General features: G+C 68.6%; 48 protein-coding genes, 1 tRNA gene and 1 pseudogene (1 of these 50 running past the window's edge). 25 read left to right on the top strand and 25 right to left on the bottom strand.

Going from position 1 to position 57214, the window contains the following annotated elements; translation table 11 throughout:
* Window positions 1-100: 100 nt before the first annotated feature.
* Both cueR and KF737_RS05235 read right to left on the bottom strand, forming a co-directional pair.
* Window positions 101-487, bottom strand: coding sequence for a Cu(I)-responsive transcriptional regulator (cueR, locus tag KF737_RS05230; RefSeq protein WP_296451062.1), 387 nt, complete (start codon window positions 485-487; stop codon window positions 101-103).
* Between the two features lie 4 nt (window positions 488-491).
* A complete protein-coding gene (locus KF737_RS05235) occupies window positions 492-2843 on the bottom strand; it encodes a heavy metal translocating P-type ATPase (protein ID WP_296451262.1) in 2352 nt (783 codons plus the stop codon).
* A gap of 129 nt (window positions 2844-2972) precedes the next feature.
* Between KF737_RS05235 and KF737_RS05240 the strand changes: the two genes are divergently transcribed.
* Both KF737_RS05240 and KF737_RS05245 read left to right on the top strand, forming a co-directional pair.
* Window positions 2973-4883 (top strand): copper resistance system multicopper oxidase, encoded by a 1911-nt coding sequence (locus tag KF737_RS05240; RefSeq protein WP_296451066.1) that lies wholly within the window; start codon window positions 2973-2975, stop codon window positions 4881-4883.
* Window positions 4880-5866 carry a copper resistance protein B gene (locus tag KF737_RS05245; RefSeq protein ID WP_296451070.1) on the top strand — a complete coding sequence of 329 codons (987 nt, stop codon included), beginning with the start codon at window positions 4880-4882 and terminating at the stop codon, window positions 5864-5866. The genes KF737_RS05240 and KF737_RS05245 overlap by 4 nt, the downstream gene beginning before the upstream one ends.
* A gap of 496 nt (window positions 5867-6362) precedes the next feature.
* Here KF737_RS05245 and KF737_RS05250 read toward each other — a convergent pair whose 3' ends face one another.
* The 3 genes from KF737_RS05250 to KF737_RS05260 form a co-directional block, all read right to left on the bottom strand.
* Window positions 6363-7811, bottom strand: coding sequence for a nuclease PIN (locus KF737_RS05250; protein ID WP_296451071.1), 1449 nt, complete (start codon window positions 7809-7811; stop codon window positions 6363-6365).
* Complete coding sequence (locus KF737_RS05255; RefSeq protein ID WP_296451074.1) at window positions 7811-9730, bottom strand: SIR2 family protein; 1920 nt, start codon at window positions 9728-9730, stop codon at window positions 7811-7813. The genes KF737_RS05250 and KF737_RS05255 overlap by 1 nt, the downstream gene beginning before the upstream one ends.
* Before the next feature lie 89 nt (window positions 9731-9819).
* On the bottom strand, window positions 9820-10485 hold the full coding sequence (locus KF737_RS05260; RefSeq protein WP_296451077.1) for a hypothetical protein: 666 nt from the start codon (window positions 10483-10485) through the stop codon (window positions 9820-9822).
* Between the two features lie 463 nt (window positions 10486-10948).
* Between KF737_RS05260 and KF737_RS05265 the strand changes: the two genes are divergently transcribed.
* Together KF737_RS05265 and KF737_RS05270 are read left to right on the top strand one after the other, a co-directional pair.
* Entirely contained in the window at window positions 10949-11701 is a 753-nt protein-coding gene (locus tag KF737_RS05265) for a hypothetical protein (protein ID WP_296451080.1), read from the top strand.
* A 1-nt stretch (window position 11702) separates the two neighbouring features.
* A complete protein-coding gene (locus tag KF737_RS05270) occupies window positions 11703-15266 on the top strand; it encodes a DEAD/DEAH box helicase (RefSeq protein WP_296451081.1) in 3564 nt (1187 codons plus the stop codon).
* A gap of 203 nt (window positions 15267-15469) precedes the next feature.
* Here the strand turns inward: KF737_RS05270 and KF737_RS05275 are convergent.
* Window positions 15470-15546 (bottom strand) — tRNA-Arg (locus KF737_RS05275).
* Between the two features lie 319 nt (window positions 15547-15865).
* Here KF737_RS05275 and KF737_RS05280 point away from each other — a divergent pair.
* Window positions 15866-17788: a PQQ-binding-like beta-propeller repeat protein gene (locus tag KF737_RS05280; protein WP_296451084.1), complete on the top strand. Its 1923-nt coding sequence runs from the start codon at window positions 15866-15868 to the stop codon at window positions 17786-17788.
* A 214-nt stretch (window positions 17789-18002) separates the two neighbouring features.
* Here KF737_RS05280 and hslU read toward each other — a convergent pair whose 3' ends face one another.
* From hslU to hslV, 3 genes are all read right to left on the bottom strand, one after another.
* Window positions 18003-19307: an ATP-dependent protease ATPase subunit HslU gene (gene hslU, locus KF737_RS05285; RefSeq protein ID WP_296451088.1), complete on the bottom strand. Its 1305-nt coding sequence runs from the start codon at window positions 19305-19307 to the stop codon at window positions 18003-18005.
* 18 nt (window positions 19308-19325) lie between these two features.
* A complete protein-coding gene (locus tag KF737_RS05290; protein WP_296451091.1) occupies window positions 19326-20213 on the bottom strand; it encodes a DUF4440 domain-containing protein in 888 nt (295 codons plus the stop codon).
* Between the two features lie 303 nt (window positions 20214-20516).
* Entirely contained in the window at window positions 20517-21065 is a 549-nt protein-coding gene (gene hslV, locus KF737_RS05295) for an ATP-dependent protease subunit HslV (RefSeq protein WP_296451095.1), read from the bottom strand.
* A 61-nt stretch (window positions 21066-21126) separates the two neighbouring features.
* Between hslV and KF737_RS05300 the strand changes: the two genes are divergently transcribed.
* On the top strand, window positions 21127-21882 hold the full coding sequence (locus KF737_RS05300) for a molybdopterin-synthase adenylyltransferase MoeB (RefSeq protein ID WP_296451097.1): 756 nt from the start codon (window positions 21127-21129) through the stop codon (window positions 21880-21882).
* 53 nt (window positions 21883-21935) lie between these two features.
* Here the strand turns inward: KF737_RS05300 and holA are convergent, their stop codons facing one another.
* The 4 genes from holA to KF737_RS05320 form a co-directional block, all read right to left on the bottom strand.
* The gene (gene holA / locus KF737_RS05305; protein ID WP_296451100.1) at window positions 21936-22988 is read right to left on the bottom strand and encodes a DNA polymerase III subunit delta; all 1053 of its coding nucleotides are present in this window, start codon (window positions 22986-22988) and stop codon (window positions 21936-21938) included.
* Window positions 22985-23464: an LPS assembly lipoprotein LptE gene (lptE, locus tag KF737_RS05310; protein WP_296451103.1), complete on the bottom strand. Its 480-nt coding sequence runs from the start codon at window positions 23462-23464 to the stop codon at window positions 22985-22987. The genes holA and lptE overlap by 4 nt, the downstream gene beginning before the upstream one ends.
* Window positions 23465-23505: 41 nt before the next feature.
* Complete coding sequence (gene leuS / locus KF737_RS05315) at window positions 23506-26085, bottom strand: leucine--tRNA ligase (protein ID WP_296451107.1); 2580 nt, start codon at window positions 26083-26085, stop codon at window positions 23506-23508.
* An 88-nt stretch (window positions 26086-26173) separates the two neighbouring features.
* Entirely contained in the window at window positions 26174-26626 is a 453-nt protein-coding gene (locus KF737_RS05320) for a DUF3576 domain-containing protein (RefSeq protein WP_296451111.1), read from the bottom strand.
* Window positions 26627-26920: 294 nt separating this feature from the next.
* On the opposite strand from KF737_RS05320, the gene KF737_RS05325 reads away from it, so the two are divergent.
* Window positions 26921-27304: an NtrZ family periplasmic regulatory protein gene (locus tag KF737_RS05325; RefSeq protein WP_296451112.1), complete on the top strand. Its 384-nt coding sequence runs from the start codon at window positions 26921-26923 to the stop codon at window positions 27302-27304.
* On the opposite strand, the gene KF737_RS05330 is transcribed toward KF737_RS05325, so the two are convergent.
* Window positions 27301-27897: a thiamine phosphate synthase gene (locus KF737_RS05330; protein WP_367273211.1), complete on the bottom strand. Its 597-nt coding sequence runs from the start codon at window positions 27895-27897 to the stop codon at window positions 27301-27303. The two genes, KF737_RS05325 and KF737_RS05330, sit on opposite strands and share 4 nt — an antisense overlap.
* Here KF737_RS05330 and KF737_RS05335 point away from each other — a divergent pair.
* Window positions 27896-28555, top strand: coding sequence for a YggS family pyridoxal phosphate-dependent enzyme (locus KF737_RS05335; RefSeq protein WP_296451114.1), 660 nt, complete (start codon window positions 27896-27898; stop codon window positions 28553-28555). The two genes, KF737_RS05330 and KF737_RS05335, sit on opposite strands and share 2 nt — an antisense overlap.
* A 62-nt stretch (window positions 28556-28617) precedes the next feature.
* Here the strand turns inward: KF737_RS05335 and KF737_RS05340 are convergent, their stop codons facing one another.
* Window positions 28618-29121, bottom strand: a complete 504-nt coding sequence (locus KF737_RS05340; RefSeq protein ID WP_296451116.1) for a L,D-transpeptidase family protein — start codon at window positions 29119-29121, stop codon at window positions 28618-28620.
* Window positions 29122-29174: 53 nt separating this feature from the next.
* On the opposite strand from KF737_RS05340, the gene KF737_RS05345 reads away from it, so the two are divergent.
* The 3 genes from KF737_RS05345 to KF737_RS05355 are packed head-to-tail and all read left to right on the top strand — an operon-like array spanning window position 29175 to window position 30734.
* Window positions 29175-29858, top strand: coding sequence for a response regulator transcription factor (locus tag KF737_RS05345; RefSeq protein WP_296451119.1), 684 nt, complete (start codon window positions 29175-29177; stop codon window positions 29856-29858).
* A 49-nt stretch (window positions 29859-29907) separates the two neighbouring features.
* Complete coding sequence (locus KF737_RS05350) at window positions 29908-30324, top strand: hypothetical protein (RefSeq protein ID WP_296451122.1); 417 nt, start codon at window positions 29908-29910, stop codon at window positions 30322-30324.
* A complete protein-coding gene (locus KF737_RS05355; protein ID WP_296451125.1) occupies window positions 30321-30734 on the top strand; it encodes a type II toxin-antitoxin system VapC family toxin in 414 nt (137 codons plus the stop codon). Before KF737_RS05350 ends, KF737_RS05355 begins: the two co-directional genes overlap by 4 nt.
* Before the next feature lie 34 nt (window positions 30735-30768).
* Here the strand turns inward: KF737_RS05355 and KF737_RS05360 are convergent, their stop codons facing one another.
* From KF737_RS05360 to KF737_RS05370, 3 genes are all read right to left on the bottom strand, one after another.
* A complete protein-coding gene (locus KF737_RS05360) occupies window positions 30769-31575 on the bottom strand; it encodes an exodeoxyribonuclease III (protein ID WP_296451127.1) in 807 nt (268 codons plus the stop codon).
* A 288-nt stretch (window positions 31576-31863) separates the two neighbouring features.
* The gene (locus KF737_RS05365) at window positions 31864-32499 is read right to left on the bottom strand and encodes an outer-membrane lipoprotein carrier protein LolA (protein WP_296451130.1); all 636 of its coding nucleotides are present in this window, start codon (window positions 32497-32499) and stop codon (window positions 31864-31866) included.
* A 94-nt stretch (window positions 32500-32593) separates the two neighbouring features.
* On the bottom strand, window positions 32594-33301 hold the full coding sequence (locus KF737_RS05370; RefSeq protein ID WP_296451133.1) for a ribonuclease T: 708 nt from the start codon (window positions 33299-33301) through the stop codon (window positions 32594-32596).
* A gap of 51 nt (window positions 33302-33352) precedes the next feature.
* Here KF737_RS05370 and KF737_RS05375 point away from each other — a divergent pair, with 51 nt between their 5' ends.
* Complete coding sequence (locus KF737_RS05375; RefSeq protein ID WP_296451136.1) at window positions 33353-33613, top strand: UvrB/UvrC motif-containing protein; 261 nt, start codon at window positions 33353-33355, stop codon at window positions 33611-33613.
* Between the two features lie 53 nt (window positions 33614-33666).
* Here the strand turns inward: KF737_RS05375 and KF737_RS05380 are convergent, their stop codons facing one another.
* A complete protein-coding gene (locus KF737_RS05380; protein WP_296451139.1) occupies window positions 33667-36033 on the bottom strand; it encodes a DNA translocase FtsK in 2367 nt (788 codons plus the stop codon).
* 138 nt (window positions 36034-36171) lie between these two features.
* On the opposite strand from KF737_RS05380, the gene KF737_RS05385 reads away from it, so the two are divergent.
* Window positions 36172-36576 (top strand): hypothetical protein, encoded by a 405-nt coding sequence (locus KF737_RS05385; RefSeq protein WP_296451142.1) that lies wholly within the window; start codon window positions 36172-36174, stop codon window positions 36574-36576.
* A 7-nt stretch (window positions 36577-36583) separates the two neighbouring features.
* On the opposite strand, the gene KF737_RS05390 is transcribed toward KF737_RS05385, so the two are convergent.
* From KF737_RS05390 to KF737_RS05400, 3 genes are read right to left on the bottom strand one after another with little or no spacing between them, the layout of a single operon-like run.
* Window positions 36584-37456: a dienelactone hydrolase family protein gene (locus tag KF737_RS05390; protein ID WP_296451145.1), complete on the bottom strand. Its 873-nt coding sequence runs from the start codon at window positions 37454-37456 to the stop codon at window positions 36584-36586.
* A 58-nt stretch (window positions 37457-37514) separates the two neighbouring features.
* Window positions 37515-39305: an ATP-binding protein gene (locus KF737_RS05395; protein ID WP_296451148.1), complete on the bottom strand. Its 1791-nt coding sequence runs from the start codon at window positions 39303-39305 to the stop codon at window positions 37515-37517.
* On the bottom strand, window positions 39302-39898 hold the full coding sequence (locus tag KF737_RS05400) for a response regulator (RefSeq protein WP_296451150.1): 597 nt from the start codon (window positions 39896-39898) through the stop codon (window positions 39302-39304). The genes KF737_RS05395 and KF737_RS05400 overlap by 4 nt, the downstream gene beginning before the upstream one ends.
* 200 nt (window positions 39899-40098) lie before the next feature.
* Between KF737_RS05400 and KF737_RS05405 the strand changes: the two genes are divergently transcribed.
* From KF737_RS05405 to dnaJ, 4 genes and pseudogenes are all read left to right on the top strand, one after another.
* Window positions 40099-40965: a PEPxxWA-CTERM sorting domain-containing protein gene (locus KF737_RS05405; protein ID WP_296451152.1), complete on the top strand. Its 867-nt coding sequence runs from the start codon at window positions 40099-40101 to the stop codon at window positions 40963-40965.
* Between the two features lie 44 nt (window positions 40966-41009).
* Complete coding sequence (locus KF737_RS05410; RefSeq protein WP_296451155.1) at window positions 41010-41486, top strand: hypothetical protein; 477 nt, start codon at window positions 41010-41012, stop codon at window positions 41484-41486.
* A 187-nt stretch (window positions 41487-41673) separates the two neighbouring features.
* A pseudogene (dnaK, locus tag KF737_RS05415) lies at window positions 41674-43617 on the top strand (molecular chaperone DnaK); the annotation flags it as partial.
* Window positions 43618-43806: 189 nt separating this feature from the next.
* A complete protein-coding gene (gene dnaJ, locus KF737_RS05420) occupies window positions 43807-44961 on the top strand; it encodes a molecular chaperone DnaJ (RefSeq protein ID WP_296451157.1) in 1155 nt (384 codons plus the stop codon).
* 47 nt (window positions 44962-45008) lie between these two features.
* On the opposite strand, the gene KF737_RS05425 is transcribed toward dnaJ, so the two are convergent.
* Window positions 45009-45491, bottom strand: a complete 483-nt coding sequence (locus tag KF737_RS05425; protein ID WP_296451159.1) for a DUF2244 domain-containing protein — start codon at window positions 45489-45491, stop codon at window positions 45009-45011.
* A 50-nt stretch (window positions 45492-45541) separates the two neighbouring features.
* Here KF737_RS05425 and KF737_RS05430 point away from each other — a divergent pair, with 50 nt between their 5' ends.
* The 3 genes from KF737_RS05430 (at window position 45542) to KF737_RS05440 (ending at window position 48699) form a co-directional block, all read left to right on the top strand.
* Window positions 45542-46315, top strand: coding sequence for an SDR family NAD(P)-dependent oxidoreductase (locus KF737_RS05430; RefSeq protein ID WP_296451163.1), 774 nt, complete (start codon window positions 45542-45544; stop codon window positions 46313-46315).
* A gap of 176 nt (window positions 46316-46491) precedes the next feature.
* On the top strand, window positions 46492-47778 hold the full coding sequence (locus KF737_RS05435; RefSeq protein WP_296451166.1) for an adenylosuccinate synthase: 1287 nt from the start codon (window positions 46492-46494) through the stop codon (window positions 47776-47778).
* A gap of 111 nt (window positions 47779-47889) precedes the next feature.
* The gene (locus KF737_RS05440; protein ID WP_296451169.1) at window positions 47890-48699 is read left to right on the top strand and encodes a response regulator; all 810 of its coding nucleotides are present in this window, start codon (window positions 47890-47892) and stop codon (window positions 48697-48699) included.
* A 5-nt stretch (window positions 48700-48704) separates the two neighbouring features.
* On the opposite strand, the gene KF737_RS05445 is transcribed toward KF737_RS05440, so the two are convergent.
* Window positions 48705-49628, bottom strand: a complete 924-nt coding sequence (locus tag KF737_RS05445; protein WP_296451171.1) for a hypothetical protein — start codon at window positions 49626-49628, stop codon at window positions 48705-48707.
* 397 nt (window positions 49629-50025) lie between these two features.
* Window positions 50026-52260 (bottom strand): catalase/peroxidase HPI, encoded by a 2235-nt coding sequence (gene katG / locus KF737_RS05450; protein ID WP_296451173.1) that lies wholly within the window; start codon window positions 52258-52260, stop codon window positions 50026-50028.
* A gap of 273 nt (window positions 52261-52533) precedes the next feature.
* Here katG and KF737_RS05455 point away from each other — a divergent pair, with 273 nt between their 5' ends.
* The 5 genes from KF737_RS05455 to KF737_RS05475 form a co-directional block, all read left to right on the top strand.
* Complete coding sequence (locus KF737_RS05455; protein WP_296451176.1) at window positions 52534-53322, top strand: hypothetical protein; 789 nt, start codon at window positions 52534-52536, stop codon at window positions 53320-53322.
* 168 nt (window positions 53323-53490) lie between these two features.
* Complete coding sequence (locus KF737_RS05460) at window positions 53491-53955, top strand: Rrf2 family transcriptional regulator (protein ID WP_296451181.1); 465 nt, start codon at window positions 53491-53493, stop codon at window positions 53953-53955.
* A complete protein-coding gene (locus KF737_RS05465) occupies window positions 53945-54646 on the top strand; it encodes a class I SAM-dependent methyltransferase (protein ID WP_296451186.1) in 702 nt (233 codons plus the stop codon). The genes KF737_RS05460 and KF737_RS05465 overlap by 11 nt, the downstream gene beginning before the upstream one ends.
* 83 nt (window positions 54647-54729) lie before the next feature.
* Window positions 54730-57198 carry a DNA ligase D gene (ligD, locus tag KF737_RS05470; protein WP_296451190.1) on the top strand — a complete coding sequence of 823 codons (2469 nt, stop codon included), beginning with the start codon at window positions 54730-54732 and terminating at the stop codon, window positions 57196-57198.
* Between the two features lie 9 nt (window positions 57199-57207).
* A protein-coding gene (locus KF737_RS05475; RefSeq protein ID WP_296451193.1) for a Ku protein crosses the window boundary here: on the top strand, window positions 57208-57214 show its 5' portion. It continues 905 nt past the right edge of the window; 7 of the gene's 912 nt are visible here — the first part of the coding sequence; its start codon is at window positions 57208-57210; its stop codon lies beyond the right edge, outside the window.

A 57214-nucleotide genomic window follows, 5' to 3' on the forward strand; every position in this document is an offset into this window, starting at 1 on the left:
AATCACTGTGCTCACCAGTTAACTCTTCAGCCCGAGATGGCTTCTGCTCAACTATCGTTAGTCGCTCGGCGGGACGACGATCGGCACACTCCAGCCTCGGCTATTTGACCAGCCGATCCAGGATCGGGCAATCAGGCCTCTCGTCACCGTAGCAAGCCTCGGCCAGTTGCATCAAGGTCATCCGCATGGCGGTCAGGGCTTCCGCCTTGCGGCCGAGGTCCTCAGCGCGCGCGAGCGCCAGCGTCTTGACGTCGGCACTCGAACGGTTGCGGTCCTGCCAAAGGCTCAACAGGGCGCGTATCTCCTCGATCGGAAAGCCGAGATCGCGGGCATTCGCGATGAATCGCAGCCGATGCACGTCGCTGTCGGAATAATCCCGATAGCCGCTGTCGCGGCGCATCGGCGTCGGGATGAGGCCGATCTTCTCATAATGGCGGATCATCCGCTGCGAGACGCCGCTGGCCGCCGCGGCCTGGCCGATGTTCATGGCCTCACCTTTCCAGTCGAACCGCGTTCAGTCGCAGCGCGTTGATCACGACCGTGAAGGACGAGAGCGCCATCGCCGCCCCGGCGAACATCGGGGAGAGCAGGACGCTGGCGACGGGATAGAGCACGCCTGCGGCGACCGGAACCCCGATGCCATTGAACAGGAAGGAGAAGGCGAGGTTCTGGCGGATGTTGGCCATTGTCGCCCGCGCAAGCCGTCGGGCGCGAACCATGGCGGCGAGGTCGCCCTTGGTCAGGGTCAGGCCCGCGCTCTCGATCGCCACGTCGGTTCCCGTGCCCATCGCCACCCCGACATCGGCCGCGGCGAGCGCCGGCGCGTCGTTGACGCCATCGCCGGCCATGGCGACCCGCGCCCCCTTGGCCTTGAGATCGCGGACGATGCGCGCCTTGTCCTCCGGCCGCAGATCGGCGTGAACCTCGTCGATCCCGCCAATCGTCCGCGCGACCGCCTCGGCCGTCCCTCGGCTGTCGCCGGTCAGCATCACGATCCGCAGGCCTTCGGCGTGCAGCGCGGCGATCGCCTCGGCCGCCGACGCCTTGACCGGATCGGCCACGGCAAGGAGACCCGCCGACCGCCCGTCGATCGCGACGAGCATGACCCCGGCGCCCTGGGTGCGATGCCGTTCGGCCGCCTCCCGCAATGCAGCGGCGTCGGCACCGACCCGTCCCATTTGGGCGGCGTTGCCGACCGCCACCGTGCGGCCGCCGACCGTTCCGCTGATCCCAAGGCCGGTCTGGGAGTCGAAGTCCCGGGCGTCCTCGATGGCCAGGCCGCGCTCACGCGCGCCGTCCAGAATCGCGCGAGCCAGCGGATGCTCTGAGCGCGCCTCGACCGCCGCCGCGAGCGCGAGCAAGTCGTTAGCCTCGAACCCGGCCATCGGCTCGACCGAGACGAGCCGGGGCTTGCCCTCGGTAAGGGTGCCGGTTTTGTCGATAACCAGGGTATCGACCGCGTCCAGCGCCTGCAGCGCCTCGGCGGTCTTGACCAGCACGCCGGCCTGCGCGCCGCGCCCGGTCCCGACCATGATCGACATCGGCGTTGCCAGCCCGAGCGCGCAGGGACAGGCGATGATCAGCACGGCGATGGCGTTGAGCAGCGCGTGGCCGAAGCGTGGCTCCGGCCCGACGAGCATCCAGACGACGAAGGTCGCCAGCGCGATCAGCACCACCAGCGGCACGAACCAGCCGGAGATGCGGTCGGCCGTCGCCTGGATCGGCGCGCGGCTGCGCTGGGCCTCGGCGACCATGGAGACGATGCGGGCGAGCATGGTCTCCGCGCCCACCGCCTGCGCCTCCATCACCAGGCTGCCCGTGCCGTTCACGGTGCCGCCGGTCACCGGCGCGCCCGCCGTCTTGAGGACCGGCACCGGCTCGCCGGTCAGCATGGCTTCGTCGACCGACGAGCGCCCCTCCAGAACGGCACCGTCGACGGGAATGGCGTCGCCGGGGCGGATGCGCAGCCGATCGCCCCGGACCACCTCGCTCAGCGGAACCTCGACCTCCACGCCATCCGGCCCGATCCGCCGCGCGGTCTTGGGCGCGAGGTTCATCAGCGCGCGCAACGCCCGGCCGGTAGCGGCGCGGGCGCGCAGTTCCAGCATCTGGCCGAGCAGCACCAGCGCGACCACCACGCCGGCCGCTTCGTAATAGACCGGGACCATCCCGCCGTGGGCGCGGAAGCTGGCGGGGAAGATGTTGGGCGCAACGGTGGCGACCAGGCTGTAGAGGAAGGCTGCGCCCACGCCGATCGCGATCAGGGTGAACATGTTGTAGTGGCGGGACTTGAGCGATGCCCAGCCTCGCTCGAAGAACGGCCAGCCGGCCCAGAGCACGATCGGTACGGTCAGGGCCAGTTGCACCCACGGCGACCAGGCCATCGGCACGAGATGCAGGCCGAGCATCTCCGCCCCCATCGACACAAGCAGCAGCGGCACGGCGAGCGCCGCGCTCACCCGGAAGCGGCGGGTGAAATCGACCAGCTCGGGGTTGGGGCCGTCATCGAGACTGGGCTCGGCCGGTTCGAGCGCCATGCCGCAGATCGGACAGGTTCCTGGCCCCGGTTGCCTGATCTCGGGATGCATCGGACAGGTCCAGACCGCACCTGCTGGCGCCGTGGCCGGCCCTGTGCCCGGTGCATGATGGAGATAGCGGTCCGGATCGGCGACGAACTTCTCCCGGCAGCGCCCGCTGCAGAAATGGAACATCTGGCCGTCATGCTCCGCGTGGTGCGGTGTGGCGGCCGGATCGACGGTCATGCCACAAACCGGGTCCTTCACGCCGGAAGTCTCCGGCTCCGTCCCATGAGCGGCGCAGCAATGGTTGGCGTGACTCTCCATCGTCGAGACTCCTTTGGCCTTGAAGATGGGGTCTGACATCATGTCAAGGTCAAGAGCATTGACGCGGCTTGACCCTGACATTGTGTCAAGCCTTAGCAATGGGCACGACTCGCTGAGAGACTCCTGACAATGACCCCTTCAAAGCCTGTTCTGAACCGCCGCGCCGTCTTGCACGGCGGCGCCGTCGCGGGCGCCGGGCTGCTGCTGAACCCCTGGCTTCCTGCCTGGGCGCAACCGATCTCGACGGGTATCACGCCGGCGCTGCCGACAGTGTCGGGCGAGGACATCACCTTGACGATCGCGCGCCACGAGATGGTGGTCGACGGCAAGCGAGCGAACGCAATCGGTATCAACGGCACGACACCGGGGCCGCTGCTGCGCCTTCGGGAAGGGCAGAATGTCCGCTTGAATGTGGTCAACGCGCTCGACGAGGACAGCTCGGTCCACTGGCATGGTGTGCTGTTGCCCGCGCAGTTCGACGGCGTGCCGGGCGTGTCGTTTCCGGGCATCAGGCCCCGGTCGCACTATCTCTACGAATTCCCGATCCGCCAGTCGGGGACCTATTGGTATCACAGCCATTCCGGCTTCCAGGAGCAGCTTGGTCACTTCGGCCCGATCATCTTCGACCCTGCCGGACCCGATCCCGTCCAATACGATCGCGAACATGTGCTCGTGCTCGCCGATCACAGCCGGATGTCGCCCGAGGAGATCTTCCGCAAGCTCAAGGTCGATCCCGGCCACTTCAATTTCCAGCAACAGACGCTTGCCGGCCTGATCGCCGGCCGCGACCAGTCCTTGAAGGACCGGCTTGCCTGGGGCCGCATGCGGATGGACCCGACCGACGTGCTCGACGTGAGCGGCAGCGTCTATACCTACATCGTCAATGGCCACGGTCCGCGGGACAACTGGACCGGCCTGTTCCGGCCGGGCGAGCGCGTGCGGCTGCGCTTCATCAACGCGTCGTCGATGACCAATTTCAACGTCCGAATTCCGGGCCTCGAGATGACCATCGTCCAGGCCGACGGCCAGAATGTCCGCCCGGTAGCGACGGACGAGTTCCAGATGGGGGTCGCGGAAACCTACGACGCGATCGTCGTGCCCGCAGAGGACAAGGCGTTCACGATCGTCGCAGAGGCGGTCGACCGTTCGGGCATGGCACTGGCCACCCTGGCGCCGCGTCCCGGCATGAAGGACGAGGTGCCGCCGCTCCGCGAGCGCCCGCTCGCGACGATGAAGGACATGGGCATGGACATGTCGGCGATGCCCGGCATGGAGGGCATGACCATGTCCGGCTCCGGCATGCAGCGCGGCGCCGATCCGACCGCCGAGCAGAATGCCTCCGCCCGTCTCGCGACAGGCGGCCCGGCGACCCCCATGGCCGGCATGAATCACGGCACCGTGGCGGGTATGGACCACAGCAGCATGGCCGGCATGGATCACGGCGCCATGGGAGGGATGTCCCATGGCGGAAAGGACATGGGCTCGATGGGGATGCGGGATTTCTCCAACGCGCCCCAGGTCGCGAAAACCCCCGGTGTGCAAACCATCTCGCCGATGCCGGTGGATCGCACCGGCGAGCCCGGTCAGGGCCTCGACAATGTCGGACACCGCGTCCTCGTCTATCGCGATCTCATGGCGCTCGAGCGCAATCCCGACGTGCGCGCGCCCTCGCGCAGCCTCGACGTCCACCTGACCGGCAACATGGAGCGGTTCATGTGGTCGTTCGACGGGATCAAGATGTCCGATCGCATGGAGCCGATCCCGTTCGTCGAGGGCGAGCGGGTACGGGTCACCCTCATCAACGACACGATGATGAGCCACCCGATCCATCTTCACGGGCATTTCTTCGAGCTGGTCACCGGCCATGGCGATCATGCGCCGCGCAAGCATACGGTGCTGGTCCAGCCGGGCGGCAAGGTCACCTGGGACGTCACCGCCGATGCGGTCGGCGACTGGGCGTTCCACTGCCACCTGCTCTACCACATGGCGGCGGGCATGATGCGGATCGTGAGCATCCGGCCAAAGGGAGAAACGGCATGAACCGCTGTTCCCTGCCGCTCGCCGCCGCCGTGTCGTTCCTCGCGGCTGTTCCTGCCTATGCGCAGGACCACGCATCCCATGCCGGAATGGCCATGCCGGCCGATCGGGCTGCAACCACGCAACCTGAGACCGCAAGCACGGAGCCAGACGCGCTGGCGCCAGGTTCGAAAGACAGTCACGATCACAATGGGATGCCGATGCCGCAACAGGACGGAGCGGCGATGGGCGGGACCGCGCTTCCGGCGGGCCACGCGCCCGCGCCGAAGCCACAGACGGATCATTATGCCGACCGCCAGTTCCCGGCCGCCGACATGGCGCGGGCGCGCGCCGAGATGATGCGCGAGCAGGGCGGCCAGACGGTCTATCAGGTAATGTTCAACCTCGCCGAATATCAGGCGCGCGAAGGGCGCGACGGCTATCGCTGGGACGGTGAGGCATTCGTCGGCGGAGACATTCATCGTCTCTGGCTCAAGTCCGAGGGCGAGGGGGCGCTCGGCGACCGCCTCGAAAGCGGCGAGGTCCAGGCGCTCTACAGCCGCGCGGTCGGCCCCTATTTCAACCTGCAGGCCGGCGTGCGCCAGGATTTCGGGCAAGGACCGGACCGCACTTATGCGACGGTCGGGTTCGAGGGGCTGGCACCCTACATGTTCGAGGTCGAGGGTGCACTGTTCCTGAGCAGCAAGGGCGACCTGTTGGGGCGGCTTGAGGGCTATTACGACCAGCGTATCACCCAGCGCCTCGTCCTTCAGCCCCGCGTCGAGCTCAATCTGGCGGCGCAGGAGGTGCCCGAAAACCGTCTCGGCGCCGGGCTCACCGACGCCGAGCTGGGCCTGCGGCTCCGTTATGAGATTACCCGCCAGTTCGCCCCCTATGTCGGCGTCTCCTACGAAGCGAAGACCGGGCGAACCGCGGATTTCGCGCGAGCGCGGGGTGAAAATCCGACCGGCACCAGCTTTGTCCTTGGCGTAAGAGCATGGTTCTAGCGCCAAAGATTTCCTCCCCCTCCGCCTGCGTTCAGTTCGTTACGCTTCGCGTTACTTGAAGCCGATGGGGCAATCCGCCGCTCGATAACCTTACGGATCGATCCATCGAAGGACGGCCTCGGCGGAGTCGGCCGGAGAGCTGTTAAAGCAGAAGGGAGCTTGCAGGGCTAACCGGTGAACCGCATTCAGCACCTTCTCGAAGTGAAGGAGCATATCTGTCGGCTCGCGCAATCCTGCCCCGATCATTACGCAGTGGAAACGCCGTGATCGTAGTGCTGCATTGATCGCCTCGGCAGAATTCGCCGACATAGCCTTCATTCGGCGGTTCGATCGAGCGAGCTGAAACCTAGCGGCTTGTGACCCATCTGATATGGCGACCACGCTCGATGAAGACGTGCACTACACCTGCGCTGTAGCGCTACGATAAGCTGGTCGTATTCAGTTTTCGTCCTAGCCCGGCCGAGCCGTGCCCTGCAGAGCGCATATCGTGGTGCGGTCACATGAACAGCCGATAGGGATAGACATTTCGCGGCAGGTCCGGGACGTTCGCTATCGTGCGGGCCAGTTTCTGCGAATAGCGAATGCTGACCGGCACAGGATCGTAGAGCGCGTCGTTATTCCAATCCATCTTCGTGAGGGCCAGCGCCTCATGTGCTATGAGTTCAAGCGGCCCGCTGCCCGCATGACGGATAAGCTGCAGCGGCCGGGGAATGCTCTTCTTGCCCTGATAGTAGTCGCCTTTGGTCGATACCTCGGGTGCATTGCCTGCTACCCACACTAGGGCAGAGTTACCTGTCCGGACTACCATCGTCCCGCGTGGGACGGGAAAGCCTGACGGCCGGGACGGGGGTTTGTCGACCCCTGACTTGATGAGCCAGACGCCGCGCCAGCACGATGCCGAGCTGACCTCGACGCACTCTATTTCCGCAACACCGGCGAGAGCGTCGTACGCGCCCTCGATTTCGCTATCCTTGAAGGCCGTCGTCTTGTGAATGACCATGCGCTTTGGCAGGTTGCCGCCGTTGCGCCCTTGATAGAGTTCCAGGCTACGGGCGAGGACCGCGCGCATGTCATCGCGGCTGAGAAAAGGGTTCCTACGGGCTTCGGCAACGTCGGCCACTGGGTCCCTCGCTTCGAACGCAACGAACTGCATGCCGCCGCCGTCCATGTCAAAGACCTGCGAGCAGCACGTTACATAATGCGCGTCTTGCTGATCGCCGCGTAGGGCATAAGCCAACCCTATGTAGGCGGTATCGGTCGGCACGCCTTTCAGCGGCGCCAGCTTCCACGGCGTGCCCGCAGCTTTCACGTACAGTGCGGTCGAGAGACGCCACGCGAGCGAGGCCTTGTAGCTGAATGTGAAGACGCGGTCGTTCAGGACCTGGGTCGGAATATTATAATTGGCGCCTAGAGCTTTCAGCACGTCGTGCGCGTCAAAGAATCTTCCACGTGTCGCCGTGTCCCAGTTGTCGGGAAAGTGGACCAGCACGACGTCGAACTCGTTGCGCACGGCGTCGAGCCGACGAATGGCGGCATCCATGGCCAGATAGAGGCGATGATGCGCGTCGCCGTCGCCCGGCAGTTGGTCAAGCCGTTCAGGCCATTTGATATGCGCAGTTGCAGGGGCCGCCTCGAGCGCCACTCGAAATAGGCGCTCGAAACCAGGATATTCCGGCACATATTCGGATCGATCGGAGGGCCGATGCACGTTGCGCAACAGCTTCATGAGTTCGCCGCGGCGATGAAAAGCGCCCGCCGGCCCGACTGTCGCTATGCGCACACGAGGAGTATATCCGCTGAAAGACCCCTTCGAGTAGGGCCCATAGTTCACGAGCCCCCGAAGCGGATGGACATCGACTTGGGTCGCGTCCGATGGCGAAAACGACAGGTCCGGCTCATCCAAAAGCGTGAACGGCGGAAGCTCGGTGAGCGCCGGGTTCGCCATCATTTGCTCCTATCAAAATAGGCATGGTGGTGCGACGGGCGGCTGAATCCTGTTACTGGCGACACCTTGAACACGGCATCGATGCCCGTGCCTTCCTCAAGCCCGAAGACGCTTCGGGTCGTGCCTCCCGCTTCAGTGAGCAATTGCGCCCACGCACTAATGATACCGGCCCAATGTTTGTTATAACGTGGTGCCCAGCGCTCGCGACGCCAGTCACCGGCGGGATCACCCCGTCGCGTGGCTTGCATGCCCATATCGGCGGGCGATTCTTGGGCCGCATCCTCCGCACCATCGGCTTGCGAACCGTCCTGCCGAGGTAGCTGGACGAACGTATATGGCTCGAAGCCGCACCACCACTTGCCGTTGACCTGTTCGAGCTTGATGTGGACGCCCTCCTGAAAGGGGAAATCAAGCTTAGGCACGGTGCCGAAGAGATTTGACCCATAGGCATCGCGAAGGCGCGTCAGGTCCTGTTGCTGGCGCCGTGCCCGCTCGGGGTCGTCTCCGTGGCGCGGCGCGGCGACAACAAGCGAATGCCCTGAACGCCGGAGGCGCGGGATGAGCGGGCGCCGTCGGGCAAGAGCGCGCGCGAGCGTGTCGTAGAGCAAACCCCTAGCCCAGCTATCCGCGGCCGGATCGAGGTCGATCGTTCCAGCGAGCGATGGACCAAGCGGAGCCAAGGCGTCCAGGATCTCTTGGTCCCGCCCAAATACCGCAAGCTCCCGCCCCAACGCGGCCGCCGTCGCTCGACATGCCTTCGCCTTGAAGATTTCGCGCACCTCTGCCGACGTCGTCGATTGACTGAGCATGATGCGCCTGGCCGCGGTCGGCATCGATTGGAGCAAAATTGCCGAATAGCGCAGCACTGGGAATGCCCGGGCTTTAGCATTTGGAATTTGGACGGGTACGAGGCGCGGCGTAGATCGCCCTTCCATCACGCGATCGTAAAGCGCCTGCGGCAGATCGGTTGTCTTAATGATTTCGGCGACTAGCTCGTCGAACGTCGTGCATTCGACAACTGAAGCGTCAACCCCGGACGCCTGCGCGCGATCCAGGAATTCGGTAACGGCTGGGAGCAGGCGGCTCGCTGATGAGGCGACCCAATACAGCCCATTAGGGAACGGAGAGGGTGCAGTCAGGATGTCGTTCAGTGCCTCTAGAATCGAGGTGTCGCGCCCACTGTAACCGATGAACAGCATCCCGAACCGCTTACCGGCCTCAACCAGCACGTGCCGCATGCGGGCGTCCTGCTGCTCCAGCTCCGATCCGGTATTCTTGATCGCGATCGACTGATAATCGCCATGGAGTTTCGCAATTAGCGGCCAGTCGGATTCATCAAGGCAACGCATGGCCCTATCCGCGGAATCGATCGCCGCCACAGTGGGCCGTTTCTGGTCGGCGGTGGGCAGGATTGCGTTGGCGGCAACTGCGGCGTCTTCTGCAAGCGAGTCGAAATTCGTCGTGAAGACGCAATCGGCCTTGCCCGCGGCCATCAGGCTTGCGAGCACCTTGTGCCCGAAGCATGGCGTGCCCTTCGCGACCGCATCTGCAATATATTGTCGACGGTGGCGAGGCTGGGGATAAACCGCCTCGAAGGCGGCGGCGTATTCCGTGGGATCTCCGTTCGGCGGCAACAACGACGTTCGGTGAAAGAAATCATCGATCCGATCGATCCACACGGGGTCAGCGGTATCGATTTCTCGCCTAGAAAGGTTTGTCTCGCGGCAGAAGATTTGGGTCTTGAAGTCGCGGATCATCGCATAGCCGGTCGGGATGCCAGATGCCGCCGACGCGCCGGCGCCGAGAAACCATGCCACCAGATTCGGTCTTAGGGCGAAGGCGGTCGCGAACTGAGCGGCGGACATGGTTGGAACGGAACTGATGGGGCTCTCCTTCGCGATGTGCAGATTGTGGGGCACTCCAGGCTTCCAAATTCAATCAGAGTATATCGAGCGGTTGTCGCTCATCTCAGGCCTTTAAAGTGGAAGATGAATAATAGCAGGGGAGATCAGCGATATATCGGCCCATACATGCCCGAATTGACCATCGCCTCGTAGATCTTCTTCATGGCTAACGCGGTGTCTTGGGTGACGAACAGCGACGATCGCGCGCCGTGGGGTGAACCCAAGAGGTACGAGCGCATATTCTCCCATGTTTCGCCAACCTCAGACCACCGCCAAGCCGGCACTTCCCTCTCGAGCATAAGTGGGACGGCGAGAGATTTTGGGATGGTGAAGCCTTCCTCGAGGTCTGCCATCCACTCGCACTTCACGAGGATCGGCGTCGTCCCGCTCGAATAGAACGGTGCGTCGATTGCTTCGGCCGTTACGTAAATATCCTTGGGCCCGACGATGTCGTTTGCTGAGCGCATCACTTCTTCGCCATCGCCGTATGGACAGGTGACGAACCCATGGGCGAAATAGACTGTGTGATCGAGGCCGCGGTATCCGCAGCGTTCGCTCGGGATAGTGACTTGGTCGCTCGCTTTCAGAGATTTCGCCACGAGGGGATGCCAGCTTGGGTAGCCTCCGACGACCGGCCCACATGTGGCGACGATGTCGCCTAAAGCGCGCTCTGCCTGTTGACGCTCGTCTGCTGTCAGGCTGCGCGGAATGAGATACCGTTTAACTCGCTCCAAGCCGACCTCGGCCGCTTCATCCGCGCGAAATGCCACCTGAACCCCTTCAAAGCTCGAGTCGAAGCATTTTTTAGCGCATCGCGCATGAAAATGAAATATTGTGCGCGATATAGGAAATACGTGCGCGGGGTGGCTGTGAAGGTGCACTGTCTTAGCGTGACCGGCGAGTCTAAGGGGGCGCTGCGGAGTCTCCTCCGAGCCCCTGCAGCGCGGCGCGACGGCAACCGGTTATTTCAAACTCCGTGAACTGAGCCTCCGGGGAGGCACACCAGTAAATGCATCCCGATCTTTTCGGTGCTAACGGCATACTTGGGGAACGGAGGGGTGACTAAACAACGTGATTCGATTTCGTCGCCTAGCGCCTGTTCCTCTCAATTCCTGGTTAGTCGATCAAGGGATACCCCAGACGCATCAACGCTACCGGTTACGGGTTTGGCGGGAAGTTCACGGCGCCATAGGTCCGCTCCGTGATGAACTGATCGCCTATGTCCAAGAAGCGTTGGACGATGCCCGGCGCCGGATACGTTCAGGCTTCCAAGACGATCTGTCGCCCTTTAACGATCCGGCGCACGACCCTGCTGCAAATTACCCTGCCATGCTCAATCGCATATCGCTTCAGGGATATCTCGGCGAAACGCTAGGCGTGCTCGCGGTGGAGCATTTTGGAGCGATTGGCCATGCGGATTGGTTGGTTCCAGCGCTGCTTTTCCGTTTTCACGATCAAGAATTTCAGCATCTGGACCTGATCAACGAACGTCTCTTGGCGGGTGAGGTGCACGAACCCGATGCTGAAAAAGAGAAGAGACCAGGTCGGACAGGCGACGACGGGCTGGCGTTCCGCGTAGACGCCAATGGCGTGATTACTGATATTCTGACGCTTGAAGCCAAATGCCTCGCGATCAGCAATACCGGCATAATGAAAGATGCCCATGAGAAACTTATGGTCGGCGGAAACCGGCCTAGCGGCGTACGCGAATTAATCAATCTCTTGACGGAATACGACACGCCCGAAGCTCAAGCATGGCAACAGGCGCTGCTTCAGTTCTACAGGGACGGTTTCCGCACAGCAGCTCGCCACGATGGGCTCGCTTATGCTGTCGGTCATTCGCCCAAACAACCCGGTGACCGGATTGCTTGGCTCCCTACCGAAGCGCCTCATCCCGCCTATACGGTACAGCGCAACCTCGAAGCGATGGAGTTTCAGTTCGAGAATCTAGATGCTGTAGTCGATATATTGTACCGGGGCGCTTGAGGTGGCGAACGCAGCGACTATCGCTATCGCCCGCGAAATTCGGGAGAATCTGGCAGGCCAAGCCCTCACCGCGCGCCAAGCAAAACTCTACAGCCAACGGTTGCGGCGCGACATGGGCCGTGATGGGTTGGCGAGTTTTGGGCCAGGAGACGTCGCTGGATATCTCGACGAAGCGATGTTGCTTTTGGAAAGCGGGTGGCTGGAGCGAAGCGCGGACATTAGCTCCCCTTGGCGCACGGCGATCAAGCGCGCGGCAGAGATCATCGAATGGCTTTCGCAATCTCAGCTAAAGCCGCCGGGCGCGCCGCTGCATTTGCTGGCTGCCGCCGCCTACCAGTTGGCCGATTATCCGGCGATGGCGCTGGGACATCTACGGCGGCTGCCGGAGGGGGAGCCGCTGTCGGAGCTTCTCCGCCAGTTCGTGCGGGCAGACTTCCCGGCTGCTTTCCAGGCGGCGCAGACGTTCTGGAGCAATTATCGCGGACTGCGGAGCGATGGTCGCATCGATCCCGATGATCTCCAAATGGCGTCCGTCCAGCATATAGTCATGTGCGTTGGGACGATCTGCGCGTTTCTGAGAACGGGGGGCGATGCTCCCGTCGAGCGCGCGGTGGTTAAACTGGAAGCGCTCGCGCTGGGATTCCTGCATAGCCGAGATCCCTATTCGTACCTGCTGGCGCGGCTGACGGCCGCCAGTGCGCGGCGCTTTATCGAAACCTGTCTCTGGCCGCAGATCGACGGGCTCCGCCTCACGTCGAGTGGCCCGGCCGGCGACGCTCTCACGCAGTTCGCGCGTTCGGCGTTTGCCAACAAGCGAGCCCTCGTCTGGCCGGCGCAGGCTGCCGGCATAGCGAAGCTGCGCGACAACAACTCGTTCGTGCTGTGTACGCCAACCGGCTCAGGGAAAACGACGGTTGCGACCCTTGGGGCGGTCCAGGGTTTGTTCGCCGATCCGCCGGCAGGAGGTGCTGCCGGCAATCTCGTGCTCTACCTCGTGCCGTCCCGCGCGCTCGCGGCAGAGGTGGAAGGCCGTCTCGCCGAGGATCTTCGCGGGATCGCAGCAGAACCCGTTGTCGTGACCGGCCTATATGGCGGCGTCGATTGGGGGCCGACCGATGCCTGGATTCAGACCGATCAGCCGACCGTGGTCATTTGCACGTTTGAGAAAGCTGATGCGCTCCTGCGTTATCTGGGCGTGCTGTTCCTCAGCCGGGTTCGCACGGTCATCATCGATGAAGCCCATATGGTGGAGCAGGACGAAGCCCGGCTGACGGGACTGGGGGACGGAACATCGCGCTCGTTTCGGCTCGAACAACTCGGCACGCGCCTGATGCGCGCACGGGAAGATCATGAATTCCGCATTGTCGCGCTGTCTGCGGTGGCGGCACGAGCAGCGCCAGCCTTGGCCCGTTGGGTTTCCGATGCGCCTGACGCGATCCCTACAAGTTCATCCTATCGCAGCACACGACAAATGCTTGGGCGTCTCGAAGTGCGCCCAACCGGTCAGTTCGCGATCCGTTACAGTCTGATGGATGGGCACTCGCTAAAGTTTGACGACGAGCGGCGCGACGACTCACCGTTCGTACCCGATCCATTCCCCGCTGTTCCGGGGGGTATCGATGCAGAAGACGGTCCCGAAGTTCGGATGCGCGCGCCGACGCTGTGGGCCGCGCTCAACCTGGCGGCAAAACGCCCGGATGGCTCAACGCCTTCAGTCTTGATTTCGCTAACGCAGAATATCGACACCTTTGCCGCGACCTGCGCCGATCTCTTGGACAAGTGGCAGGATATCGCACTTCCCGATTATTGGTCGATTGAGGAGGGTAACGAGATTTGGGCGCGATGCCTGGCGACCGCCATCGACTATTTTACGGCGGATTCCGTCGAGTATCGGCTGCTGGCGCGCGGCATCGTGGTGCATCACGGCAAGATGCCGGGTCTCCTCGCCCGGCGACTGAAGTCCGTTATTGATCGTGGCTATGTTCGAGTGATCATCGCTACATCGACCCTGTCAGAGGGGGTCAACATCCCGGTGAATTATCTGCTGATCCCCAGCGTCTTCAGAAGTAACGGCGAACTGCCGTTGCAGGAGTTCAGCAATCTGATCGGCCGCGCGGGGCGGCCCGGTGTTGCAACGGAAGGCAGCGCACTCGTTGTCCTGCCCGAGCGCACCTATGAGAACCGGTTCGGCCAGATTGTGCCAACCTATAATCGGCAATGGAACGGCTACGAGAGCCTGGTCGCCCAGTTGGAGGCCGCGACCGCAGCGGTGGGTGATCTCATCCCGGACGATCAGGCGTCGAGTCCGCTCGGCCACCTGCTTCGTGAACTGGAACGTGCGTGGAAAGCGGTGGTAGGTGGAGGATCCGAGGCCGAATTCATCGCCTGGCTTGAGCAGACGGCTGTCACTGAGCAGGCCGCAGACCCGCCAACCAGCCATGATTATCTCGATTCACTGGACGCATTTCTGATCGCGGCAATCCAGGAGGTCGAGGAACTCAAGGGTGTCGAACTCGACGACGCCCAGCTTGAAGCAGAATTAGCCAAGATTTGGCGACGCACCTATGCCCATGCGGCTTCGCATGGTGAGGCGCATCTGGCGACGATCTGGCTGGCGCGTGGCAGAGCAATCAAGGCCCAGTATCCCGGCGCCGATGAGCGCCGTCGTCTATATAAGACGAGCCTGACGCCACGATCTGCTAAGCTGTTGCTGGACCGCGCGGAGGAAATTCGCACCAAGCTCGCGCTAGGCGCCGATTATGCTCGCTGGACCGTCGAGCAGCAATTCGTTTTTATCCGCGATGTGCTGGCATTTTTGTCCGAAATTCCAGTCTTTGCGATCGAGACCAAACTGGGTCGAAAGAAGAACTTCAACGATTGGCCCATGCTGCTGCGTTGGTGGCTGGCCAAATCGACGCTGGCGCGACAGCCCCGCCCAAATGAGGTTACGAACTGGTATGCCTTTGTAGCGAATAACTTCATCTATCGTGGGACTTGGGGACTCGGTAGCGTCATCGGCCTGTTGCTGGATACGACCGATGACGGACAGCCCATTCGCGCGCTGGAAATAGCCGACTGGCCGATGAGCGGTCTGCCGTGGATCGGTTTTTGGCTGAAAGAGCTTATCAGTTGGGGCACCCTCGACCCGGTAGCGGCCTTCCTGCTTGCGCGTGGAGATGCGGTCGATCGGTCGCAGGCAGAACTCGATGCGAAAGCCTATTATGAAGGCCGTCCGGCGGGCGAGGATGCCAACGCACTTCTCGATCCCAGAACAATCCGTGCATGGGTAGAAGAAAGGAAGCCCGCGCGCGTAGCGCGTCTAGGGATCACGACGATAGCGATCGAAGTGGAATGCGTGCGTCCCGCTGAGGCGTATCGGCAGCAACGATTGGTCGTATTGCCACTGATAGAGGCCGACGCGATCGTTTGGCTTGACCCGGCCGGTTATGAGGTGGCGCGAAGCGTAAAGCCGGGTGACTGGCCCGAGAAACCCGCCCTTTTCCAGTTCGAGCTTCTGGTGGCGATGTCCTTCGTCATCGGTGAGCCTTATCTGCCCCATCGTTGATCGCGCTTAATATTATCTGCTTTAGCCGATGCGGCTACGACCGCTTTCGGCGGAAGCTGCCGGTTCTGCATGTTTGCGAGGAGGGCAGCTAAGTCCCACAATTTGGCATTCCCAGGCGCGGCGGACCAGAAAAATCCGCCACGGACACTAAGCCAACTCCGCATCTAGCCACCGCTGGCCGCCGTGTCTGTGATCGGAAGAAATGGCGCACCCATCAGGATTCGAACCTGAGGCCTCTACCTTCGGAGGGTAGCGCTCTATCCAGCTGAGCTATGGGTGCCTGTTGCTTACGCGGTGCTTACGCGAAAAGTTTGCGAGTTTAAAGCGGCGATGGAGGTGCTCGCAACGCGCTGTATCTTCTGTGTTTTTTGAGGTCCTTTTCTTCAATTGATCACTTGACTTCAGCCTTCGGAGGGCAACGCTCTATCCAGCTGAGCTACGGGTGCGTCTTCAGCGGAGGCGTGTCTCTAGCCGAAAGGCCGCGCCGCCGCAAACCCGACCCTTCAGGTTTCAGCGGGGCAATTCGCGCGCAGCCTGCGATGCGCTAGGTTCCGCGCCAAGTCACGAGCCGAAAGGCCGGTATGGTCATGGGGAAGCGGATGCGCCTCTGGAAACAAGTTCTCGGCGCGGGCGCCGTCTCCGGCGCACTGCTGATCGCAGGCTTCGGCCTGGGCGGCCTGGGGCGGGCGGAGGCGCAGGCCACCGGCGGGCCCGACGATCCGGGCAAGCCGGTCTACGACCAGTTCTGCGCGGCCTGCCACAACGCCCCGCCCGCGGGCGACCGCGCCCCGCCGGTGGCGTCGCTGCGCAAGATGAGCGCCCAGACGATCATGGCCGCCCTCACCACCGGGGTGATGAAGCCCATCGGCGACGGCCTCGATCGCCGGCAGATCCGCGACGTGGTGCAGTACCTCGCCGCGCCGGAGGGGGCCACGGGCACGGCCTGGATCGACGACAACCGCTGCGCCGCGGACAAGGCGACGGTCGACCTCTCCGCCGCGCCGGCCCAGGTGGGCTTCGGCGTCGACACCGACAATTCGCGCCGGATGACCGCCGCCCAGGCCGGCTTCACCGGCAAGCAGGCGGCGGACCTCGAGGTCGCCTGGACCTTCGCCATGCCCCGCACCTCGGGCCTGCGCGGCCAGGGCGTGGTGGTGGGCTCGACGCTGTTCTTCCCCGCGGGCCAGGCCGGCTACATGCTGGCGCTGGACACCAAGACCGGCTGCGTGAAGTGGGCGACGCCCGCCAACGGCCTGCGCACCAGCCTGGCCTACGGCCGCCTGGGCAAGAACGGCCCCTGGGCCGTGGTCGGCGGCGACAGCGACGGCGAACTGGTCGCGTTCGACGCCAGGACGGGCGCGGTGGCCTGGAAGGCCGACCCGCGCCACGACAAGACGGTGCCGCTCTCGGGCTCCCCGGTCTTCGCCGGCGACAGGATCGTCGTCCCGATCTCGGCGATCGACGTCGGCAACGCCATGCGGCCCACCTTCGAATGCTGCAAGGCCCACGGCGCCGTCGCGCTCGTGGACGCGAAGGACGGCAAGGTGCTCTGGACCTGGCACACGATGCCCGAGGCCCAGCCGCTCGGCCGCAAGAACTCGCAAGGGGTCGAGATGTACGGACCCTCGGGTGCGCCGATCTGGTCCAGCCCCTCGGTCGACCTGAAGGCGGGCGTCGTCTACACGGCCACCGGCGAGAACACCTCGCCGCCCGCCACCGGCACCAGCGACGCCCTGGTCGCCATCGACCTGGCTACCGGCAAGCAGAAATGGGCGTTCCAGGCGCTGGCCAACGACGTCTGGAACATGTCGTGCCCGATCGGCTCGGCCTCGGGTCCGGGCCAGCGCAAGCCCGGCCCCAACTGCTTCTTCGCCGAGGAAGGCAGCGTGCTGCGCGACCACGATTTCGGCGGCGGGCCGGTGATCTGGAAGGGGAAAGGCAAGAGCCTGATCCTCGGCGGCCAGAAATCCGGCGACGTCTGGGCCGTCGATGCGAAGACCGGCAAGCAGGTCTGGCATCACCAGTTCGGCAAGGGCACGGCGCTGGGCGGCGTCCACTGGGGCATCGCCACCGACGGCGTGCGCGTCTTCGCGCCGATCTCCGACCCCGGCGTGCCGCCGGCCGACAACGCCGCGGGCCTCTACGCGATCGACATCGCCAGCGGCAAGGTGGCCTGGTCGTGGAAGGCGACGCCCGACTGCACGGGCGAGCGCCGGACCCGCGTGGCCGGCTGCGACATCCGCTACGGCGTCTCCGCGCCGCCGCTGGTGGTGGACGGGGCGGTGATCGCGGGCAGCCTGGACGGCCGTCTCCACGTGTTCGACGCGGCGACAGGCAAGCGGCTCGCCACGCACGACACCTCGGGGTCGTTCGAGACGGTCAACAGGCTCGCGGGCAAGGGCGGCTCGATCGACGCGGCCGGGCCGTTCGCCGGCGACGGGATGCTGTTCGTGCCCTCGGGCTACGTCCAGTTCGGCCAGACGGCCGGCAACGTCCTGGTCGCCTACCGGCCAAAACGCTGATCATCCCCTCCCCATCAAGGCAGGGCTATCGCATATGGCTTGTGGGCGGCTTGTCCGCCCGATTCATGAACCGCAGAGATCGCGGAGATGCGCAGAGAAGCTCGCGAATCCACGGGAATCCTCTGCGTATCTCCGCGATCTCTGCGGTTTGACTGACGGCCTTTCGGCCACCCGCATCCATATGCGATTGCCCTGCCCATCAAGGGAGGAAAGGTCAGAGGATGAACTTGCTGAGGTCGGCGTTCCTGGCGAGGTCGCCGATGCGGGCCTTCACGTAGGCGGCGTCGATGACGACGGTCTCGCCGGCGCGGTCGGCGGCGGAGAAGCTGATCTCCTCCATGACGCGCTCCAGCACGGTCTGGAGCCGCCGGGCGCCGATGTTCTCGACCGCGCCGTTCACCTCGACGGCGCAGTCGGCGAGCGCGTCGTAGGCGTCCTCGGTGAACTGCAGGGTCACGTTCTCGGTGGCCATCAGCGCCTGGTGCTGGCGCACGAGGTTGGCCTCGGGCTCGACCAGGATGCGGCGCATGTCCTCGCGGGTCAGGGCCTTCAGCTCCACGCGGATCGGCAGGCGGCCCTGGAGTTCGGGGAGCAGGTCGCTGGGCTTGGCCACGTGGAAGGCGCCGGACGCGATGAACAGGATGTGGTCGGTCTTCACCGGGCCGTGCCTGGTGGAGACGGTCGTGCCCTCGATCAGCGGCAGCAGGTCGCGCTGCACGCCCTCGCGGGAGACGTCGGCACCCTGCCGCTCGGCGCGGGACGCCACCTTGTCGATCTCGTCCAGGAAGACGATGCCCTCGTTCTCGGCCAGCGCCAGGGCCTCGGCGGTCAGCGCGTCCTGGTCGACCAGCCTGTCGCTCTCCTCGGCGATCAGCGGGGCCCAGGCGCCCTGCACGGTGGTCTTGTGGGTCTTGGTGCGGCCGCCGAAGGCCTTGCCCAGCATGTCGCCGATGTTGAGCATGCCCATCTGCGAGCCGGGCTGGCCGGGGATGTCCATCATGCCCATGGGGTTCGACGTGTCGGCGAGCTGGAGCTCCACCTCCTTGTCGTCGAGCTCGCCGGCCCGGAGCTTCCTGCGGAAGCTCTCGCGGGCGGCGGTCGAGCCGGGGCCGGTCAGGGCGTCGAGGATCTTCTCCTCGGCGGCGGCCTCGGCGCGGGCGCGCACGCCGGCGCGGCGCTTCTCGCGGACCATGGCGATGGCGCTCTCCACCAGGTCGCGGACGATCTGGTCGACGTCGCGGCCGACGTAGCCGACCTCGGTGAACTTGGTGGCCTCGACCTTCAGGAACGGGGCCTGGGCCAGCTTGGCGAGGCGGCGCGCGATCTCGGTCTTCCCGACGCCGGTGGGGCCGATCATCAGGATGTTCTTGGGCGTGACCTCGTCCTTCATGTCGCCCGGCACGCGGCGGCGGCGCCAGCGGTTGCGCAGCGCCACGGCGACGGCCTTCTTGGCGTCGTTCTGGCCGACGATGAAGCGGTCGAGCTCGGAGACGATTTCGCGGGGGGAAAATTCGGTCATCGCCGCCTAGATAGGCGGTCAGCTCCCGCCTGACGACGCCGTCGCCGCGCTTTCCGGGGCCGTGGGCGGCGTTTTCAGCGGCGGCGCGGCCAGGAGTTCGTCGAAGAGGAGCCGCCAGCCCGCCTTGTCGTTGCGCCAGATGCGCACGTAGTGGCCGCGCTGGGCCGAGCCGTCCCCGGCCGTCCAGCTCGCCGCGCCGTAGGTCCAGGCGAGGTCGCCCGCGCTCGAGGCCGATCCGCCCAGCGGGGCGTAGGCGATGGCGGCCGGGCGCGTGCCGAGCTCGGTCTCGATCTCGGCGCGGGTCGTGGGCGGCGCGGCCCTGGAGCCGACGATGCGGCCGTCGTCGGCGACCACGGCCAGGACGGCGGCCTTCACGTCGGACTTGGCGGCGGCGTGCAGGGCGATCTCGGCCCTGGCGACCGCCGCCATGGCCCGGGCGGGCGAGCCGGCGCGGCGTTCGGCGAGCCTGGCGTAGGCGACGTCGGAGCCCTGGGGCGCGGCGTTCGTCATGTCGCTGGGCGGGCCGCCGTCGTAGAGCCAGCGCCACTGGCCGTCCGGCTGCCTGGCCCAGACGGTGAAGTAGTACGCCCGCGGCTTGCCGTCGAAGGTGTAGGGGCCGGTGGTGAAGCCGAGGTCGCCCGACCGCGCGATGCCCGCCCAGAGCGGCCACCAGACCAGCGGCCGGCCCTTGGGCTGCGGCGCGCCGAACACCGCCTTGGCCAGCACCGGCTCGGGCTGGAAGACGATGCCCTCGGGCGCCGAGTGCTTCAGGAAGGCGCCCTGCACGCCGAGCTCCAGCCCGTCGGCCGCGAACGCCCGCTCGGCGGCCACCACCGGGGCCGGATCGACGGGCGCGGCGAGGGCGGGCGCGGCGAGGAGGAGGGTGGCGAGCAGAACGTTGCGCATGGGTCGACGTCTTAGGGTGAAGGTATGCGCGAACCTAGCCGGCTCGCGGCAAAACGCGGTGGCTCCGCGACGAACGGCCCTGCGATTGCAGCGCCTCCTCCACGATTGTCATCCCGGTTTCGCGGCACGCGAAGACAGGGACCCAACCGTCGGGTGCGTCGATGTTGGGGGCTGGCCCGGGCGGTCTGAGCCAAATCCCTACCTCAGAGCACCGGGTTGGGTCCCGGTCTTTGGCTGCGCCAAAACCGGGATGACAAACGGTGGGGGCGGTGGGGGGCGTTGGGGAGGGCTGGGTGTCGCCCCTCAGCCCAGCGTTTCCAAGGTCAGGGAGTCGTTGGTGTAGACGCAGATCTCGGCGGCGATGGCCATGGCCTTGCGGGCGACGGCCTCGGCGTCGACGCCGTCCGCGTCGACCAGGGCGCGGGCGGCGGCGAGCGCGTAGTTGCCGCCCGAGCCGATGGCGGCGACCCCGTGCTCGGGCTCCAGCACGTCGCCGGCGCCGGTAACGGTGAGGATCTGGTCCCTGTCGGCGACGATCAGCATCGCCTCCAGGCGGCGCAGGTAGCGGTCGGTGCGCCAGTCCTTGGCGAGGTCGACGCAGGCGCGGGCCAACTGCTCGGGGTACTGCTCGAGCTTGGCCTCGAGCCGCTCGATCAGGGTGAAGGCGTCGGCGGTGGAGCCGGCGAAGCCCGCGATCACCCGGCCGCCGGCCAGGGTGCGCACCTTCTTCGCCGTGCCCTTGACGACGGTCTGGCCCATGCTGACCTGTCCGTCGCCGGCGACCACGGTCTTGCCGCCCTTGCGCACCGCGAGGATGGTGGTGCCGTGCCAGTCCGGAAAATCGTTCGACATCGGCGCGATGTGAGCAGCAGGCGCCGAGAGGTCAAGGCCACCCGATGAGCTTCACCGACCCATGAGCTTCACCGACGAGGAGATCGAGCGCTACGCCCGCCATCTGGTGCTGCGCGAGGTGGGCGGGCCGGGGCAGCAGAAGCTGAAGGCCGCCAGCGTGCTGATCGTGGGCGCGGGGGGGCTGGGATCGCCCGCGGCGCTCTACCTGGCCGCGGCCGGCGTGGGGACGATCATCCTGGCCGACCCCGACGAGGTGGAGCGCTCCAACCTGCAGCGGCAGGTGCTCTATGCCGACGACGACCTGGGCCGCCCCAAGGTGGACGCCGCGGCCGACCGCCTGCACGGCCTGAACCCGCACATCTTCGTCGCCGGCTTCAACGGCGCGTTCGACGAGGCGACCGCGGACGAGCTCGTCGAGGGCGTCGACATGGTGCTGGACGGCACGGACGACTTCGGGGTGCGCTTCTGCGTGAACGCGGCCTGCGTGAGGCACGGCAAGCCGCTGGTCTCGGGCGCCATCGGGCGCTGGACGGGGCAGGTGGGCGTGTTCGGCGCCAGGCCCTGCTACCGCTGCCTGGTGCCGGAGATCCCGCCGGACGCGGAGACCTGCACGGCGGTGGGCGTGGTGGGCGCCCTGGCGGGCGTGATCGGCTCGATGATGGCCGTGGAGGCCGTGAAGCTGATCACCGGCGCCGGCGAGCCGCTGGCGGGCCGCCTCCTGCTCTACGACGCGCTGGCCGGCGAGACGCGGACGGTGCGGGTGGCGGCGGACCCCGAGTGCCCGGTCTGCGGCGGCGACCGATCGGCATTCCCATAGCCGTCATCCCGGTTTCGCCTCCGGCGAAGACCGGGATGACAGGCGGGGGGAGGCTAAAGCCCTAGACGCCGCGCCCGGCCGGCGACCGTCAGCGCCAGGCGCTCGGCGATGAGGCGGTCGGGAGAGCCGGCGGTCTTGCAGGCGCGGTCGGCGTCGAGCACCTGGGGCTGGACGCGGTCGAGGTCGTCGAGGGTCCAGGCGCGGACCTGGCGCAGGAATTCGCGCTCCTGCTTCCAGAAGACCCCGCTGGCCTTGGCGGCTTCCTGCGGCCCCGCGCCGGCCTTGATCAGCGTCAGCGTGCGGCGCAGGCGCCCCAGGTGGATGCCGATGGCGCGCACCGCGGCCGGACCGCTCTCGCCCTCCTGCGCCGCGCGACGGAGACCCGCCTGCGCCTCGCCCAGCCGGCCGCCGAACGCATCGGCCGCGGCGTCGGACAGCGACGCCTCCGGCTCGACGCCCAGGAACGGCTCCAGGTCGGCCGGGGTCGCCACCGTGTTGCTGCCCGGGCCGAGGTAGAGCGCGAGCCGCTCGATCTCCTGCCGCGCGACGCCGCGCTCCTTCGGCAGGCGATTGACGAAGAGGTTCAGGGCGTCGGTGTTCAGCGAGACGTTGTCCCTGGCCAGGGTCTCGCGGACCAGCCGCGCCACGTCGCCGGGCTCGTCCTCGTAGCAGGGGATGGCCGCCGCGCCGCCCGCCTTCTCGGCCGCCTTCCGCAGTGGCGAGTTGCGGTCGAGATTGCCGGCTTCGATCAGGAAGAAGGCGTCGGGGTTCAGCTCGCCGGCGGCATGCCGCTCCAGCGCCTCGGCGGCCGTCTTGTCGGCGCTCGCCTTGCCGTCGTTGAAGCGCAGGCGCACGAGGCGGCGGCCGCCCATCAGCGACTGGGCCGCGAGCTCGCCCTCCAGCCGCCCGCCGTCGTCGGCGACATCCGTCTCGGTGAGGACGGCGACGTCGAACGGGTCGTCCGGGTTCGGCACGATCTTCGCCGCCAGCGCGTGGCCGCGGTCGCGCACCACGCCGATGTCGCGGCCGTAGATCAGGGCCGCTCGGATCTGGGGGTCGGGGCGGGAGAGGAAGCGCTCGATGTCGGGGCGCCTGCTCAGGATCAACGGGCGGCCACCTTCGCGCCGGTTGCGAGCCAGGTCGCCAGTTCGAGCTGGATACGCCGCGCGGCCTCGGCCGCGGCGCGGTCCTGCGCGTCCTGCTGGGCGCTGATCGAGGCGTAGGGCTGGTCGGCGGAGTCGTAGGTGAGCTCGACGCGCACCGAGCCCTTCTTCGCCACGGCGCCCGAGGCGATCGTGGTCAGCGCATAGCTGGCGGTCAGCACGTATTCGTAGCGCGTGGCGACGTTGTCGATCCGCACGCCGCGTGGATAGCGCGCCTCGCTCAGCGACAGGTTCATCGAATAGACCGGCGCCGCGGCGTGATCCTTGGCGAAGGCGTCGTCCAGTTGCTGGCGGATCAGGTAGCCGGTCCGCCCGCTGGGCGCGTTCACCTGGATGGCGGCCAGGTTCCGCACGACCCCCGACTGGGCGTAGAGCGGCTCGAAGCCCGCGCAGCCGCAGAGCGCGAGCGCAGCCGCCATCGCAAGCGCGGGGGAGGCAAGGGGTCTGGCGAGGCTCCGGCTCATGCGGCCACGATATTCACGATCCGGTCCTTGACCACAATGATCTTGCGGATGGTCAGGCCTTCCAGCTTGGCGCCGATCTCGGGATCGGCGCGCAGGATCGCCTCCACGGCGGCCTGCTCGGCCCCCGCGGGCGCGGTGATCTCGCCGCGGCGCTTGCCGTTCACCTGCACGGGCAGGACCTTCACCGCGTCCTCGGTCAGCGCCGGATCGAAGACGGGCCAGGGCGCGGCCACCACCATGCCCTCGCCGCCGATCCGGGCCCAGCACTCCTCGGCCAGGTGCGGCGTGAAGGGCGCGATCAGGCGGGCGAAGTCGCGCAGCGCATCCTGATAGGCAAAGGCCAGCTCGCCGACGCGGCCTTCAGGCCGGTGGGTCTTCAAGACGGTCAGGAAGCTGTACAGGTACGCGATAGCGGAATTGAACCGGAAGCCTTCGATAGCTTCCGTCACCGCCTTCACCAGCTTGTGGTGCTGACGCCTGAGGTTTCCGGCCAGGTCGCCAGTCACCGTCTTCTCTGTCCCCGGAATCGGGGGTTGAGAGGTCTCGAACTCGTCCCAGACGCGGTTCACGAACCGCCAGGCGCCCTGCACGCCGCCGGTGGTCCACTGCACGTCGCGCTCGGCCGGGCTGTCCGACAGGACGAACAGGCGCGCGGCGTCCACGCCGTAGACGTCGAAGATCTCCTCGGGCGCCACCGTGTTGCGCCTGGACTTCGACATCTTCTCGACGTCGCCGATGATCAGGGGCTCACCCGTGCCTTCCAGCCGGGCGCGGCGGGTCTTTCCTTCGACCTCGAGTTCGACGTCCTTGGGCTCGACCCATTCGCCGTTCTGCCGGCGATAGGTCTCGTGGGTGACCATCCCTTGGGTGAACAGGCCCGCGAACGGCTCGCGTACGGAGAGCTGGCCGTCGTCGGCCAGGGCCTTGGTGACGAAGCGGGCGTACAGCAGGTGCAGCACCGCGTGCTCGATGCCGCCGATGTACTGGTCGACGGGCAGCCAGTAGTCGGCGTCTTCCTTGCCGATCGGCTCGTCCGCCCACGGGTTGGCGAAGCGGGCGAAGTACCAGGAGCTGTCCACGAAGGTGTCCAGCGTGTCGGTCTCGCGCGTCGCCGGCCCGCCGCAGACGGGGCAGGTGGTGTGCTTCCAGGTCGGGTGGCGCTCCAGGGCGTTGCCCGACTTGCCGAACTCGATGTCCGCCGGGTGCGCGACCGGCAGCGCCGATTTCGGCAGCGGAACGACGCCGTCCTTCCCGCAGTGGACCACCGGGATCGGGCACCCCCAGGCGCGCTGGCGCGAGACGCCCCAGTCGCGCAGGCGGAACACGGTCGCGCCCTCGCCGTCGCCCTGGGCCTCGATCCGGCGGATGGCCTCGGCCTTGGCCGCCTCGATGTCCAGGCCGTCCAGGAACCGCGAATTGTAGATCACGCCGGGGCCTGTCCAGGCCTCGTCGCCCACCGCGAACGTCGCAGGGTCCTCGCCGGGCGGCAGCACCACCGGCCTCACGGGCAGGCCGTACTTGTGGACGAAGTCCAAGTCGCGCTGGTCGTGCGCCGGGCAGGCGAAGATCGCGCCCGTGCCGTAGTCCATCAGGATGAAGTTCGCGATCCAGACGGGCAGATCCCACGACGGATCGAACGGGTGCTTCACCTTCAGGCCGGTGTCATAGCCCTGCTTCTCGGCGGTCTCGATCTCGGCCTCGGTGGCCGCGCCCTTGCGGCAGGCTTCGATGAAGGCCGCGGCCCTGGGGTCGCGCGCGGCCACGGCCTCGGCCAGCGGGTGGTCGGCCGCGATGCCGACGAAGCTGGCGCCGAACAGGGTGTCGGGCCGGGTGGTGTAGACCTCCAGGCCCTCGGCCGGGCCTTCGCCCGCGAAATGGAACCTGAACCGCAGGCCCTTGGAGCGGCCGATCCAGTTCTCCTGCATCACGCGGACCTTGTCGGGCCAGCGGTCCAGGGTCGCCAGGTCGTCGGTCAACTGGTCGGCGTAGCCGGTGATGCGCATCGCCCACTGGTTCAGCTTGCGCTTCTCGACCACGGCGCCCGAGCGCCAGCCGCGGCCGTCGACCACCTGCTCGTTGGCCAGCACCGTCTGGTCGACCGGGTCCCAGTTGACGACGCTCTCCTTGCGATAGACCAGGCCGCGCTCCAGCAGGTCCAGGAACCACGCCTGCTGCTTGCCGTAGTAGGCCACGTCACAGGTCGCGAACTCGCGCGACCAGTCGATCGACAGGCCCAGCTCCTTCAGCTCGGCGCGCATCCGGTCGATGTTGTCGTAGGTCCAGGCCTTCGGATCGACGCCGCGCTCGATGGCGGCGTTCTCGGCGGGCAGGCCGAAGGCGTCCCAGCCCATGGGGTGCAGCACCGAGAAGCCGCGGGCGCGCTTGAAGCGGGCGATGACATCGCCCATCGAATAGTTGCGTACATGGCCCATGTGCAGGCGTCCCGACGGGTACGGGAACATCTCCAGCACGTAGTACTTCGGCCTGCCCGGGTCGCGCACGGCCTTGAAGGCCTCGGCGTCGGCCCAGGCCTTGCGCCACCTGGGTTCGGTCTCTTTCGGATTGTAGCGGGCCATGATCGGGGCCTTTGACGGGGGTTGGACTTCCGGTCAACGGCCTTGGGATAGATCAGGCGCGTCGACGTTTCGACGTCCGGAGCTGGGATCAGCCCCGGATGTTCGAAAGTCGAAGCTGGCGCGCGCGGGTCAGGATCGAGTTCTCGATGTCGGTCTCGGTCTGGCCGGCGCTCGGAGCGTCCACCCAGTCGCCGCCTGCGCTGCGCGTCTGCTTGAAGACGGCCACGTTCAGGCCGTCGGCGCGCAGGCGCGAGTCCAGGATGTAGACGGTGCATTTGAAGCGCTCGTCCGGCTTTTCCGGGTTGGTGTACCAGTCGGTGACGATGACGCCGCCGTACGGGTCCGCCGACTGCAGCGGCATGAACGACAGCGTGTCCAGCGTCGCGCGCCACAGATAGCCGTTGACGCCGATCGCCGCGGCGTTGTCGCCGGCGACGCGGGTCTTGGCGCCCTTGCCGCCGCCCAGGGGGTTGGGGATGCCGCCGCACGCGGACAGGCTCACGACGCCCAGCGCCGCGGCCACCATCATCAGGCCACGCATACGGTTACCGCGCACAAACGGCATTCCATCCGTCTCCAATAGTTTTCCGCGACGCAGATACGCGCCACGGCGCCGCCCCGCGCCGGACGCCTCTATAACAATGCGTTGAAGGTCGCCAAACAGGAATCGCGTGGCGGCCGGGCCACACACGCCCGCGATATCGCCGCAGATGTGTCCCGCGCGGGTTGAGTCGCATTGACCGGAATTCGTCGCTGCCTTTAATCGGACCGCAATCGCGAAGCTGTGCGCTAGGCACACTCGCATTGGTGACCGTTGGGGCTATATAAGCAGACGATGACGACCCTCCGCCTGAGCGCTGCACTCGTTGCGGCCGTGCTGATGAGCACGGTCGGCGGCGCGGCATACGCGGCGGACAAGGGCAAGCCCGTCGACTTCACCGTCCAGTCCGAGCCCACGACGGCGGCTCCGAACGGCGGCCGCTCCTACACCTACGACGCGTCGAAGGGCCGCCTGGGCTTCACCTTGCGCATGCAGCAGCCCGACAATCGCGAGGCGACGCCGAACGACGTTCAGGCCGGAGCCTACTTCCGGATCACGCCGTCGATCCGCGTCGGCGGCTCGGTGGCCCTGGGCGATCAGCAGTTGACCCCGCGCGCCAACCAGGCCCGCCCGGCCGATGCGCCGAAGCTGCGGCTAGAATCGACGCTGAAGTTCTAAAGGGCCTCCACCGCCGCCAGTCCGACGAGGCCCGCGTCCAGGAGACGGCGGGCCCTTTTCGTATTCACGCCCCCGAGTGCGTAGGCCGGCCGCCCGGCGGCGCGGACGCGGGCGGCGAGCCGGATCGGGCCGAGCGCGGGCCCGGCGGAGGGGCTGCGCGAGGGGAACGCGACGGAAAGCACCACGGCGTCGGCGCGGCTGGCCCGGGCGGCGGCGAGCGAATGGGCGGCGCTGGTGACGATCCAGCGGGGGTTTGCGCGCTTCAGGCCCGCCGCGCGATGGGCGAGCCGCTCGGGGAGGTGGACGCCGTCCGCGCCGATCCGGCGGGCCAGGCCTGCGTCCTGGCCGATCAGCAGCTTCAGGCCCCGCGCCCGGGTGATCGCCGCGAGCCGCCGCGCCCGCGCCTCGGCGTCCGGCGCGCCGAAGTGGCGGTAGACAATGGCCGCGCCACGCGGCAGACGGGCCGCGACGGCCTCGGGATCGGGGGTGCGCGCGGGGTCGGTGAAGCACAGCAGCGGCGGCAGAGCCTTCCGCAGGCGGCGTCGCGCCGGTAAGAGCCGGGCCGTCCGCTCCAGGGTCCAGAACTCGGAAATGTCCGTCGCTCCCGCTGCCTATGCCGATGTCGTGGCCCGGATCGCCCGCGCCGCGCAAGCCGCCGGCCGCGATCCGGCGGCCGTGACCCTGGTCGCCGTCTCCAAGCAACAGCCCTGGGAGGCGATCCAGCCGGTGCTGGACGCCGGCCAGCGGGTGTTCGGCGAGAACCGGGTGCAGGAGGCGATGGGCCGTTGGGCCGAGCGTCGCGCGGGGCTGGAGCTGCGCCTGATCGGGCCCCTGCAGACCAACAAGGCCAGGGAGGCGGTCGCCTTCTTCGACGCCATCGAGAGCGTCGACCGCGAGAAACTGGCCCGCGTCCTGGCCGACGAGATCCAGAAGCAGGGCCGCAGTCCGCGCCTCTACGTCCAGGTGAACACCGGCGAGGAGGACCAGAAGGCCGGCGTGATCCCGCCGGAGGCCGACGCCTTCATCGTCGCCTGCCGCGACACCTATGGCCTGACCGTCGAGGGCCTCATGTGCATCCCGCCCGAGGCCGAGCCGCCGGGGCCGCACTTCGCCCTGCTGGCCAGGATCGCCGCGCGCAACGGCGTGGCGAAGCTCTCCATGGGCATGAGCGGCGACTTCGAGACCGCCGTCCGCTTCGGCGCCACCAGCGTGCGCGTCGGCTCCGCGGTCTTCGGCGCGCGGAGCCGCTAGAATATCCAGCCCTAACTCCGGTCAGGCCCGTGTGCTCCAGGCTCTGGCGGACAGCGGCTGGGTCACGGGCGGATCCCGACCGCGTCGCCCGGCCGCGCCTTGTCGAGCAGTTCCTCCAGGTCGTCGCGCGCGACGGCGACGCAACCGTGCGTGGGGGCGTAGTCCGGCTTGGCCAGGTGCAGGAAGGTCGCCGAGCCCAGGCCCGGGACGACCGGATCGTCGTTGTGCCCCAGCACGACCACGAGGTCGTAGAGGTGGTCGTCGCGCCACATCCGCTCGGCGCTGGCGCGATAGGGCAGCTTGACGGGGCGGTTGTACGCAGGATCGGACGGGTCGTCGCACCAGCCGTCGTCCTCGGCCATGGCGCGCACGCGGATCTCGGTGGCCGGCGGCGGGCCGCGGTCGGGGCGGTAGATCACCTCGCGGATCGGCCAGACGCCAGCCGGTGAGGCCAGGTCGCCCTCGCGCTTGGCCCCCGCGGAGATCACGCCGGCCGGGCCCAGCGCCGCGCGCACGCGCCGGTCGCCGATGTCCAGCCAGCCGTCAGACGTCGCCAGGAAGATCACTGGAACCTCGAAACCCTTTGCCGCGAACCTGCCAGATGGTGTTTGCTGCCGCCATGGCTCAACGCAAGACCCTCCTCATCGTCGACGACGACCAGGACCTTCGCGGGGCGATCGCCGAACAGCTCGAGGCCGAGAACTTCCAGACCGTGGAGGCCGCGACGGCCGGCGACGGAATCCGGATGGCCCGCGAGGAGAAGCCGGACCTGATCCTGCTCGACGTCGATCTGCCCGACATGGACGGCCGCGAGGCCTGCAAGCGCATGCGTGAGGACGGGGTGCAGACGCCGGTGATCATGCTGACGGCGGCCGACACTGACGACGACACGATCCGCGGCCTGGACTCGGGCGCCAACGACTACGTCACCAAGCCCTACCGGTTCGCCGTGCTGCTGGCCCGCATCCGGGTGCTGCTGCGCGACTACGAGCACTCGGAGGGCGCGGTCTTCCGGCTGGGCGACTACGAGTTCCGCCCAGCCGCCAAGGTCCTCGTCGACCAGAAGGGCAAGAAGGTCCGGCTGACCGAGAAGGAGACCAACATCCTGAAGTACCTCTACCGCGCCGGCGAGAAGGCCGTGTCGCGCGAGGAGCTTCTGGCCGAGGTCTGGGGCTACAACGCCGGCGTCACCACCCACACGCTCGAGACGCACGTCTACCGCCTGCGCCAGAAGATCGAGCCCGACCCCGCCAACGCCCGCCTCCTCCTCACCGAGCAGGGCGGCTACAAGCTGGCGCCTTGAAAGCTTTATAAAGCTGCAATACATGAATTGCAGATTGTAGGAGCACGCCATGGGTCGCTATGAACCCCTCGGCGCCTTTCTGGCGGCGCAAGTCGGCGATCTGATCCCTCTCACGTTCCGCGAGATCGAGGATGTGCTCGGCGCGCCCCTGCCGGCCTCGAAACGCTATCCCGCATGGTGGAGCAACAACCCCTCGAACAACCCCATGACCAAGGCATGGCTGGCGGCGGGCTTCACGACGGAGCAGGTGGATATCGCGGGGGAACGGCTGGTCTTCCGCCGGGCCAAGCCACAGCGCTTTGGCGTGGAGGAGCAGGGCGCGGACTTCCGCGCCGCCGCGTCCGCCGCGCCGCCGGCGGGCTGGCTGGAAAAGCTGCGCGAGGAGATGCGCGGGACGGTGTGGATCGAACCCGGCTATGACCTGACGCAGCCTGCGGGCGAGGTCTGGAACGCCGAACACGAATGAGATGGCCGATCCTGCTCGATACCTGTGCGATGATCTGGATCACCAACGGCGACCCGATCAGTCCGGAGGCCGAGCGCGCCCTGGGGGAGATGGCCGGCCATCCGAGAGGCGTGCTGGTCTCGCCGATTTCGGCGTGGGAGGTCGGTCTTCTGGCGGCGCGCGGGCGGTTCCGCGCCGGACAGGACCCCGCCGACTGGTTCCACGGGCTGGTCGACCGCGGATTCGCCCTGGCGGACCTGACGCCGCGGATCTTCGTCGCGAGTTCCTTCCTGCCCGATTCGAGGCTCCGCGATCCGGCCGATCGCATCGTCGTGGCGACGGCCCGGACATTCGGCTACCGGATCATGACCCGCGACCGGCTGATCCTCGGCTTCGCCGCCGAAGGCCACGCGCAGGCCATCGCCTGCTGAAGCCCGCCGGCCGGAACCGGTCAGGCGTGGCGGATCACAGCACCAGGTCTGCGCTCACCGGCGCATGGTCGCTGGGGCGTTCCCAGCCGCGGACGTCGTCGTGGATGCGGCTGGCCGGCGCGCCGAGGCGCCAGGCGGCGTCCTTCAGGCCGGGGCTGACGAGGATGTGGTCGAGGCGCAGGCCGCGGTTGGACATCCGGAAGTCCTTGGCGCGGTAACTCCACCACGAGGCCAGCTTCTCGGGCTCGGGCCGCATGCTGCGGGTCAGGTCGATCAGGCCCAGCGAGGCTTCCATCGCCCGGAACGCCTCGATCTCGATCGGCGTGTGGCTGACGATCTTCGACATGTACCTGTGGTTCCAGACGTCGAACTCGCCCGGCGCCACGTTCAGGTCGCCGACGATGGCCAACGGCGCCTTCGGATCGCGCTTGCCGAGCTCGGCGGTCAGGGTCTCGTAGAAGTTCAGCTTGTGGTCGAACTTCGGGTTCAGGGCGCGGTCGGGGATGTCGCCGCCGGCGGGGATGTAGAAGTTGTGGATCTCGACGCCGGCCACCTTCGCGCCGACGCAGCGGGCGTGGCCCTCGCGGCAGGCGTCCAGCGGCGCGCAGTCCTCCAGCGGCAGGGCCGAGGCGATCGCCACGCCGTGCCAGCCCTTCTGGCCCGCGATCTTCAGGTGCGGGAGGCCCATCTCCCTGAAGGCGTCGACCGGGAACTCACCCTCGCGGCACTTGATCTCCTGCAGGCACAGGACGTCCGGCGCCTGCTCCTTCATGAAGCGGGCGGCGTGCTCGTGGCGCAGGCGGACGGAGTTGACGTTCCAGGTGCAGATTCGCAGACGCATTCGGGACCTATAGCGGGGCGCGGACGCGATGCGCGCACGGTGTGAGGCGGCCCACAGGCGCTCCACAGGAAATCCGGACAACCTGAGAAAGAAAGGCCCGGGCTTGCGCCCGGGCCGTGTAAGTCGTCTCTCATGCCGCCGCCGGGAGGGGATAGGTTCCGGCACGGACTTCGTCGACACGACCGGCGCGCCGACGACGTAGTGATAATATCATCACACTCGAACAAAAAGTCAAAGGCCTTTAACGGCAGAGCTTGCATGTGTCACTATCGCAACAGTTTCGCGATATCAGACCTTGCCCCGCCCAGGGTTCTTGGGCCGCGGATCCTTCAGCACGAACAATGACTTGTCGAGGCCCGAGGCGCGTTCGAGCCCCTGGAGCTGCACCCGGGTGGGGCGGCCCTGCGCGTCCGTCACCGTCCAGCCGGCCAAGGCCAGCGGCGCGTCCGTGAACGACAGGGTGATCTCGCCCGCCGTCTCCTTCTTCCCGTCGCGCGCGGTGACCGAGAAGCCGTTCTGCAGGCGCTGGACGCGGGTCACCCGCACGCCCTTGTCGAGGCGGATGCTCTTGGCCAGGAACAGCGACAGCGGCGTCGCGCCCAGCGGATAGGCGTCGAAGGTCTTCAGGCGCTTGTCCTGCACGCTGACCACGCCGCCGTCCGAGACGACCAGCAGGCCCGAAGGCGCATCGTAGGCGAAGCGCGCCTTGCCCGGCCGCTTCATGAAGAGCTGGCCGGTGGTGGCGCGTCCGCGGGCGTCGGTCTGGATGAAGCGGCCCCTGGCCTCGTTCAGGCCCTCCAGGTAGGCGATCGCGCGGTCCACCAGCGCCTGGTCGGCCGCCGAAAGGGCGGTCTGCGCCGTGGCGCCGCCGGCGAAGGACGTGGCGGCCAGCGCCAGCGCCAGGCTCCGTCGGGTGAAGGTCATGCTCTGCTCCATGAGTGGCCGTGTCGCACGCCGCCTGGGCCGCAATAGGGCGCGGGCAGGGCGAAGGGCAACGCCCAGGCTTCGCCGCCCGTTCCTAGAAGCGGCCGGAACGGCTGGGCGTGAGGCGGACGGGGCGAGCGTCGGCCGCACCCACGCCCCCGGGGCAGGCGGCGGGCCTATATTTCAGGTCGTAGCAGAGGCGCACTTCGGTCAGCCGTCCTTCCCGGTCGAGGGCCACGAAGATCGCCCCGGGCGGCAACCCGCGGTTCTTCGCGACGAACGCCTTTCGCAGGCTCCCGGCGGTGAGGCGGGGGACGTCCTCGATCCGCGGGAGGATCACGCGATCGTAGAGGCGCGCGGCGTCGCGGAAATAGGCCTGCGGATCGGTCCAGCCGCATGCGCCGTGCGCCTGCCACTCGTGCTGCATGAGCGCGGCCGACGGCGTGCGGCAGTACATGGCCCGCACCGTGGCGGGGTCGATCGGGCCGACGGGCCGGCAGTAGCGCGGATAGGGCGGGGCCTTGCCGTTCGGCCAGAGGCCGTGCAGCGCGAAGCCCTGCGGCCGGCCCTCGGGGTCCAGCGCCGGCGTCGTGGATCCGGTCCGGCCGTTGATCCGCCGCCAGTCCGGCGTCCAGGAGATGGCCAGCAGATAGTAGGCCGTGGCGACCCCGCTCACAACGTCGCCCGGATCGACAGCCTCCACCGGCGCCGGCTTCAGGCCGGGCGGCAGGCGGCAGGACGTCGCGGCGATGGCCGGTGCGGCGCAGGCGAGGGCGGCGAACAGCGGGAGCAGGAAGCGCATCGCGCCATTGAGACCCGCGCGCCGAAGCTGGCAATCGGATAGGCTCGCGGCATGGCGATGATCGACGACCTTGAACGCCGGATGCGCGACGCCGCCGAAGCGGGCGATTTCGAAACCGCCGCCCTGCTCCGCGACGCCATCGCCCGCATCCGCTCGGGCCGATCCGGCCTGCGCGAGCAGGAGCCGGGCAAGATGGGCCTGGGCTCCAGCCAGGAGCGGTATGTCGGCGCCGACAAGACCCGCAGTCTGCCGAAGCGCCCCGACCCGATGACCAGCGGCCACAAGCCGGGCGGGCGGCGGTCGAAGGGATAGTCTTCCCTCCAAACAGCGAACGTCCCCGGGGATGACGTTCGTTTTCCGGGGCGTCAGGGCGCCGCCGAGACCAGGATCTCGCGCTTGCCGGCGTGGTTGGCGGGGCCGACGACGCCTTCCTGCTCCATGCGCTCCATCAGCGAGGCGGCGCGGTTGTAGCCGATCTGCAGGCGGCGCTGGATGTAGCTGGTCGAGGCCTTGCCGTCGCGGGTGACCACGGCGACCGCGCGGTCGTAGAGGTCGTTGCCGTCCCCGTCGCCGCCGCCGAAGCCGCCCTCGTCGCCGCCGTCGTCCTCGTCGCCGCCGGCGGTGACCTCCTCGAGGTAGGCCGGCTGGCCCTGGTCGCGCAGGAACCTGGCCACCGCCTCGACCTCGCCGTCCGAGACGAACGGGCCGTGCAGGCGGGTGATGCGGCCGCCGCCGGCCATGTAGAGCATGTCGCCCTGGCCCAGGAGCTGCTCGGCGCCCTGCTCGCCCAGGATCGTGCGGCTGTCGATCTTGCTGGTCACCTGGAAGCTGATCCGGGTCGGGAAGTTGGCCTTGATGGTGCCGGTGATCACGTCCACCGACGGGCGCTGGGTGGCCATGATCAGGTGGATGCCGGCGGCCCGCGCCATCTGGGCGAGGCGCTGGACGGCGCCTTCGATGTCCTTGCCGGCCACCATCATCAGGTCGGCCACCTCGTCGATGATGACGACGAGGTAGGGCATCGGCTCGGGCCGGATCTTCTCGCTCTCGTAGGTGGCGCGGCCGGCCTCGTCGAAGCCGGTCTGCACCGTCCGCTCGAAGTGTTCGCCCTTGGCCAGCGCCTCGCGGGCGCGCTCGTTGTAGGAGGCCACGTTGCGCACGCCGATCTTGGACATGCGGCGATAGCGGTCCTCCATCTCGCGCACGGTCCACTTCAGCGCGACGATGGCCTTCTTCGGGTCGGTGACGACGGGCGCCAGCAGGTGCGGGATGCCGTCGTAGACCGAAAGCTCCAGCATCTTCGGGTCGATCATGATCAGCCGGCACTGCTCGGGCGGCAGGCGGTAGAGGATCGACAGGATCATGGCGTTGACGCCCACCGACTTGCCCGAGCCGGTGGTGCCGGCGATCAGCAGGTGGGGCATCTTGGCCAGGTCGGCGATGTAGGGCTCGCCGCCGATGGTTTCGCCCAGGACGACGGGCAGGGTCTGGCCGCCGCGCTCGTATTCGCCCGAGCCCAGCATCTCGCGCAGGTAGACGGTCTCGCGCCGCTGGTTGGGCAGCTCGATGCCGATGGCGTTGCGGCCCGGCACCACCGAGACCCGCGCCGACGCCACGCTCATCGAGCGCGCGATGTCGTCGGCCAGCGCCACGACGCGGGCCGACTTCACGCCGGCGGCCGGGACCAGTTCGTAGAGGGTGACGACGGGGCCGGGGCGGATCTGGTCCACCTGGCCGCGGACGCCGAATTCGGCCAGCACGTTCTCCAGCAGTTGGGCGTTCTGGCGCAGCGAGCCCTCGTCGTACTGGGCGGCGCGCTGGGGCGCCTTGGTCAGCATCGACAGCTCGGGCAGCTTGAAGCCGCCCTCCTGGGCGAAGGCGAAGGTGCTCTGCGCCTCCTTGATCTCGCGGGCGCTCTCCTTCGGCGCGGCCTTGGGCGCCTTCACGGTCGGCGTGGGGCCCTCGGCGGCGACGGCGGGCGCGTCGTCGAAGGGCGCCTCGTCCGCGGCGTCCGGTACGGCCGGAGCCGGCTCGGAACGGTTGCGGCGGGCGACCTTGGCGGCGACGGCAGGCTCAGGCCTGGCGGCCTTCAGCTTCGGCTTCGGGGTGAGCGCGTGGCTGAGCCAGGCGGCCGCGCCGCGCAGGTCGACGCGCGAGAGGCCCAACGCGTAGCCATAGGCCACGGCGCCGGCCAGGGTGAGCGCCAGCCCCGCGGCCAGCGCCGCCTGCGGTATGCGGGCATAGGCGACGAGGCCCGAGAACCCGCCGAACAGGGCGTCGCCCCAGAAGCCGCCCAGGCCCTTGGCCAGCGGCCAGGCGGCCGGGGTGGGCGCCCAGGCCAGCGCGCCCGCGAGCAGCAGCACGCCGGCGGTCCCGGCGACCGCGCGCAGGCGGAGGCGGCCGCGCGAGGCGTCGGGCTCGGGATCGACGACCCGGTTGAGGCTCACGGTGACGATCAGCAGCGCCAGCAGGCCCGCGCCGGCGCCCAGCGACTGCACGCCGATGTCGGCCAGCACCGCGCCGGCGCCGCCCAGCGCGTTCGTGGGCGCCGCCGCGCCGGCGGCGTTCAGGCTGGGATCGGCGGCGTTGTAGGTCGCGAACGCGGTGGCCAGCGCCACCCCGAAGGCCGCGGCGACGCCCCCGCGCAGGCGCGCCGTCGCCGGATGGCTCCAGGTGAGCTTCGCGATGTGGAGCGCCAGCTCCCACCCGGTTTTCCGCGCCGCCCGCGCCATGCGTCCCCACGCTCCAAGACGAATCCCCCCTTTCTGCGACGGGGACCGTTAATCGGGCGTTTACCGTGATTTTCCGCCCCGCGATCGGGCTTTCGTGCGGCCGTGGACCGCACTAGGTTCGGCCCCATGAACTGGTCCATGCCGCGTCCTGTCCTGCAGGTGGTCGCCACCGCCATCGTCGCCGCGTGCCTCGGCGCGTTCGCGCTCGGGGTGTTCACGGCGCCGTCGCGCAGCCGGCTGCCCGGCGACGGGCCGGCGGGCAAGAGCGCCGAGGTGCTGCAGGCCACGGAGGCCCAGCCGCTGATCGACGAGCGCATCCAGGGCGCCGCGACGCCCGACGAGCTGACGCCGGAGGAACAGGCCGCCCTCGACGCCGAGAAGAAGGCCAGGGCGGAGGCCGCCGCGCTCGCCAAGGCCGAGGCCGAGAAGGGCGCTCCCGCCGGTCCGGAGTCGGCCCCGGTCCTCACGCCCGTCCCGCCCCCCGCGGAGGCCGCGCAACCCGCGCCGCCCCCGCCGCCGAAGGCGGAGGAACCGCCGTTCTAAGGCGCCGCTAGACCCCGTTCTTCCTGAAGAAGGCCAGCATCCTGGACCAGCCGTCGGTGGCGGCGTCCCTGTCGTAGGAAGGCCGGTAGTCGGCGTGGAAGCCGTGCTGGACGCCGGGGTAGACGACGATGTCGCTGCCGGTCTTGCCGGCGGCCTTCAGCGCCGCCTTCATCTTCTCGACGTCGGCCAGCGGGATGCCGCTGTCCTTCCCGGCGTAGAGGCCGAGGACGGGGTTGTGCAGGTCGGCCGCCATGTCGATGGCGTGCTTGCCCTCGGCGTCGCCCACGGTGTGGTCGCCGGTGAGCCGGCCGTACCAGGCCACGCCGCACTTGAAGTCGGCGAGGCGCTCGCTGGCCTCCCAGACGATGTTGCCGCCCCAGCAGAAGCCGGTGATCGCCATGCGCGTCACGTCGGCGTAGGGCTGGGCCTTCAGGAAGGCGATGCCGGCCCGGATGTCGCCGGTCACCTGCCTGTCGCTGGCTTCGCCCACGATCTTCAGGATCGCCTGGAAGTCGGTCAGCTTCGAGGGATCGCCGGCCCGGACGAAGAAGTCGGGCGCCAGCACGCAGTAGCCTTCCCTGGCGAGGCGGCGGCAGGTGTCGCGGATGTACTCGTGCAGGCCGAATATCTCGGAGATCAGGATCACCACCGGGAAGCGGCCGCCCTTCGCCGGCCGCGCCAGGAAGCCGGGGATCTCGCGGTCGGCCGCCTTCAGCATCACCTCGCTCTGCACCAGGCCGTCGGGCGGGGTCGTGATCGGCTGGGCCTCGGCCGACCAGGCCGCCACGGCATAGCCGCCGGTCAGCGCCAGAGTCAGGCCGCGGCGCGAGAGGTGCAGGTCTTCGGGGCGGGTCCCGTCGGGGCGGGTGAGGGTGACCATGGGCGGACCTCCGGGCGCGGGGATGCGAGAGGCCGCGATCCTGCGATGGCCGTCGGGTTCAAGTCCAGCTTCCCGCGTGCGCCACGGCCTTCCCCGACCGCCGGCTGGCGGCGTGCGACAGCAGCGCGCGCAGTTGGGCGGCCTTCAGCGGCTTGTGCAGCAGGGCCACGCCCGAGGCCTGGGCGCGGGTCATGAGTTCGGGATCGAGGTCGCCGGTCACCAGCCAGGCGGCGGGTGGCGGCTCGGGGTGGCGCCGCGCCACGTCCGCGATCAGCGACAGGCCGTCCAGCGCGCCGGTCAGCCGGTAGTCGCAGAGGAAGGCGCGGTAGCGGCGGCCCGTGGCGATGAGCGCCAGGGCCGCCGCGCCGTCGGCGGCGACGTCGACCTCGACGCCCCACTGCCGCACCAGCCCGACCAGGGCCTCGCGCACGTCGGCGTCGTCGTCCACGAAGAGCAGGCTGAGCCCGGCGAGCGGATCGCCGGCGGGCGCAGGCGCCGTCGCCACGGCCTCGGGCGCGGCCCCCTGGGGCTGGGCGAAGGCGAAGGTCGAGCCGCGCCCCGGCTCGGAGGCCACCTCGATCCCGGTGTCCAGCAGGGCCGAGGCGCGGCGGCAGATGGTGAGGCCGAGGCCCATGCCCTTCTTGCGGTCGCGCTCCGGATTCCCGAGCTGGACGAAGTCGTCGAAGATCCGGCTGAGATCGTCGGGCGCGACGCCGATGCCGGTGTCGGCCACCGCGAACCGCACCGTCCCGTCGACGTCCGCAGTGGCCGAGACGGCGACGGCGCCCGCGGCGGTGTAGCGCAGCGCGTTGCCCACGAGGTTGGCCAGGATCTGTTCCAGCAGCACGGGATCGCTGTCGACCCACAGGTCGTCGGCCGCGAAGCTCAGCGCCAGGCCCTTCTCCGCCGCCATCGGCTGGAACACCGGCTCCAGCCGTCCGAACAGCGCGGCGACCGAGACCGGCTCGCGGCTGGGCGTGATGACCCCGGCCTCCAGCCGCGAGATGTCCAGCAGGCCCGAGAACAGGCCCTCCAGCGCGTCGATGTTGGCCTGGATGCGGCCCACGACGGCGCGGCCCTCGCGGCTGAGCCTCAGGCCCTCCAGCGACGAGGAGAACAGGCTGAGCGCGTAGAGCGGCTGGCGCAGGTCGTGGCTGGCGGCCGCCAGGAACTGCGACTTGGCGAGGCTGGCCTGCTCGGCCTTGCGCCGGGCGGCGTCGGACTCCTCGGTCCGCGCCTGGAGCTGGGCCAGCAGGTCCAGGTTCTCGAAGCGGATGCGGAAGCCTTCCATCACCGTGCGCGCCTGCACCCGGCAGAAGCCGAACAGGATGGCCGCGAAGCCCAGGGACGCCACGCCCAGCGCCAGGTGGCCAGGCGTCGGCGCGGCGGCCAGGCGGGCGAAGACGCTCAGGAAGATCAGGCCCACGAAGGCGTAGAGGCCGGGCGGGTTGTAGGCGTTGCCCGGCACGCTGCCGCCCGAGATGCCGTAGAGGCCGCACAGCGTCAGCGCGAGCGTGATCGGCTCGTCCAGGTGGATGAACAGGAAGGCGGTCGAGCCCCAGACGGCGCCCGCGAGCGCCATGTAGGCCGTGACCAGGTTCGCCCAGCGGGGCAGCTCGGCGTCGGCGCGCGGCCGGCGGCGATAGGCGGCCACCAGCACCAGCCGCAGGAGCTGGGTCGAGGTCTGCACCGCCGCCCAGCCCAGCACCACGGCCGGCGGATTGTAGAGCCAGGCCGTGACGACCATGTAGATCGTGACCACCATGGCCGCGGCGAAGGCGTTGCCGATCTGCACGTAGAGGGTTCGGATCGCCTCGGCGCGCACCTCATGTGCGCGGGGGTCGCTCAACCGATCAGCCCCAGCTCGCGGGCCCGGACGATCGCCTGCACGCGGTTGGTCACGCCCAGCAGGCCGAACACCTCCGTCAGGTGGGCGCGGATGGTCCGCTCGGCGATGCCCATGCGGTAGCGCATCTCCTTGTTGGCGCAGCCCTGGGCCAGCAGCTCCAGCACCTGGGCCTGGCGGGGCGAGAGCGAGGGGGCGGTCCCCCTGGCCGGCGTGTCGAAGGCGTGGCCGCCGTCGAGCACCGCTTGCAGCATCTCGACGATCCGGGCGGGCTCGGCCGCCTTGTCGATGAAGCCCGCGGCGCCGGCGTGCCGCGCACGCTGGCGGGCGGCCATGTCCTCGCGGCCCGAGATCATCACCCGCGCCACGTCGGGCCGCAGGGCCGCCATCTCGGCGAGCGCCGCGAAGCCGTCGCGGTCGGGAAGCTGGATATCGACGATCACGAGATCGAAGGCGCCCGCAGCCAGGGCCGCGCAGCCGCCCGCGGCGCTGTCGGCCATGGCCAGCGACCAGTCGGGTCGGGCCTTGCCCACCATGGCGGCGAAGCCCTCGCGGAACAGCGGATGGTCGTCGACCAGCAACAGACTCGCGGACATCGACGCCCTACGCCCCACCCAACAGCCGATGCCGAGCATCGCCCGCCGAACACGGATCGGGCAAGCCGGCGCCGCATGCCTCTATAGGCAGGTCCGGCGCCGCAATAGGCAGGTTAACCGGCCCTTGAGCATCGCCCTAGGCTTCCGGCCGGGAGTTCAGACGCCGTCACGGGAGGCGGCGCGAGTAGGGGTCGGGTTCCATGCTTATGAGATATGTCCTGGCGTGCGGCGCGGCCGCCACGCTCGCGTTCGGCGCCGCCGCGTCCGCCGCCACGCCGGATCCTGCGGTCGGCGGGGGTTCCGCCTATGTGTTCGGCAATGAAGGGTCGCACCTCGAGACGAGCGGCGCTCCTGGGCCCGTCGCGACATCGGCGGGCGCCGTCAAGGCCGTGGCCGACTCGGCCGGCTCGCCCTCGCCGTTCGTCCTCGCCCATGCGGTGATCGGCGACGGGGCGAGCGATTCCGCCAGCGCCGGCGCGCAGGTGATCTACAGCTACACCTTCCACCTCGACGACTCGCCGTTCGCCCAGTTGCTCAGCCAGCAGGTGACCGCCTTCCAGGCGAGCGGGTTCGGCGCGCCGACGGTGCGGGCCCGCGGCAGCGGCTACTTCGTCTCCGACGCAGGCGGCACGACGCTCGGCTACATCTACGGTTTCCTGGGCGCGGGCACGGAGACGCGGTTCAACTGCAACTTCGGCCTCGGCGACTGCGGCTGGCAGGACTTCGACGTCGCCATCGCGATCACCTCGGTGGACAACCTCGACTTCAGCGGCCAGGTGCTCCTCTACGCCTCGGCGGCGGCCGACGCCGGGCCGAGGATCGGCAGCGAGGCGCTGGCCTACCTCGATCCGGAACTCTACTTCCCGGACCACTCCGAGGTGACCTTCATCCTGAGTTCGGGTTTCGCCAACGCCACGGGTGGCCACAACGCGCCGCCGGCCTATGCCGACCTGTTCCCCGGCGCGGGGACGGGCGGCGTGCCGGAACCGGCGTCCTGGGCCCTGATGATCACGGGCTTCGGCCTCTCGGGCGCGACGCTGCGCCGCCGCCGGCGGATCGCCGCCTGATTTAGGGATGGAACGATGGGGCGGCCTGCGGTTCTCTGGGCCGCATGGTCGCCGATCGCATGCGTCCCCTCGGCCTGCGCCGCCTCACGGCCGGTGAGCGCGGGCTCGCGGCCGAGGTCTTCGGCGCGGGCCTCGACGCCGGGCGGGTGCGGATCCTGGCCACGCCGGTCTGGAACCGCGCCTTCGTGGCCGGCCCGGCGCTGATCGTCTGGCCCGCCCGGACCGCGCCGCTCGACTTCGCCGCGGAGCCGCTGGCCCGGCAGGCCGTCTTCGTCCACGAGCTGACCCACGTCTGGCAGGCGCAGAAAGGCGTGCGGCTGCTGGCCGCCAAGCTGCGCGCGGGCGACGGCGCGGCGTCCTACGCCTACGACCTGGAGCGCGGCCCCGCCTTCGCGGCGCTCAACATCGAGCAGCAGGCCATGGTGGTGGAGCACGCCTTCGTGGCCTCCAGGGGCGGCGCGACGCCGCACCCGGCGGCCCTCTACGCCGAGGCCGCCCCGGCGTGGCGGCGCTCGGCGTGACAAAGTCCCTGTCACGAATGGGGCCTTTGCCCTTGCAGGCCCTCCGAATTTTCCCATATCCGCTCTCGACGCCGGGTTCCGCTCAGGCAGAGCGGGGGCCGGCCGGGAACTTAATCGAACCGGGGACATCGCATTTCCGCGGGCGCTTCATTAGAAGGCCCCACCGCGCAGTCCGCCAAAAAGGAGCGAGCAAGACTCAACCATGAGCAAGATTATCGGCATCGACCTCGGCACGACCAACTCGTGCGTGGCCATCATGGACGGCAAGGCGCCGAAGGTGATCGAGAACGCCGAAGGCGCGCGGACCACGCCCTCGGTGGTGGGCGTGATGGACGACGGCGAGCGCCTCGTGGGCCAGCCGGCCAAGCGCCAGGCGGTCACCAACCCCTCCAACACCCTCTTCGCGATCAAGCGCCTGATCGGCCGCCAGTTCGACGACCCCGTGGTCGCCAAGGACAAGGGCATGGTGCCGTACGACATCGTGAAGGGCCCGAACGGCGACGCCTGGGTGAAGGCCCACGGGACCGACTATTCGCCCCAGCAGGTGTCGGCGTTCATCCTGCAGAAGATGAAGGAAGCCGCCGAGCAGCACCTCGGCGAGAAGGTCGACAAGGCGGTCATTACCGTTCCGGCCTACTTCAACGACGCCCAGCGCCAGGCCACCAAGGACGCCGGCAAGATCGCGGGCCTCGAAGTCCTGCGCATCATCAACGAGCCGACCGCGGCGGCGCTCGCCTACGGCCTCGAGAAGAACGACGGCAAGAAGATCGCCGTCTACGACCTCGGCGGCGGCACCTTCGACGTCTCGATCCTGGAGATCGGCGACGGCGTCTTCGAGGTGAAGTCCACCAACGGCGACACCTTCCTGGGCGGCGAGGACTTCGACCTGCGCCTCGTCGATTACCTGGCCGACGAGTTCAAGAAGGAGCAGGGGGTCGACCTGCGCAAGGACAAGCTGGCCCTCCAGCGCCTCAAGGAAGAGGCCGAGAAGGCGAAGAAGGAACTGAGCTCGGTCACCCAGTACGAGGTGAACCTGCCCTTCATCAGCATGAACGCCTCGGGCCCGCTGCACCTGAACATCAAGCTCTCCCGCGCGAAGCTGGAAGCCCTGGTCGAGGACCTGATCGTCAAGACGATCGGCCCCTGCGAACAGGCGCTGAAGGACGCGGGCCTCAAGAAGTCGGACATCGACGAGGTGATCCTGGTCGGCGGCATGACCCGCATGCCCAAGGTCGTCGAGACGGTGAAGGAGTTCTTCGGGCGCGAGCCGCACAAGGGCGTGAACCCCGACGAGGTCGTGGCCCTGGGCGCCGCCGTGCAGGCGGGCGTGCTGGCCGGCGACGTCAAGGACGTGCTGCTGCTGGACGTGACCCCCCTGACCCTCGGCATCGAGACCCTGGGCGGCGTGTTCACGCCGATGATCGAGCGCAACACCACGATCCCGACCAAGAAGAGCCAGCCGTTCTCGACCGCCGTGGACAACCAGTCGGCCGTGACGATCCGGGTCTTCCAGGGCGAACGCCCGATGGCCGAGGACAACAAGCTGCTGGGCCAGTTCGACCTGGTCGGCATCCCGCCGGCGCCGCGCGGCGTGCCGCAGGTCGAGGTGACCTTCGACATCGACGCCAACGGCATCGTCAACGTCACGGCCCGGGACAAGGCGACCAACAAGGAACAGGCGATCCGCATCCAGGCCAACGGCGGCCTCTCGGACGCGGACATCGACGCCATGGTCAAGGAAGCCGAGTCCAACAAGGCCGACGACGAGAAGCGCAAGGCGACCGTGGAGGCCAAGAACCAGGCCGATGCGATCGTCCACTCGTCCGAGAAGGCCCTCGCCGAGCACGGCGACAAGGTCTCCGAGGCCGAGCGCAGCGCGATCCAGGCGGCGCTGGACGACCTGAAGGGCTCGCTGGAGTCGGGCGACGCCGAGACCATCTCGGCCAAGACCCAGACGCTGATCCAGGCCTCGATGAAGCTCGGCGAGGCCATGTACAAGGCCCAGCAGGGGGAGGCCGGCGGCGACGCCGAGGCGACCTCGGCCGGGCCGGATTCCTCGGACGACGTGGTCGACGCGGAGTTCGAGGAAGTCGACGGCTCCCCCGGGGGCGACGACGGCAAGAAGGCTTAAGCCGTGACAACGCGCCCCATGGCGGCCCGGGCCGGGCTTCGGCGTCAGGCCGCCATCGGGGACGCCGCCGCCGCCTTCACGGTTGCGGATGCAACAGGTTCCCCCGCCCGCCCGGCGCTGATAAGCCTTGCGGCCGGGCGGGGGCCCACCCACCTCGATTCACATCGGTTTCCGAGCGCCTGACGACTCATGCGGGACTATTACGAGATCCTCGGCGTGGAGCGCGGCTGCGATGACAGCGCGCTGAAGTCCGCCTTCCGCAAGCAGGCGATGCAGCACCACCCCGACCGCAACGCCGGCTGCGAGGAAGCCGCCGGCCGCTTCAAGGAGATCAACGAGGCCTACTCGGTCCTCTCCGATCCGCAGAAGCGCGCGGCCTACGACCGCTTCGGCCACGCCGGGGTGAACGGCCAGGGCGGCTTCGGGAACGGCCAGTTCCACGACGTGGGCGACATCTTCAACGAGGTGTTCGGCGACGTCTTCGGCGACATGTTCGGCGGGCGCGGCCAGCGCCAGCGGGGCGGCCCCGCCCGCGGGAACGACCTGCGCTACGACCTGGAGATCAGCCTCGAGCAGGCCTACGCCGGCGCCGAGGTCGAGATCGCCGTCCCGGTCACCATGACCTGCGAGCCCTGCGAGGGCTCGGGCGCCAAGCCGGGGACCAGCCCCACGCAATGCACCACCTGCCATGGCGCCGGCCGCGTCCGCGCCAGCCAGGGCTTCTTCTCCATCGAGCGCGCCTGCCCGCGCTGCGGCGGCTCGGGCCGCATGGTCATGGACCCCTGCGTCGAGTGCCGCGGGGCCGGCCAGATCCGCAAGACCCGCACGCTGGCGGTCCGCATCCCGGCCGGCGTGGACGACGGCGCGCGCATCCGCCTCGCCGGCGAGGGCGACGCGGGCCAGCGTGGCGGCCCGCGCGGCGACCTCTACATCTTCATCTCGGTGAAGCCGCACGAACTGTTCGAGCGCGACGGCCTGGACCTGCTCTGCACCGTGCCGGTGCCGATGTGCGTCGCGGCGCTGGGCGGCGAGATCGAGGCCCCCTGCCTGATGGGCGGCGCGACCTGCGACGGCCAGTGCAAGATCGAGGTCAAGGTCCCCGAGGGCGCCCAGACCGGCAGGACCGTGCGCGTGAAGGGCCGCGGCATGCCGTCCCTGCGCGGGCCGCAGCGTGGCGACCTGGTGGTCGAACTCTTCGTCGAGACCCCCACCCGGCTCACCGCCCGCCAGAAGGAGCTGATGCGCGAGCTCTCCGAGCTCTGCAGCGAGCAGCAGCACCCCAAGGCGGCCGGCTTCACCGGCAAGGCCAGGAAGTTCTGGGACAGCGTGACGGGCCAGGCCTGATCCGATCTGCGGCTGGCTGTCGGATGCGACGCGGGACGAGACGATGATCAGTCCCTATGCCGCTTCGCCTTCCAGATCGCGTCTTCGAGCGCCTTGGCGAAGGCTTCCCGTTCGCCGGGGCTCAGCGCCGCCGCCACCGCCGTCTCGCGGCCGGAGAGCGCCAGCCGCAACGCCGTGCAGCGGTCTTCGGCGTCGCGCTCGGTGGTGACGCGGGTGAAGGCGGTCGGGCTCTCCCAGACCACCTTCGTCGCCTTCGGGCTCTCGTAGGTGATCTTCACCTCCGAGGGGCTCACCTGCACGCGCTCGATCACCCGGCCCGAACGGAAGCTCATCATGAAGGCCAGCGCCACGGCCAGCACGTCGATCGCCAGGAACGGCAGCAGCACGAACACCGCCCCCAGCCGCAGGAACACCAGCGCCGAGCCGCAGTTGGCCAGCGTGATCACGCTGATCAGGATGATGAAGCCGCGCTCGGAGAGCGACCGGTTCGGCCGGATCTCGGCGTCCATGTAGAGCGCGGCCGCGGGCATGGCTCGCGACACTATTCCGGTCGCCGCGGAAGTCCACTATCCCAGCGGTCATGAGCGACACCACCTGGGCCAACGGCCGCATCGCCCTCGTCACGGGCGCCACCTCGGGCTTCGGCGAGGCCATGGCGCGCCGGCTGATCGCCGGCGGGGCCAGGGTGATCGCCACCGGCCGCCGCGCCGACCGTCTCGCGGCCCTCGCCAGGGATCTCGCCACCGACCGCCTGCTCACCCGCGAGCTCGACGTCCGCTCGGCCGCCGCCATCGACGCCCTGCTGCCCGGCCTGCCGGCCGAGTTCGCCGCGATCGACGTGCTCTACAACAACGCCGGCCTGGCGCTCGGCCTCGGCAAGGCGCACGAGGCCGACCTCGACGACTGGACGACCATGATCGAGACCAACGTCACCGGCCTCGTCCGCATGACCCGCGCCGTCCTGCCCGGCATGGTCGAGCGGAACCGCGGCGACGTGATGAACCTCTCGTCGGTGGCCGCCAGCTACCCCTATCCGGGCGGCAACGTGTACGGCGGCACGAAGGCCTTCGTGCGCCAGTTCTCGCTGAACCTGCGCGCCGACCTGATCGGCACGAAGGTCCGCGTCACCTCCATCGAGCCCGGCATGGCCGAGACCGAGTTCTCGGTGGTCCGCTTCGCCGGCGACCAGGCGAAGGCCGACAACGTCTACAAGGGCGTCCACGCCATGAGCGCCGACGACGTGGCCCTGGTCTGCGAGAGCGTCCTGAAGCTCCCCGCCCACATCAACGTCAACACCCTCGAGCTCATGCCGGTCCAGCAGGCCTTCGGCGGCTTCGCGGTCGACCGGGGATAGCCGCCCTTGCCCACCCACCGATTGTCATCCCGGTCTTCGCCGCAGGCGAAACCGGGATGACAATCGGGGAAGGGTTCGCTAAACGCCCCGCCGACAATCGATCTCCGCGCCTTGGCCGAGCACCTGTCGAAGGGCCTGGGCGCGTTTCTCCGGGCAGGTCGGGAGATCGTATCCAGATGGCCAACGTGACCGTGATCGGCGCCCAGTGGGGCGACGAGGGCAAGGGCAAGCTCGTCGACTGGCTGTCGAACCGCGCCGACGTGGTGGTGCGCTTCCAGGGCGGCCACAACGCCGGCCACACGCTGGTGGTCGGCAACCAGGTCTACAAGCTCAGCCTGCTTCCCTCGGGCGTGGTCCAGGGCAAGCTCTCGATCATCGGCAACGGCGTCGTGGTCGACCCCTGGCACCTGCTGAAGGAGATCGACGGCATCCGCGCCCAGGGCGTGGAGATCGGCCCCGACCTGCTGGTGCTGGCCGACAACGCCTGCCTGATCCTGCCCATCCACCGCGATCTGGACCAAGCGCGCGAGGCGGCCGCGACCAACAAGATCGGCACCACCGGGCGCGGCATCGGCCCGGCCTATGAGGACAAGGTGGGCCGGCGCGCCATCCGCGTCGCCGACCTCGCCGACCGTGAGGCGCTGGAGGCCAAGATCGACCGCCTGCTGGCGCACCATGCGCCGCTGCGCGCGGGCCTGGGCCTGCCGCCGGTGGACGCCGCGGCGTTGCTGGCCGAACTGGAGGAGATGGCGTCCAGTATCCTCGCCTACGCCCAGCCGGCGTGGCTGAAGCTCGATGGCATCGTGAAGTCGGGCAGGCGGGTGCTGTTCGAGGGCGCGCAAGGGGCGCTGCTCGACGTCGACCACGGCACCTATCCGTATGTGACCTCGTCCAACACCGTGGCCGGCCAGGCCGCCGCCGGCTCGGGCCTCGGCCCCAAGGGCCCCGGCTACGTGCTGGGCATCGTGAAGGCCTACACGACCCGGGTGGGCGAGGGCCCGTTCCCGACCGAGCTCACCGACGAGGTGGGCCAGCACCTGGGCACGGTCGGCCGCGAGTTCGGCACGGTGACGGGGCGCTCGCGCCGCTGCGGCTGGTTCGATGCGGCGCTGGTGCGCCAGTCGGTGGCGCTGAACGGCATCACCGGCATCGCGCTCACCAAGCTGGACGTGCTGGACGGGCTCACGACCCTGAAGATCTGCACCGGCTACCGCCTGAACGGCGAAGACGTCGGCTACCTGCCCGCGGGCCTCAAGGCCCAGGCCGCGCTCACGCCCGTCTACGAGGAGATGGAAGGCTGGAGCGAGACGACCCAGGGCGCCCGCTCGTGGAAGGACCTGCCGGCCAACGCGGTGAAGTACGTCCGCCGCATCGAGGAACTGATCGGCGCCCCCGTCGCGCTGCTCTCCACCAGCCCGCAGCGGGACGACACCATCCTGGTCCGCGACCCGTTTCAGGACTGACATATAGTCCTACCCATTCTGAGGCGCCGGCGGTCGCCGAGGCCCGCGCATCAAACGTCTCTTTACGGATTGTCCGCTACGACGGTTCCCAGCGCGGGGGGAGCCAAGTCCTTGTTCGACGGCGACAAACGTATCATCGAGAAGATGGCGCCGAGGCTGAAGCGCGTGGTCGTCGCCGACCCGACGCTCGCCAGCGCACGGCTGTTCAGCGAGCTGATGCGCGACATCGCCCAGAGCCACGTCTGGATCGCCCACAACACCGAACGCGCGCTCCGCATCGCCGAGACCTGCGACCCGCAACTGATCGTGCTGGAGCTGGGCGCCGCCGACGTCGAAGGCCTGGCGATCGCCAGGAAGATCCGCCGCTCGACCTGGAGCTGCCGCAAGGCCCCGATCATCACGGTCACGGGCGCCGCCACCGCCGGCATGATCCTGGCCGCCCGCGACGCCGGCGTGCATGAGTTCCTGCGCAAGCCCTACTCGATGAAGGACCTGATCCGCCGCCTCGAGGCCGTGACGCTGAAGGAGCGCGACTGGGTCGAGGGCGTGGCCTACATCGGCCCCGACCGGCGCCGCTTCAACTCGGGCGAATACGCCGGCCCGCTGAAGCGCAAGACCGACGGCTCCGAGACGCCGTACCAGCAGAAGATCAACCAGTGCCTGAAGATCGTCCGCGCGGCCGTCGCCGCCTCCGAGACCGATCCCGAGCAGGCGATGCGCGCGATGCTGACCCAGGCCACCAGCCTGCAGACGCTGGCCACCGACTTCCGCCTGACCCTGGCGGCGTCGGAGTTCTACCGCCACCTGATGAAGCACACCCAGTCGGGCGCGCCGCTCACCCGCGCCGCCGCCGAGAGCTGGGCCAAGCCCCTGCTCACCTTCCTGCCCAAGGAGGAAGCCCGCACGGCCGAGGCGGCCTAGCCGTCCTACTGCTGGCGGCGGGCGTCGGCGGTGGCGGCGTTCAGCTTGCGGATGCGCTCGCTGTAGAGGGCCGCCAGGCGGTGCGGGTCGGAGACGTCGTTGCGGGCGTCGCGCCAAGCCAGTTGACGCTGGCGCAGGATGTCGCGGTCGGCGTGGGCGCTGAGGGCGGCGGCGTAGGCGCGGCGCAGGTCCTGCTGCAACTTCTCCAGTTCGGCGTCGCCGCAGATGGCGCGGTCGGCCGGCGTCGTGGCGCCCGGGCAAGGCTTCGGCGCCGCGGTCGCAGCCAGCTCCTTCCTGGCCGGCGGCGGCTCGGGCGCGGGCTCCGCGTCCGCGACCTCCTGCGGGGCGGCTTCCGCGGCGTCCGGCGCGGGTGTCTCATACTCCGCCGCGACCTCGACGGGCGGGGCCGGCGGCGGCGCGTCCGCTAGCTCGGCGGGCGCGACCAGCGGAGCGTCGGTCTCCTTGGGCGCAGGCGGCGGGGCAGGCGCGGCCTCCACCTCGGCGCGGAACTGCGCGAGTTCCGATGACGGCCGCAGGAACGCCTCGCCCACGCTGCCGGCGAACGCGCCCACGGCCAGGCCCACCACGGCGCCCGCCGTGAACACCCCGACCGACCAGCGGCGGCGCGGCGGCGGGTCGGGGTCCGGCTCGCGCTCCAGGCGCAGGTCGTCGATCGGATCGGGCTGGGCCTCTTCCTCCTCGACGGCCAGCCGCTCCAGCGGGTCGCCCAGGTCGAGCTCGATGAAGCGCGGCTCGCTGCGGTCGCGGCGGCTCGCGCGCTTCCTGAGGCCGGGATCGCCGCCCTCGCGGCGCCGCGCCATCTCCTGCAGGATCAGATAGGACTGCCGGGCCTGTCCGCGCTCACGCGCGGTGTCGAGCAGCGACCGGAGGTCCGGCCCGCTGAGGGTGGAAAGGTCGAGCTGGAGCACTGGCATTCCCCGGGCGCGTCACATCGGCCGGCGCCCGTCACCTCACCAGCACGGATACTATCGCGCGGCTCGCGCCGTCCGGAAAGGGCGTCATTTCAGCGCTCTCCGAGGTGGCGCGCGCAGCGCGCCGGGGTTGAGCGATCCTTAGAGCCTTGTTAGCGCGTCAGCGCCGTTTGATTCGACCACGAACGAACACGAAGACACACGAACGCGTCGGGGACGATCTGAACGCTGCGATCCTCTGCGGCCTGTTCGTGTGTCTTCGTGTTCGTTCGTGGTTCCAAAAGATGACGGCGCCTCTGGCGCGCAGGAAGCCTGCGGCCGACACCCCGGATCAGGTCCGGGGGGCTCTTCTCCCCTGCGGGCGAGGAGAGCTCCCCGGGCTGTGCGCCTGCGTCTATGCCCGCGCCGACTTCGGCAGGTCGAAGCGGTCGGCGTTCATGACCTTCACCCAGGCGGCCACGAAGTCCTTCACGAACGTCCCGGCCGCGTCGGACGAGGCGTAGACCTCGCTGATCGCCCGGAGCTGCGAGTTGGACCCGAAGGCGAGGTCGGTCCGGGTGGCCGTCCACTTCGGCGTGTTCGTCGCCCGGTCCGTGCCCACGAAGGTCTCGTCGCCCGCGTCGTCGACCTGCTTCCACGCCGTGCCCATGTCGAGCAGGTTGACGAAGAAGTCGTTGGTCAGCACGCCGACGCGGTCGGTGAAGACCCCGTCCTTCGAGCCGCCGTGGTTCGCGCCCAGGACCCTGAGGCCGCCGACCAGCACCGCCATCTGCGGGGCGGTCAGGCCCAGGAGCTGCGAGCGGTCGACCAGCAGCTCCTCGGTCGGCACGCTGAAGCGGGTCTCCAGATAGTTGCGGAACCCGTCGGCCCGCGGCTTCAGCACTTCGAAGCTGTGGGCGTCGGTCTGCTCCGCCGTGGCGTCGGTGCGGCCCGGCGTGAAGGGTACGCCGACGTCGTGGCCCCCGGCCTTCGCCGCCCTGGCCACCGCCGCCGAGCCGCCCAGCACGATCAGGTCGGCCAGGCTCACCTTCTTGCCGCCGGAGGCCTTGGCGTCGAAGTCGACCTTGATTCCCTCCAGCACCTTCAGCACGCGGGCCAGTTCGGCGGGCTCGTTCACCGCCCAGTCCTTCTGGGGCGCCAGGCGGATGCGCGCGCCGTTGGCGCCGCCACGCCGGTCCGAGCCGCGGTAGGTCGCGGCCGAGGCCCAGGCGGTCTTCACCAGATCCGACGTCGACAGGCCCGACGCGAGGATCGTCTCCTGCAGCGCCTCGATGTCGGCGCTGTCGACCAACGGATGGTCGACCGCCGGGACCGGGTCCTGCCAGATCAGGTCCTCCGCGGGCACTTCCGGGCCGAGGTAGCGGACCTTCGGGCCCATGTCGCGGTGGGTCAGCTTGAACCAGGCGCGGGCGAAGGCGTCGGCGAACTCCGCGGGGTTGTCCCGGAACCGCTCGGCGATCCTGCGGTACGCCGGGTCCATCTTGAGGGCCAAGTCGGCCGTGGTCATCATCGTCGGCACGCGACGCTGCGGGCTGTGCGCGCCCGGCGCCAGGTCTTCCGGCTTCTGCGCCACCGGCCGCCACTGCTTGGCCCCCGCCGGACTGCGGACCAGCTCGTAGTCGTAGTCCAGCAGCATGTGGAAGAAGCTCATGTCCCACTTGACCGGCGTGGGGGTCCAGGCGCCCTCGAGGCCGCTGGTGATGGTGTGGTCGCCCATCCCGCTCTCATGGCCGCTCTGCCAGCCGAGCCCCTGCTGGGCGATGTCGGCGCCCTCCGGCTCGGCGCCGACCTTGGAGGCGTCGCCCGCCCCGTGGGCCTTGCCGAAGGTGTGGCCGCCGGCGGTGAGCGCCAGCGTCTCCTCGTCGTTCATGGCCATGCGCGCGAAGGTCTCGCGGATATCGCGCGCCGACTTCAGCGGGTCGGGGTCGCCGCCCGGGCCTTCCGGGTTCACGTAGATCAGGCCCATCTGGATCGCGGCCAGCGGGTTCTCCAGCGCGCGGCCGGCCTCCTCGTCGATCCGGGTCTTGTTGTCGGCGTGGCCGACCCACTGTTCCTCGGTGCCCCAGTAGATGTCCTTGGCCGGCTCCCAGGTGTCGGCCCGGCCGCCGCCGAAGCCGAAGGTGGGGCCGCCCATGCTCTCGATGGCCACGTTTCCGGCCAGGATCATCAGGTCGGCCCAGGAGAGCTTCGCCCCATATTTCTGCTTGATCGGCCAGAGCAGGCGGCGCGCCTTGTCGAGGTTGCCGTTGTCCGGCCAGCTGTTCAGCGGGGCGAAGCGCTGGCCGCCCGAGGACGAGCCGCCGCGGCCGTCGCCGGTGCGATAGGTGCCGGCGCTGTGCCAGGCCATGCGGATGAAGAACGGGCCGTAGTGGCCGTAGTCCGCCGGCCACCAGGGCTGGCTGTCGGTCATCAGGGCGGTGAGATCGCGCTTCACCGCGGCGTAGTCGAGCGACTTGAACGCCTCGGCGTAGTCGAAGTCGTCGGCCATCGGGCTGCCGTTGGCGCCGTGCTGGTGCAGGATGTCCAGCGACAGCTGGTTTGGCCACCAGTCGCGGTTCGTACGGCCCAGCAGGGTCCGGAGCGCAGCGCGCTCCTTCCGCGGATCGGAAAGCGGGCTCGCGTCGTCCATGTCGTTCCTCCTGGTCACCCCGACCTGAGGTTCCGGACGCTAGGCTCCTCCCGAGCCCGCGACAAAATGAAAAACCTGATGGCCGGCTGTGGGGAAATCTATGGAACTCCTAAGTTCCATTTGGTTCGCGTGATTTCCCGACCCGATTCCATGGGCGCCGCACCCCCGATCGGGGGACGCTATGCGCCGCGCGCGCCTGTACCTCGGGGTGGCGCAGGCTGTGCGGGCCCTGCTGGAGGGTTCCGCCCTGCGTGAGTTCATAGGGGGTGTTTCATGGCGCGGGTGACTCTCAATCCGGGGACGTCGACGATCTCGTTCGGCGACATCGCGACCCTGACCATCGGTCAGACGACGATCGTGGCCGCGAATTCGACGACGCTGGCCGTGCGCGTGGAGATCTCCGGCACGATCACCGGCGTCCTCGACGTGGTCTATGGCGGGAATTTCCAGACCATCGCGGGCGTGCCCATCGGCGGTGAGTTCACCAGCCTGAAGGTCGACCTGAACGGCCAGACCCTGCTCAACATCACCGACTTCTCGCTGCCGTTCTCGGCGACCCAGTCGGCCGACTTCTCCAACCTGATGGCGCAGATCCTGGTCGGCGACGATATCCTGACGGGCGGCGCGCTGGGCGAGATCATCAACGGCTTCACGGGCGTCGACAGCATCGACGGCGGCGGCGGCATCGACATCATCAACGGCAACCAGGGCAACGACACCCTGCTGGGCGGCTCCGGCGACGATGTGTTGCGGGGCGGCAAGGACAACGACGTCATCTTCGGCGGCGACGGCAACGACTTCATCTCCGGCGACCGCGGCGACGACACCGTCACCGGCGGCGCGGGCGCCGACAGCTTCCACGTCTTCTCGGGTTCGGGCATCGACCGCGTCACCGACTTCAGCCGCGCCGAAGGCGACCGCGTGGCCGTGCTCACGGGCACGACCTACACCGTGAGCCAGGTCGGCGCCGACGTCGTCATCGATCTGGGCGGCGGCACGCAGATGATCCTGGTCGGCGTCCAGCAGTCGTCGCTGACCGACGGCTGGATCTACAACATCTGACGCCCGGGGGCGGGTCGCCGGGATCGACGAGGCCCTGGAACCCCGGGGTCACGTCGGGTCCTTGCGGCCGGTGCGGGCCGGAACGTGGAAGCCGTGGTCGGCGTCGTCCGCCAGGACCGGCGTCGCGCGACGTTGACCCGTCCCGCATCATGCAATATCCGATGTTGCATGATGCGGGACAGCCGATTGTCGGGGGTGTTGCATGTGCTGCTGCACATGGCCGAGCATGACGGGCCCGTAACGTCCGAAGTGCTGGCGAAGGCCATGCTGACCAATCCGGTCGTGGTTCGCCGCGTCATGGGTGGCCTTCGTGATCGTGGCTATGTCCGTTCCGAAAAGGGGCATGGCGGCGGCTGGACCCTTGCTTGCGACTTCTCGACCCTTACCCTGCGCGACATTTACGAGGCTCTGGGCGAACCCACGTTGCTTGCCATCGGCAACCGGACGGAATCGCCCGGTTGCCTTGTCGAACAAGCGGTGAACGCTTCACTCGGCCGTGCTTTCGACGACGCCGAAACCCTGCTGCTGTCGCGTTTCGGCGCGGTGACGCTCGCGCAATTGCGCGCTGACTTTCACGCGCGACTGGCGCGCCGCGACCAATCCTACGATCTGGAGGCGGTTCATGCCGAATGACGTGACGATGCAAGCGCTGCTGGCCGCCTTCAATGATCCCGAACACGCCAGCCGCTATGGCGATGGCCCGCACAGGTTCATTCCCGGCTTTGCCGATCTGCATCGCATGACCGCGATCCTTCTTGCCGAGCGCGCCCCGGAAGATGCGGGTATTCTGGTGCTGGGCGCTGGCGGTGGTCTCGAACTGCGGACCCTGGCGGACGCGCATCCGGGATGGACGTTCGTCGGCGTCGATCCGGCAGCCGCCATGCTGGACGAAGCGCGGCGGGTGCTCGGCCGGGACGCCGCGCGCGTCACCTTCCACGAAGGCTATATCGACGATGCGCCCAAAGGTCCGTTCGACGCCGCGACGTGCCTCTTGACGCTGCATTTCCTTGATGCCGCCGAACGCACGCGCACCCTCCGCGAGCTCCAGCGACGGCTCAAGCCCGGCGCGCCCTTCGTTGCGGCGCACTACAGTTTCCCGCAAGGTGATGGCGAACGCGCGCTCTGGCTATCACGCTATGGCGCATTCGCCCTCGCAGCGGGCGCTGATCCCCAACAGGTGGAAAAGATGTGCGCGGGAGTGGGGGCGCACTTGCCAATGCTCGATCCCGGGCAAGACGAGGCGATCCTGCGCGAAGCGGGCTTCTCCGATGTCGCCTTGTTCTACGCGGCGTTCACTTGGCGCGGTTGGGTCGGCTATGCCTGAGCGTCTTGGATGGTCGGCTCATGTCGCCATCGGCGGAGGGCGACCATAGACCTTTCCGCGCGGCCTCGGCATGGTCGGCTGCGATGGCCGGCCGCCTCGACACCTATCGCGCCAAGCGCCGCTTCTCCGAGACGCCGGAACCCGCGGGCGGCGCGACCCGCGCGTCGGACGAGCCGATGTTCGTCATCCAGAAGCACAAGGCGAGCCACCTCCACTACGACCTGCGGCTGGAGTTCGGCGGCGTCCTGAAGAGCTGGGCGGTGCCGCAGGGTCCCTGCCTCGACACCAAGGTCCGCCGCTTCGCAAAGCTCACCGAGGACCACCCGATCGAGTACGGGTCGTTCGAGGGGCGCATCCCGGACGGCAACTACGGCGCCGGCAACGTCATCATCTGGGACCGCGGGACCTATGTGACGCTGAAGGACCCCGAGCAGGGCCTGGCCGACGGCGAGATCAAGTTCCGCCTGATGGGCGAGAAGCTGACCGGCGGCTGGACGCTGGTCCGCCTCAAGGGCGACGGGACCGACTGGCTGCTGATCAAGGAGCGCGATCCGTCAGCCCGCCCGCTCGCCGACTACGACGTCCTCGTCGAGGAGCCCGACAGCGTCGTCAGCGGCAGGTCGGTGGACGAGCCGGAACCCGCGCCTGCGCCGCGCAAGGCCGTGAAGGCCAGGGCGGCCGGCAAGATCCCGGGCTCCGTCGCCGCGCCGCTGCCGGCGAAGTGGAAGCCGCAGCTCGCGACACTCGCCGACCGCGCGCCGCAGGGCGACGGCTGGATCCACGAGATCAAGTACGACGGCTACCGGACGATGGCCTTCTTCGATCGGGGGAAGGTCCGCCTGATCACCCGCAACGGCGTCGACTGGACGCACCGGTACGGCGCCCTTGAGAAGGCGTTCCAGAAGCTCCCCTGCAAGACCGCGCTCATCGACGGCGAGATCGTCGTGCAGGACAGCCGCGGGGTGGCCAGGCTCGACCTCCTGGAGCATGCGCTGAGCGAGAACGACAGCCGGGCGATGACCTACTTCGCATTCGATCTCGTCCATCTCGACGGCTTCGACCTGACCGGCTGCAAGCTCAGCGACCGCAAGCAGGCGCTGGACGGCCTGCTCGGCCCGCTGGTCGACGGCCGCTCGCAGATCCAGGTCAGCGACCACTTCGACGGCGAGGGCGACGTGCTCTTCGCCCAGGCCAGTCGGATGGGTATCGAAGGCATCGTCTCGAAGAAGGCCGACAGCCGCTACGTCCAGGCCCGAAGCCCCAACTGGCTGAAGGTGAAGCGTGTCGAGATCGACGCGTTCGTGGTCGTGGGTTTCCTGCAGAACATGCCGAGGAACGCCTCGTCCCTCGTGCTCGCCGAGGAGCGCAACGGCGAGCTCGAATACGCCTGCCGCGTCGGCTCCGGCATCAGCGAGGACTTCGCCCGCGAACTCTATCGGGCGCTGGAGCCGCATCTGATCGAGAAGCCGGTGATCGCCGTTCCGCCCACGCCCGGCGCCAAATGGGTCGAACCGGCGTTGAAGGTGGAGATCGGCTACCGCAGCCGCTCGCGCATCGGCGCGCCGCGGGCGCCGACGCTGATGTCCATCGCGCCCTGGAAGCCCAAGCCCGCCATGAGAGCCGTGAAGCCCCGTCTCGTCAGCGACCGCGACCTGGCCGCCATCCACCTGACCAACCCGCAGCGCGAGTTCACGAGGGACGGCGCCGGAATGGGCGTCACCAAGCTGGACGTCGCCGTCTACTACGCCCGCGTCGGGGACTGGCTGCTGCCCGAGGCGCTGCGCCGCCCGGTCACGGTGATCCGCTGCCCCTCGGGCGACGTGAAGGAGCTGTTCTACCAGCGCCACGCCTTCAACGGCCTGCCGCCCGGCCTGGAGACCGTCGAGCTCTCGGACGAGGAGGGCCGGGCCGCCTTCATCGCCATCACCGAGCCCAGGGGCTACCTCGGCCTCACCCAGTTCGGCGCCGTGGAGTTCCACCTCTGGGGCTGCCACATCGATGACCCGGAGCATCCCGACCGCATCGTCTTCGACCTCGATCCGGACGAGAGCCTGCCGTGGCCCAGGGTGTGCGATGGCGCCGAAATCCTGCGCGAACGGCTGCAGGGGCTGGGCCTCACCCCCTTCCTTCGCACCACCGGCGGCAAGGGCCTGCACCTCGTCGTCGCGCTGAAGCCCGGCAAGCACGACTGGCCGACGGCGAAGGGATTCGCAGAGGCGGTCGCACGCGCCGTGGCCGGCGACACGCCCGGCCTCTTCACCGCCATGCCGGGCAAGGATCGCCGCAAGGGCAAGATCTTCATCGACTACATACGCAACGCCCGCGGCGCTTCGGCCGTTGCCTCGTACTCGCTGCGGGCGCGGCCCGGATTCCCGGTGGCGACCCCCATCGCCTGGGACGAACTGCGCACGTTGTCGGGAGGACACGCCTTCGACCGTCTTACGGTGGTCCGCCGGCTGGAGACCTTGGCCGCGGACCCCTGGGATGGTTTAGTATCGAGTAGTTCAGAACTCACGCCCAAGATGCGGCGTGACGTCGGCATGAAGAGGTAGGGTTCCGAGATGGCCG

This window comes from Phenylobacterium sp., from assembly GCF_019636135.1.
In the GTDB taxonomy this organism is placed as follows: Bacteria; Pseudomonadota; Alphaproteobacteria; order Caulobacterales; family Caulobacteraceae; genus Phenylobacterium.

Coding starts and splice junctions, on each gene's coding strand:
- lptE (WP_296451103.1), bottom strand. CDS start 23,464: ATGGCGGCTGCGCTCGCGCTCTGCGGCTGCGCGGGCTTCGAGCCGCTC.
- KF737_RS05290 (WP_296451091.1), bottom strand. CDS start 20,213: ATGCGCAACGTTCTGCTCGCCACCCTCCTCCTCGCCGCGCCCGCCCTC.
- KF737_RS05320 (WP_296451111.1), bottom strand. CDS start 26,626: ATGCGTGGCCTGATGATGGTGGCCGCGGCGCTGGGCGTCGTGAGCCTG.
- KF737_RS05300 (WP_296451097.1), top strand. CDS start 21,127: ATGAGCTTCACCGACGAGGAGATCGAGCGCTACGCCCGCCATCTGGTG.
- KF737_RS05365 (WP_296451130.1), bottom strand. CDS start 32,499: ATGACCTTCACCCGACGGAGCCTGGCGCTGGCGCTGGCCGCCACGTCC.
- KF737_RS05430 (WP_296451163.1), top strand. CDS start 45,542: ATGAGCGACACCACCTGGGCCAACGGCCGCATCGCCCTCGTCACGGGC.
- KF737_RS05335 (WP_296451114.1), top strand. CDS start 27,896: ATGTCCGTCGCTCCCGCTGCCTATGCCGATGTCGTGGCCCGGATCGCC.
- KF737_RS05455 (WP_296451176.1), top strand. CDS start 52,534: ATGGCGCGGGTGACTCTCAATCCGGGGACGTCGACGATCTCGTTCGGC.
- KF737_RS05435 (WP_296451166.1), top strand. CDS start 46,492: ATGGCCAACGTGACCGTGATCGGCGCCCAGTGGGGCGACGAGGGCAAG.
- KF737_RS05250 (WP_296451071.1), bottom strand. CDS start 7,811: ATGGCGAACCCGGCGCTCACCGAGCTTCCGCCGTTCACGCTTTTGGAT.
- KF737_RS05400 (WP_296451150.1), bottom strand. CDS start 39,898: ATGTCCGCGAGTCTGTTGCTGGTCGACGACCATCCGCTGTTCCGCGAG.
- KF737_RS05280 (WP_296451084.1), top strand. CDS start 15,866: ATGCGCCTCTGGAAACAAGTTCTCGGCGCGGGCGCCGTCTCCGGCGCA.
- KF737_RS05240 (WP_296451066.1), top strand. CDS start 2,973: ATGACCCCTTCAAAGCCTGTTCTGAACCGCCGCGCCGTCTTGCACGGC.
- KF737_RS05235 (WP_296451262.1), bottom strand. CDS start 2,843: ATGGAGAGTCACGCCAACCATTGCTGCGCCGCTCATGGGACGGAGCCG.
- KF737_RS05380 (WP_296451139.1), bottom strand. CDS start 36,033: ATGGCGCGGGCGGCGCGGAAAACCGGGTGGGAGCTGGCGCTCCACATC.
- KF737_RS05410 (WP_296451155.1), top strand. CDS start 41,010: ATGGTCGCCGATCGCATGCGTCCCCTCGGCCTGCGCCGCCTCACGGCC.
- KF737_RS05360 (WP_296451127.1), bottom strand. CDS start 31,575: ATGCGTCTGCGAATCTGCACCTGGAACGTCAACTCCGTCCGCCTGCGC.
- KF737_RS05460 (WP_296451181.1), top strand. CDS start 53,491: ATGATGCGGGACAGCCGATTGTCGGGGGTGTTGCATGTGCTGCTGCAC.
- KF737_RS05425 (WP_296451159.1), bottom strand. CDS start 45,491: ATGCCCGCGGCCGCGCTCTACATGGACGCCGAGATCCGGCCGAACCGG.
- KF737_RS05345 (WP_296451119.1), top strand. CDS start 29,175: ATGGCTCAACGCAAGACCCTCCTCATCGTCGACGACGACCAGGACCTT.
- leuS (WP_296451107.1), bottom strand. CDS start 26,085: ATGGCCCGCTACAATCCGAAAGAGACCGAACCCAGGTGGCGCAAGGCC.
- KF737_RS05370 (WP_296451133.1), bottom strand. CDS start 33,301: ATGCGCTTCCTGCTCCCGCTGTTCGCCGCCCTCGCCTGCGCCGCACCG.
- KF737_RS05405 (WP_296451152.1), top strand. CDS start 40,099: ATGCTTATGAGATATGTCCTGGCGTGCGGCGCGGCCGCCACGCTCGCG.
- KF737_RS05350 (WP_296451122.1), top strand. CDS start 29,908: ATGGGTCGCTATGAACCCCTCGGCGCCTTTCTGGCGGCGCAAGTCGGC.
- KF737_RS05385 (WP_296451142.1), top strand. CDS start 36,172: ATGCCGCGTCCTGTCCTGCAGGTGGTCGCCACCGCCATCGTCGCCGCG.
- KF737_RS05375 (WP_296451136.1), top strand. CDS start 33,353: ATGGCGATGATCGACGACCTTGAACGCCGGATGCGCGACGCCGCCGAA.
- KF737_RS05325 (WP_296451112.1), top strand. CDS start 26,921: ATGACGACCCTCCGCCTGAGCGCTGCACTCGTTGCGGCCGTGCTGATG.
- ligD (WP_296451190.1), top strand. CDS start 54,730: ATGGCCGGCCGCCTCGACACCTATCGCGCCAAGCGCCGCTTCTCCGAG.
- KF737_RS05245 (WP_296451070.1), top strand. CDS start 4,880: ATGAACCGCTGTTCCCTGCCGCTCGCCGCCGCCGTGTCGTTCCTCGCG.
- hslV (WP_296451095.1), bottom strand. CDS start 21,065: ATGTCGAACGATTTTCCGGACTGGCACGGCACCACCATCCTCGCGGTG.
- dnaJ (WP_296451157.1), top strand. CDS start 43,807: ATGCGGGACTATTACGAGATCCTCGGCGTGGAGCGCGGCTGCGATGAC.
- KF737_RS05390 (WP_296451145.1), bottom strand. CDS start 37,456: ATGGTCACCCTCACCCGCCCCGACGGGACCCGCCCCGAAGACCTGCAC.
- KF737_RS05465 (WP_296451186.1), top strand. CDS start 53,945: ATGCCGAATGACGTGACGATGCAAGCGCTGCTGGCCGCCTTCAATGAT.
- KF737_RS05355 (WP_296451125.1), top strand. CDS start 30,321: ATGAGATGGCCGATCCTGCTCGATACCTGTGCGATGATCTGGATCACC.
- cueR (WP_296451062.1), bottom strand. CDS start 487: ATGAACATCGGCCAGGCCGCGGCGGCCAGCGGCGTCTCGCAGCGGATG.
- hslU (WP_296451088.1), bottom strand. CDS start 19,307: ATGACCGAATTTTCCCCCCGCGAAATCGTCTCCGAGCTCGACCGCTTC.
- katG (WP_296451173.1), bottom strand. CDS start 52,260: ATGGACGACGCGAGCCCGCTTTCCGATCCGCGGAAGGAGCGCGCTGCG.